This is a genomic window from Streptomyces sp. NPDC001536, from assembly GCF_042894505.1.
Lineage (GTDB): Bacteria > Actinomycetota > Actinomycetes > Streptomycetales > Streptomycetaceae > Streptomyces.
This window is the reverse complement of sequence record NZ_JBIAVQ010000002.1, coordinates 514,222-571,497: the sequence shown is the minus strand read 5'-3', so window position 1 is coordinate 571,497 and position 57,276 is coordinate 514,222. Positions and strand designations below refer to the sequence as shown.

The 57,276-nt window shown below is 70.8% G+C and carries 51 protein-coding genes and 1 pseudogene (2 of these 52 cut by a window edge); 24 read left to right on the top strand and 28 right to left on the bottom strand.

From position 1 onward, the window contains the following. The 8 genes from ACFY0U_RS07675 to ACFY0U_RS07640 form a co-directional block, all read left to right on the top strand. Positions 1-377 carry the end of a carbohydrate ABC transporter permease gene (locus tag ACFY0U_RS07675; protein WP_388631741.1) on the top strand. The gene continues 553 nt to the left of window position 1, outside the view, so the window shows 377 of its 930 coding nt (coding positions 554-930); its start codon lies off the left edge, out of view; it ends in the stop codon at positions 375-377. Between the two features lie 19 nt (positions 378-396). Further along, positions 397-1,332 carry a carbohydrate ABC transporter permease gene (locus tag ACFY0U_RS07670; RefSeq protein WP_388631739.1) on the top strand — a complete coding sequence of 312 codons (936 nt, stop codon included), beginning with the start codon at positions 397-399 and terminating at the stop codon, positions 1,330-1,332. Between the two features lie 194 nt (positions 1,333-1,526). After that, entirely contained in the window at positions 1,527-2,726 is a 1,200-nt protein-coding gene (locus ACFY0U_RS07665) for an ROK family transcriptional regulator (RefSeq protein WP_171143186.1), read from the top strand. A gap of 132 nt (positions 2,727-2,858) precedes the next feature. Next, complete coding sequence (locus ACFY0U_RS07660; RefSeq protein WP_388632383.1) at positions 2,859-3,944, top strand: sugar ABC transporter substrate-binding protein; 1,086 nt, start codon at positions 2,859-2,861, stop codon at positions 3,942-3,944. A 241-nt stretch (positions 3,945-4,185) separates the two neighbouring features. Next, entirely contained in the window at positions 4,186-4,977 is a 792-nt protein-coding gene (locus ACFY0U_RS07655) for an ATP-binding cassette domain-containing protein (protein WP_388631735.1), read from the top strand. After that, positions 4,974-6,296: a sugar ABC transporter permease gene (locus ACFY0U_RS07650; protein ID WP_388631732.1), complete on the top strand. Its 1,323-nt coding sequence runs from the start codon at positions 4,974-4,976 to the stop codon at positions 6,294-6,296. The genes ACFY0U_RS07655 and ACFY0U_RS07650 overlap by 4 nt, the downstream gene beginning before the upstream one ends. Positions 6,297-6,472: 176 nt before the next feature. Next, complete coding sequence (dxs, locus tag ACFY0U_RS07645) at positions 6,473-8,392, top strand: 1-deoxy-D-xylulose-5-phosphate synthase (RefSeq protein WP_388631729.1); 1,920 nt, start codon at positions 6,473-6,475, stop codon at positions 8,390-8,392. 142 nt (positions 8,393-8,534) lie between these two features. Then, positions 8,535-10,034 (top strand): amino acid permease, encoded by a 1,500-nt coding sequence (locus ACFY0U_RS07640; RefSeq protein WP_388631726.1) that lies wholly within the window; start codon positions 8,535-8,537, stop codon positions 10,032-10,034. Positions 10,035-10,040: 6 nt separating this feature from the next. Here the strand turns inward: ACFY0U_RS07640 and ACFY0U_RS07635 are convergent, their stop codons facing one another. Beyond that, on the bottom strand, positions 10,041-10,412 hold the full coding sequence (locus ACFY0U_RS07635; RefSeq protein ID WP_388631723.1) for an NTP pyrophosphohydrolase: 372 nt from the start codon (positions 10,410-10,412) through the stop codon (positions 10,041-10,043). A gap of 80 nt (positions 10,413-10,492) precedes the next feature. Here ACFY0U_RS07635 and ACFY0U_RS07630 point away from each other — a divergent pair, with 80 nt between their 5' ends. Continuing rightward, positions 10,493-11,512 (top strand): hypothetical protein, encoded by a 1,020-nt coding sequence (locus tag ACFY0U_RS07630; RefSeq protein ID WP_388631721.1) that lies wholly within the window; start codon positions 10,493-10,495, stop codon positions 11,510-11,512. Between the two features lie 168 nt (positions 11,513-11,680). On the opposite strand, the gene ACFY0U_RS07625 is transcribed toward ACFY0U_RS07630, so the two are convergent. From ACFY0U_RS07625 to ACFY0U_RS07610, 4 genes are all read right to left on the bottom strand, one after another. Then, positions 11,681-13,810 carry a 3-hydroxyacyl-CoA dehydrogenase NAD-binding domain-containing protein gene (locus tag ACFY0U_RS07625; protein WP_388631718.1) on the bottom strand — a complete coding sequence of 710 codons (2,130 nt, stop codon included), beginning with the start codon at positions 13,808-13,810 and terminating at the stop codon, positions 11,681-11,683. After that, entirely contained in the window at positions 13,807-15,024 is a 1,218-nt protein-coding gene (locus tag ACFY0U_RS07620; RefSeq protein WP_388631715.1) for a thiolase family protein, read from the bottom strand. Before ACFY0U_RS07620 ends, ACFY0U_RS07625 begins: the two co-directional genes overlap by 4 nt. A 122-nt stretch (positions 15,025-15,146) precedes the next feature. Continuing rightward, positions 15,147-16,184, bottom strand: a complete 1,038-nt coding sequence (locus ACFY0U_RS07615; protein ID WP_388631713.1) for a LacI family DNA-binding transcriptional regulator — start codon at positions 16,182-16,184, stop codon at positions 15,147-15,149. Then, positions 16,181-18,538 (bottom strand): glycoside hydrolase family 2 protein, encoded by a 2,358-nt coding sequence (locus ACFY0U_RS07610; protein ID WP_388631711.1) that lies wholly within the window; start codon positions 18,536-18,538, stop codon positions 16,181-16,183. The genes ACFY0U_RS07615 and ACFY0U_RS07610 overlap by 4 nt, the downstream gene beginning before the upstream one ends. Before the next feature lie 161 nt (positions 18,539-18,699). On the opposite strand from ACFY0U_RS07610, the gene ACFY0U_RS07605 reads away from it, so the two are divergent. Genes ACFY0U_RS07605 through ACFY0U_RS07595 form a run of 3 tightly spaced genes read left to right on the top strand, consistent with a single transcriptional unit; the run spans position 18,700 to position 21,797 of the window. Further along, a complete protein-coding gene (locus ACFY0U_RS07605) occupies positions 18,700-20,013 on the top strand; it encodes an ABC transporter substrate-binding protein (protein WP_388631708.1) in 1,314 nt (437 codons plus the stop codon). Between the two features lie 3 nt (positions 20,014-20,016). After that, positions 20,017-20,970: a carbohydrate ABC transporter permease gene (locus ACFY0U_RS07600; protein ID WP_388631705.1), complete on the top strand. Its 954-nt coding sequence runs from the start codon at positions 20,017-20,019 to the stop codon at positions 20,968-20,970. After that, positions 20,967-21,797: a carbohydrate ABC transporter permease gene (locus tag ACFY0U_RS07595; protein ID WP_388631702.1), complete on the top strand. Its 831-nt coding sequence runs from the start codon at positions 20,967-20,969 to the stop codon at positions 21,795-21,797. Before ACFY0U_RS07600 ends, ACFY0U_RS07595 begins: the two co-directional genes overlap by 4 nt. Positions 21,798-21,805: 8 nt before the next feature. Here the strand turns inward: ACFY0U_RS07595 and ACFY0U_RS07590 are convergent, their stop codons facing one another. The 3 genes from ACFY0U_RS07590 to ACFY0U_RS07580 form a co-directional block, all read right to left on the bottom strand. Next, complete coding sequence (locus tag ACFY0U_RS07590; protein ID WP_388631699.1) at positions 21,806-23,110, bottom strand: ribonuclease D; 1,305 nt, start codon at positions 23,108-23,110, stop codon at positions 21,806-21,808. Positions 23,111-23,279: 169 nt separating this feature from the next. Beyond that, positions 23,280-23,942 carry a response regulator transcription factor gene (locus ACFY0U_RS07585; RefSeq protein WP_046260003.1) on the bottom strand — a complete coding sequence of 221 codons (663 nt, stop codon included), beginning with the start codon at positions 23,940-23,942 and terminating at the stop codon, positions 23,280-23,282. Between the two features lie 211 nt (positions 23,943-24,153). Further along, the gene (locus tag ACFY0U_RS07580; RefSeq protein WP_388631697.1) at positions 24,154-24,822 is read right to left on the bottom strand and encodes a DUF3000 domain-containing protein; all 669 of its coding nucleotides are present in this window, start codon (positions 24,820-24,822) and stop codon (positions 24,154-24,156) included. Between the two features lie 123 nt (positions 24,823-24,945). Here ACFY0U_RS07580 and hemE point away from each other — a divergent pair, with 123 nt between their 5' ends. Further along, on the top strand, positions 24,946-26,001 hold the full coding sequence (hemE, locus tag ACFY0U_RS07575; RefSeq protein ID WP_388631694.1) for a uroporphyrinogen decarboxylase: 1,056 nt from the start codon (positions 24,946-24,948) through the stop codon (positions 25,999-26,001). Between the two features lies 1 nt (position 26,002). Here hemE and ACFY0U_RS07570 read toward each other — a convergent pair whose 3' ends face one another. Then, positions 26,003-26,821, bottom strand: coding sequence for a rhomboid family intramembrane serine protease (locus ACFY0U_RS07570; RefSeq protein ID WP_388631691.1), 819 nt, complete (start codon positions 26,819-26,821; stop codon positions 26,003-26,005). A 242-nt stretch (positions 26,822-27,063) separates the two neighbouring features. Here ACFY0U_RS07570 and ACFY0U_RS07565 point away from each other — a divergent pair, with 242 nt between their 5' ends. Further along, entirely contained in the window at positions 27,064-27,384 is a 321-nt protein-coding gene (locus tag ACFY0U_RS07565) for a hypothetical protein (RefSeq protein ID WP_388631688.1), read from the top strand. Between the two features lie 3 nt (positions 27,385-27,387). Here the strand turns inward: ACFY0U_RS07565 and ACFY0U_RS07560 are convergent, their stop codons facing one another. After that, positions 27,388-28,773, bottom strand: coding sequence for an FAD-dependent oxidoreductase (locus ACFY0U_RS07560; RefSeq protein WP_388631685.1), 1,386 nt, complete (start codon positions 28,771-28,773; stop codon positions 27,388-27,390). A 27-nt stretch (positions 28,774-28,800) separates the two neighbouring features. Then, positions 28,801-29,784 carry a DUF4349 domain-containing protein gene (locus ACFY0U_RS07555; protein WP_388631682.1) on the bottom strand — a complete coding sequence of 328 codons (984 nt, stop codon included), beginning with the start codon at positions 29,782-29,784 and terminating at the stop codon, positions 28,801-28,803. 157 nt (positions 29,785-29,941) lie between these two features. On the opposite strand from ACFY0U_RS07555, the gene hemG reads away from it, so the two are divergent. Both hemG and hemQ read left to right on the top strand, forming a co-directional pair. After that, on the top strand, positions 29,942-31,393 hold the full coding sequence (hemG, locus tag ACFY0U_RS07550; protein WP_388631679.1) for a protoporphyrinogen oxidase: 1,452 nt from the start codon (positions 29,942-29,944) through the stop codon (positions 31,391-31,393). Positions 31,394-31,398: 5 nt separating this feature from the next. Further along, a complete protein-coding gene (gene hemQ / locus ACFY0U_RS07545) occupies positions 31,399-32,130 on the top strand; it encodes a hydrogen peroxide-dependent heme synthase (protein ID WP_388631677.1) in 732 nt (243 codons plus the stop codon). Here the strand turns inward: hemQ and ACFY0U_RS07540 are convergent, their stop codons facing one another. The 7 genes from ACFY0U_RS07540 to ACFY0U_RS07510 all read right to left on the bottom strand — a co-directional run bounded on the left by ACFY0U_RS07540 (position 32,131) and on the right by ACFY0U_RS07510 (position 39,493). Continuing rightward, entirely contained in the window at positions 32,131-33,753 is a 1,623-nt protein-coding gene (locus ACFY0U_RS07540; RefSeq protein WP_388631674.1) for an alpha/beta hydrolase, read from the bottom strand. It lies immediately after the preceding gene. Between the two features lie 98 nt (positions 33,754-33,851). Beyond that, on the bottom strand, positions 33,852-34,643 hold the full coding sequence (locus ACFY0U_RS07535) for a TIGR04222 domain-containing membrane protein (RefSeq protein WP_388631672.1): 792 nt from the start codon (positions 34,641-34,643) through the stop codon (positions 33,852-33,854). Positions 34,644-34,728: 85 nt separating this feature from the next. Continuing rightward, on the bottom strand, positions 34,729-35,496 hold the full coding sequence (locus ACFY0U_RS07530) for a DUF4142 domain-containing protein (protein WP_388631669.1): 768 nt from the start codon (positions 35,494-35,496) through the stop codon (positions 34,729-34,731). 241 nt (positions 35,497-35,737) lie between these two features. Next, positions 35,738-37,246 (bottom strand): DUF692 domain-containing protein, encoded by a 1,509-nt coding sequence (locus tag ACFY0U_RS07525; RefSeq protein ID WP_388631666.1) that lies wholly within the window; start codon positions 37,244-37,246, stop codon positions 35,738-35,740. A 198-nt stretch (positions 37,247-37,444) separates the two neighbouring features. Next, positions 37,445-38,044 (bottom strand): TIGR03086 family metal-binding protein, encoded by a 600-nt coding sequence (locus ACFY0U_RS07520; RefSeq protein ID WP_388631664.1) that lies wholly within the window; start codon positions 38,042-38,044, stop codon positions 37,445-37,447. A 112-nt stretch (positions 38,045-38,156) separates the two neighbouring features. Then, complete coding sequence (locus ACFY0U_RS07515) at positions 38,157-38,795, bottom strand: TetR/AcrR family transcriptional regulator (RefSeq protein ID WP_388631661.1); 639 nt, start codon at positions 38,793-38,795, stop codon at positions 38,157-38,159. Beyond that, positions 38,792-39,493 carry an aminoacyl-tRNA hydrolase gene (locus ACFY0U_RS07510; RefSeq protein WP_388632380.1) on the bottom strand — a complete coding sequence of 234 codons (702 nt, stop codon included), beginning with the start codon at positions 39,491-39,493 and terminating at the stop codon, positions 38,792-38,794. Before ACFY0U_RS07510 ends, ACFY0U_RS07515 begins: the two co-directional genes overlap by 4 nt. Positions 39,494-39,584: 91 nt before the next feature. Here ACFY0U_RS07510 and ACFY0U_RS07505 point away from each other — a divergent pair, with 91 nt between their 5' ends. Beyond that, a complete protein-coding gene (locus ACFY0U_RS07505) occupies positions 39,585-40,445 on the top strand; it encodes an ATP-binding cassette domain-containing protein (protein ID WP_388631659.1) in 861 nt (286 codons plus the stop codon). Continuing rightward, positions 40,442-41,113, top strand: coding sequence for an ABC transporter (locus ACFY0U_RS07500; RefSeq protein WP_388631656.1), 672 nt, complete (start codon positions 40,442-40,444; stop codon positions 41,111-41,113). Before ACFY0U_RS07505 ends, ACFY0U_RS07500 begins: the two co-directional genes overlap by 4 nt. Here ACFY0U_RS07500 and ACFY0U_RS07495 read toward each other — a convergent pair. The 7 genes from ACFY0U_RS07495 to zapE all read right to left on the bottom strand — a co-directional run bounded on the left by ACFY0U_RS07495 (position 41,105) and on the right by zapE (position 48,157). Then, positions 41,105-41,284, bottom strand: coding sequence for a hypothetical protein (locus ACFY0U_RS07495; RefSeq protein WP_388631654.1), 180 nt, complete (start codon positions 41,282-41,284; stop codon positions 41,105-41,107). The genes ACFY0U_RS07500 and ACFY0U_RS07495 overlap by 9 nt on opposite strands. 18 nt (positions 41,285-41,302) lie before the next feature. Continuing rightward, positions 41,303-42,145, bottom strand: a complete 843-nt coding sequence (locus ACFY0U_RS07490) for a polysaccharide deacetylase family protein (protein ID WP_388631651.1) — start codon at positions 42,143-42,145, stop codon at positions 41,303-41,305. An 89-nt stretch (positions 42,146-42,234) separates the two neighbouring features. Next, entirely contained in the window at positions 42,235-43,602 is a 1,368-nt protein-coding gene (locus ACFY0U_RS07485; RefSeq protein WP_388631649.1) for a PhoX family protein, read from the bottom strand. A gap of 90 nt (positions 43,603-43,692) precedes the next feature. After that, positions 43,693-44,511, bottom strand: coding sequence for a slipin family protein (locus ACFY0U_RS07480; protein WP_388631647.1), 819 nt, complete (start codon positions 44,509-44,511; stop codon positions 43,693-43,695). Positions 44,512-44,612: 101 nt separating this feature from the next. Next, positions 44,613-46,067: a SulP family inorganic anion transporter gene (locus ACFY0U_RS07475; RefSeq protein ID WP_388631645.1), complete on the bottom strand. Its 1,455-nt coding sequence runs from the start codon at positions 46,065-46,067 to the stop codon at positions 44,613-44,615. Between the two features lie 8 nt (positions 46,068-46,075). Further along, positions 46,076-46,654: a carbonic anhydrase gene (locus ACFY0U_RS07470; protein WP_388631642.1), complete on the bottom strand. Its 579-nt coding sequence runs from the start codon at positions 46,652-46,654 to the stop codon at positions 46,076-46,078. Positions 46,655-47,050: 396 nt separating this feature from the next. Further along, a complete protein-coding gene (gene zapE, locus ACFY0U_RS07465; protein ID WP_388631638.1) occupies positions 47,051-48,157 on the bottom strand; it encodes a cell division protein ZapE in 1,107 nt (368 codons plus the stop codon). Positions 48,158-48,377: 220 nt separating this feature from the next. On the opposite strand from zapE, the gene ACFY0U_RS07460 reads away from it, so the two are divergent. The 4 genes from ACFY0U_RS07460 to msrB all read left to right on the top strand — a co-directional run bounded on the left by ACFY0U_RS07460 (position 48,378) and on the right by msrB (position 51,660). Beyond that, the gene (locus tag ACFY0U_RS07460; RefSeq protein WP_388631635.1) at positions 48,378-49,148 is read left to right on the top strand and encodes a pyrimidine reductase family protein; all 771 of its coding nucleotides are present in this window, start codon (positions 48,378-48,380) and stop codon (positions 49,146-49,148) included. A 132-nt stretch (positions 49,149-49,280) separates the two neighbouring features. Continuing rightward, on the top strand, positions 49,281-49,754 hold the full coding sequence (locus ACFY0U_RS07455; protein WP_388631633.1) for an indole-3-glycerol phosphate synthase: 474 nt from the start codon (positions 49,281-49,283) through the stop codon (positions 49,752-49,754). Positions 49,755-49,844: 90 nt separating this feature from the next. Then, positions 49,845-51,233: a UDP-N-acetylmuramate--L-alanine ligase gene (gene murC, locus ACFY0U_RS07450; protein WP_388631630.1), complete on the top strand. Its 1,389-nt coding sequence runs from the start codon at positions 49,845-49,847 to the stop codon at positions 51,231-51,233. Positions 51,234-51,252: 19 nt separating this feature from the next. Then, complete coding sequence (gene msrB, locus ACFY0U_RS07445; RefSeq protein ID WP_307024659.1) at positions 51,253-51,660, top strand: peptide-methionine (R)-S-oxide reductase MsrB; 408 nt, start codon at positions 51,253-51,255, stop codon at positions 51,658-51,660. A 29-nt stretch (positions 51,661-51,689) separates the two neighbouring features. Here the strand turns inward: msrB and ACFY0U_RS07440 are convergent, their stop codons facing one another. Beyond that, the gene (locus ACFY0U_RS07440) at positions 51,690-51,905 is read right to left on the bottom strand and encodes a hypothetical protein (RefSeq protein ID WP_388631626.1); all 216 of its coding nucleotides are present in this window, start codon (positions 51,903-51,905) and stop codon (positions 51,690-51,692) included. Positions 51,906-51,997: 92 nt separating this feature from the next. On the opposite strand from ACFY0U_RS07440, the gene ACFY0U_RS07435 reads away from it, so the two are divergent. Then, entirely contained in the window at positions 51,998-53,242 is a 1,245-nt protein-coding gene (locus tag ACFY0U_RS07435; protein WP_388631623.1) for a nitrate/nitrite transporter, read from the top strand. Between the two features lie 143 nt (positions 53,243-53,385). Here ACFY0U_RS07435 and ACFY0U_RS07430 read toward each other — a convergent pair whose 3' ends face one another. Continuing rightward, positions 53,386-54,381, bottom strand: a complete 996-nt coding sequence (locus ACFY0U_RS07430; protein ID WP_388631620.1) for a YbhN family protein — start codon at positions 54,379-54,381, stop codon at positions 53,386-53,388. Positions 54,382-54,637: 256 nt separating this feature from the next. On the opposite strand from ACFY0U_RS07430, the gene ACFY0U_RS07425 reads away from it, so the two are divergent. Then, the gene (locus ACFY0U_RS07425; protein ID WP_388631617.1) at positions 54,638-56,113 is read left to right on the top strand and encodes a glycoside hydrolase family 3 N-terminal domain-containing protein; all 1,476 of its coding nucleotides are present in this window, start codon (positions 54,638-54,640) and stop codon (positions 56,111-56,113) included. 33 nt (positions 56,114-56,146) lie between these two features. On the opposite strand, the pseudogene ACFY0U_RS07420 reads toward ACFY0U_RS07425, so the two are convergent. Continuing rightward, positions 56,147-57,276 (bottom strand): annotated as a pseudogene (locus ACFY0U_RS07420) (glycosyl hydrolase); it runs 138 nt beyond the window's last position.

Below are 57,276 nucleotides of genomic sequence, written 5' to 3'. Positions count from 1 at the left end.
TGGTGCTGTTCTCCGCGGCCATGCAGTCCATCCCGAAGGACATCTACGAGGCCGCGCTCATCGACGGTGCCGGCCGTTCGCAGTCGTTCTTCCGCATCACGCTGCCGCTGCTCTGGGAGTCCGTGCAGACCGCCTGGGTCTATCTCGGCATCGCGGCGATGGACATGTTCATCCTGGTCTCCACGATGACCTCCGGCGACTACGGGGGCGGTCCCGACCACCACAGCGAGGTCATGGCGACCGTGATGATGCGCAACTTCCTGCTGTACGGCAAGAGCGGGTACGCCTGCGCCATGGGCGTGGTCATGCTCGTCCTCACCCTGATCGTGTCCGTGTTCACGTTGCGCGCCACCCGCCGCGACCGCGTCGAGTTCTGAGCGGGAGAGAAGACGACCCATGAGCGCACCCCTCAAGGAGACCGCCGCCTCTGGCGGTTCGGTCCCCGCCCAGCCCTCGGTGGGCAAGACCCCGGCCGACCCCGGCGAACAGCGCGGTGAAGGCGTCGTGCTGAACGTCTTCTCGCACGGCTTCCTCGCCCTGTGGGCGCTGCTGATCGTGCTGCCGCTGCTGTGGCTGGTGCTGAGTTCCTTCAGGACCGATGCCCAGATCGGCGGTTCGGCCTTCGGCTGGCCGCAGAACTGGTCGCTGGACGTGTTCTCCCGTGCCTGGGACAAGGGCATCGGCGACTACTTCGTCAACACCGTCATCGTGCTGGTCTTCTCGGTGCCGCTGACGATGCTGTTCGGCTCGATGGCGGCGTACGTGCTGGCCCGCTACGAGTTCTGGGGCAACCGTTTCCTGTACTACTTCTTCGTGGCCGGCGCGATGTTCCCGGTGTTCCTCGCCCTCGTCCCGCTGTTCTTCATGGTCAAACGGCTGGACATGCTCAACACCTACCAGGGTCTGATCCTGGTGTACGTCGCCTACTCGATGCCGTTCACGGTCTTCTTCATGCACGCCTTCTTCCGGACCCTGCCGACCGCGGTCTTCGAGGCGGCGATCCTGGACGGGGCCTCGCACACCCGGACGTTCTTCCAGGTGATGCTGCCGATGGCGAAGGCCGGTCTGCTGAGTGTCGGCATCTTCAACACCCTCGGCCAGTGGAACCAGTTCATCCTGCCGACGGTCCTCATGCAGCCGCAGAGCGGTGACGATCCGGAGCGCTATGTCCTCACCCAGGGGCTCATCCAGCTCCAGCAGCAACAGGGGTACGCCTCCGATCTTCCGGTTCTCTTCGCCGGCGTGACCATCGCGATGATCCCGATGCTGGTCGTGTACCTGTCCTTCCAGCGTCAGGTGCAGGCAGGGCTGACATCCGCGACCTTGAAGTGAAGCGCGCGTAGCGCTCTGGAACCGACCGTGCGCACGCCGTTCCCCGCGCTGGGAGCGGCGTACGCGCGCGTGCGCGGCGCCGCGGATACTGTTCAACCTCTTGACGGAAGGCGACCCGAACGGCTCAGCTTAGAGTTCACTAGTTGGACATTCACGGGGCCTCATTGAAGCGGTCCCGCGCGCAGGAGGTCGTCGTGGAGACTCCGGGGTCGCAGTCGTCGCTGCACCGAGCCAACCTGGAACGGGTCGTCCGGGCCGTCCGGCTGGCCGGGTCGCTCACCCAGGCGGAGATCGCGCGGACCACCGGTCTGTCCGCGGCGACCGTCTCCAACATCGTCCGTGAGCTCAAGGACGGCGGAACCGTCGAGGTCACGCCCACGTCGGCGGGCGGCCGGCGGGCCCGCAGCGTGTCGCTGAGCGGGGACGCCGGCATCGTGATCGGCGTCGACTTCGGCCATACGCACCTACGGGTCGCGGTCGGCAACCTCGCCCACCAGGTGCTGGCCGAGGAGTCCGAGCCGCTGGACGTGGACGCCTCCTCGACACAGGGCTTCGACCGGGCGGAAGAGCTGGTCAACCGCCTGATCGCGGCGACCGGCGTCGACCGCTCCAAGATCGCCGGGGTGGGCCTCGGCGTCCCCGGGCCGATCGACCTGGAGTCCGGTTCCCTGGGCTCCTCGGCGATCCTGCCGGGGTGGATCGGCACCAAGCCCGCCGAGGAGCTGGGGGGCCGTCTGGGCGTCCCGGTGCACGTCGACAACGACGCCAACCTGGGCGCCCTCGGCGAGATGGTCTGGGGGGCCGGCAGAGGCGCCAGAGACCTGGCGTACATCAAGGTCGCCAGCGGTGTGGGCGCCGGCCTGGTCATCAGCGGCAAGATCTACCGGGGCCCGGGTGGCACAGCGGGAGAAATCGGGCATATTACCCTTGATGAATCCGGGCCGGTCTGCCGCTGTGGAAACCGTGGCTGTCTGGAGACCTTCGCGGCGGCGCGCTATGTGCTGCCGCTCCTCCAGTCGAGCCACGGCACCGACCTGACGATGGAAGGCGTCGTGCGGCTGGCCAGGGACGGAGACCCGGGCTGCCGTCGGGTGATCGCCGACGTCGGCCGACACATCGGCAGTGGAGTGGCCAATCTCTGCAATCTCCTGAACCCGAGCAGGGTGGTCCTGGGCGGTGATCTCGCCGAGGCCGGTGAGCTGGTGCTCGGCCCCATCAGGGAGTCCGTGGGCCGGTACGCCATCCCTAGCGCGGCACGTCAACTCTCCGTTCTCCCGGGGGCACTTGGGGGCCGTGCGGAGGTGCTCGGAGCGCTCGCTCTCGCACTCAGCGAGATGGGTGATTCGACACTTTTGGACGGCACGCTGCATGCGGCAGCCCCTGCCTTCACTTAGAGAACGAAACCCGCCGTTGCCAACCCGTTAAGTATTTACTTCTTGACGTCGCACGTACGGCCGAGTTGACTTCCAGCCACCTCGGCCGCAACGACGCGGCCTCGTCAGGGAGGTTTCAAAGTGAACACGCTTATGCGTCGTGCGGCCGTACCCGTTCTGGTCTCGGCTCTTGCTCTCTCCGCCGCCGCCTGTGGCAAGGCCGGAGACGACGACAACGACAGCGGCAGCTCCGACTCCGGCAACAAGTCGATCGGCCTGCTCCTGCCCGACAGCGTCACCACGCGTTACGAGCAGTTCGACCGGCCGTTCTTCGAGGCGAAGGTCAAGGAGCTGTGTGACGACTGCACGGTCTCCTACAACAACGCCGGCGCCGACGCCGCCAAGCAGGCCCAGCAGGTCAGCACCATGGTGACCAAGGGCGTGAAGGTCATCGTGGTCTCCGCCCAGGACTCGGCCGCCATCAAGTCCTCGATCGACGCCGCGGTCAAGAAGGGCGTCAAGGTCATCGCGTACGACCGTCTGGCCCAGGGCCCGGTCTCCGCGTACGTCTCCTTCGACAACGAGAAGGTCGGCCAGCTCCAGGGCCAGGCCCTCCTCGACTCGCTCGGCTCCAAGGCGACCCCCAAGGCCAACGTCGTCATGATCAACGGTGACGACGCCGACCCGAACGCCGCGCTGTTCAAGAAGGGCGCCCACAGCGTCCTCGACGGCAAGGTCAAGATCGCCTACGAGCAGTCCGGCCTGTGGAAGGACTCCGTCGCCGCGCAGAAGATGAAGGCGGCGATCACCCAGCTCGGCAAGAAGAACATCGCCGGCGTCTACGCCGCCAACGACGGCATGGCCGGTGGTATCGCCACCACCCTGAAGGGCGCCGGCATCTCCGGCATCCCGCTGACGGGCCAGGACGCCGAGCTCGCCGGTATCCAGCGCATCGTCGCCGGTACGCAGTCCAGCACGGTCTACAAGGCCTTCAAGCCCGAGGCCGACGCCGCCGCCCAGCTCGCGGTCAACCTGCTCGAGGGCAAGAGCATCGACTCCCTCGCCACGCAGACCATGACCAACGGCTCCGGCGACAAGGTTCCGTCGCAGCTGCTGACCCCGGTCTCCGTCACCGTCGACAACATCAAGGACACGGTGATCAAGGACAAGCTGTACACCGTGGACCAGATCTGCACCGCCGAGTACGCCGCGGCGTGCAAGAAGGCCGGTCTGCAGTAACCACCGCCCCGAGGGCGTGCCGTGCGGCACGCCCTCCTGGCAGGTACAAGCCCCTCCGGCGCCCGCCCCGCCCTCATACCCCGCTGCGGGACGGGCGCCGGACGGAAGCATGGCGAACGCGCCCGTTGCCAAGAGGCACGGGCCGCGCGCAAGTTCATCAGTAAGTCGGTGCCCCCTTCGGCATCCCCCTCCGCGCTGTCACCCCAAGCGCGGCATCCCCGCCGGTCAGGCGGCGAAGGAGATGGTTCACGTGTCCGCTACGCCCGTGCTGGCGTTGCGCGGAGTCTCCAAGCGATTCGGTGCTGTGCAGGCACTCACCGACGTCGAGCTGGAGGTCCACGCCGGAGAAGTAGTCGCGCTGGTCGGCGACAACGGCGCAGGAAAGTCCACGCTGGTCAAGACGATCGCCGGAGTCCACCCCATCGATGAGGGAGTCATCGAGTGGGACGGCAAGCCGGTCAGCATCAACAAGCCGCACGACGCCCAGGGACTCGGCGTCGCGACGGTCTACCAGGACCTCGCGCTGTGCGACAACCTCGACGTGGTCGGCAACCTCTACCTCGGACGCGAGCTGCTGCACCGCGGCATCATCGACGAGGTCACGATGGAGCAGAAGGCACGCGAGCTGCTGTCCACGCTCTCCATCCGCATCCCGAGCGTGCGCATCCCGATCGCGAGCCTCTCCGGTGGTCAGCGCCAGGTCGTCGCCATCGCGCGCGCCCTCATCGGTGACCCCAAGGTCGTCATCCTCGACGAGCCCACCGCCGCCCTCGGTGTCGAGCAGACCGCACAGGTCCTCGACCTCGTCGAGCGGCTGCGCGAGCGCAACCTCGGCGTCATCCTCATCAGCCACAACATGGCCGACGTGAAGGCTGTCGCCGACACCGTCGCCGTGCTGCGCCTGGGTAAGAACAACGGTTCCTTCTCCGTGAAGGACACCACCCACGAAGAGATCATCGCCGCCATCACGGGTGCCACGGAGAACGCCGTGACCCGTCGTGCGGGGCGTCGCAGCACGGAGGCGGCAAAGTGAGCGACACGTCGAAGGTAGAGAAGTCGGACGGCGTGGTGGCGGAACAGACCACCGTGGCCCCCGCGGACGACCCCACGGCCGCCCCGGTCGCCGTCGTCGACCCGCGTCTGCTGGTCCGCGAAGAGGGCTTCAAGGGCTACTGGACCGAGTTCAAGCGCAAGGTGAAGGGCGGCGAGCTCGGCCAGCTGCCGGTCGTCGTCGGCCTCATCGTCATCTGGACGATCTTCCAGCTCAAGAACGACCTGTTCCTGAGCGCGGACAACCTGTCCAGCATCAGCTACTTCCTGTCGGCCACCGGCATGCTCGCCATCGGCCTGGTGTTCGTGCTGCTGCTCGGTGAGATCGACCTGTCCGTCGGCTCGGTGAGCGGCCTCGCCTCCACGATCTTCGCGGTGTTCGTGGTCACCCACGGCATGAACGAGTGGCTGGCCCTCGTCCTGGCCGTCCTGACCGGTATCGGCATCGGCATCCTGCACGGCTGGTTCTTCGCCAAGATCGGTGTGCCGGCGTTCGTCGTGACCCTGGCCGGCTTCCTCGGCTGGAACGGTCTGATGCTGTGGCTGCTCGGCGACAGCGGCACGATCAACATCCCGGACGACAGCGGCCCGGTCCACATCCTCGGTCAGGGCTCCTTCTTCATGGACCAGGCCATCATCGGTGCGTACCTGCTGGCGGGTCTCGGTGTGGCGTCCATGCTCATCGGCTCGCTGATGGAGCAGCGCCGCCGCAAGGCCGCGGGTGTGCCGTTCCGTCCGACCAGCGAGATCCTGCTGCGCGTCGGTCTCCTCGCCGTGGCGTCCTTCGCCGCCGCGGCCGTGCTGAACAACGCCGCGGGTGTCTCCAACTCCCTGGTGATCTTCCTCGCCGCGCTGGTGATCGTGGACTTCGTGCTGCGCCGCACCACGTTCGGCCGCAAGGTCTTCGCGGTCGGTGGCGGTATCGAGGCGGCGCGTCGTGCCGGTATCAACGTGGCGGCGATCCGGATCTCGGTCTTCGCCATCGCCGGTGGCTTCGCCGCGATCGGCGGTATGTTCTTCGCCGGCCAGACGGCGTCCGCGACGCTGAACGCGGGCGGCGGCAACACCCTGATGCTGGCCATCGCGGCCGCGGTCATCGGTGGTACGTCGCTGTTCGGCGGCCGGGGCACGGTGTGGTCCGCGCTCCTGGGCATGCTGGTCATCCAGTCGATCCAGACCGGCCTCGACCTGCTGAACATGAACACGTCGATCCAGTACATGATCACCGGTGGCGTTCTGCTCGGTGCCGTGGTCATCGACTCGGTCTCCCGCAAGAGCCAGAAGGCCGCCGGTCGCGGCTAGCAGGACCGAAAACGGCCCGGTGCTCTTCAGCGCCGGGCCATTTTCATGTCGTACGAACAATGGATCTTGGGTACAGCCGATCGCGTGACGTATGACGCACCTCCCGAGCGCCGTCCGCAAAGGCGGAACATTAGACTCGACAAGCCCGGCAACAGCTCTACTGCAAGGAGGCACGGGTGCCGCTGCTGACCCGCATCAGGGGACCGCGCGATCTGGACCGGCTCAGCCTGGAGCAGCTGGACCAGCTGGCCGAGGAGATCCGGACCTTCCTCGTCGACGCGGTCTCCAAGACCGGCGGCCACCTCGGCCCCAACCTCGGTGTGGTCGAGCTGACCATCGCGCTGCACCGGGTCTTCGACTCGCCCAAGGACAAGGTGCTGTGGGACACCGGCCACCAGTCCTACGTCCACAAGCTGCTCACCGGCCGCCAGGACTTCTCGAAGCTGAAGATGAAGGGCGGCCTGTCCGGCTACCCCTCGCAGGCCGAGTCCGAGCACGACGTCATCGAGAACAGCCACGCCTCGACCGTCCTGGGCTGGGCCGACGGGCTCGCGAAAGCCAACCAGATCCAGAAACGCGACGACCACGTGGTCGCCGTGATCGGTGACGGCGCCCTCACCGGCGGCATGGCCTGGGAGGCGCTGAACAACATCGCCGACGCCAAGGACCGCCCGCTGGTCATCGTCGTCAACGACAACGAGCGCTCCTACGCGCCGACCATCGGCGGCCTCGCCAACCACCTGGCGACCCTGCGCACCACCGACGGCTACGAGCGCTTCCTGGCCCGCGGCAAGGACCTCCTGGAGCGCACCCCGGTCGTCGGCAAGCCCCTCTACGAGACCCTCCACGGGGCCAAGAAGGGCCTCAAGGACTTCATCGCGCCCCAGGGCATGTTCGAGGACCTCGGCCTCAAGTACGTCGGCCCCATCGACGGCCACGACATCGAGGCCCTGGAGTCCGCGCTGGCCCGCGCCAAGCGCTTCGGCGGCCCGGTCATCGTCCACTGCCTCACCGAGAAGGGCCGCGGCTACCAGCCCGCCCTCCAGGACGAGGCCGACCGCTTCCACGGCATCGGCCCCATCCACCCCGACACCGGCCTGCCGATCAAGGCCTCGGGCGCCGACTGGACCTCCGTCTTCGGCGACGAGATGGTGCGGCTCGGCACGGAACGCCAGGACATCGTGGCGATCACGGCGGCGATGCTGCAACCGGTCGGCCTGAAGAAGTTCGCGGACACCTTCCCGGACCGGATCTACGACGTCGGCATCGCCGAGCAGCACGGCGCCGTGTCGGCCGCGGGCCTCGCCACCGGCGGACTGCACCCCGTCTTCGCCGTCTACGCGACCTTCCTCAACCGCGCCTTCGACCAGGTCCTGATGGACGTCGCCCTGCACAAGTGCGGTGTGACGTTCGTGCTCGACCGGGCCGGCGTCACCGGCACCGACGGCGCCTCCCACAACGGCATGTGGGACATGTCGATCCTCCAGGTCGTGCCGGGCCTCAGACTCGCCGCCCCGCGCGACGCCGACCAGGTGCGGGCCCAGCTCCGGGAGGCCGTGAAGGTCGACGACGCGCCGACGGTCGTCCGGTTCTCCAAGGGCGCCGTCGGCCCCGCCGTGCCCGCCGTGGGCCGGGTGGGCGGCATGGACGTGCTCCGCGAGCCGGGGACGGACACACCCGACGTGCTCCTCGTCTCCGTGGGCGCCCTCGCGCCGATGTGCCTGGAGATCGCGGGCCTCCTCGACAAGCAGGGCATCACCACCACCGTCGTCGACCCGCGCTGGGTCAAGCCCGTCGACGAGGCCATGGCCCCGCTCGCCGAGCGCCACCGTGTCGTCGTCACCGTCGAGGACAACTCCCGTGTCGGCGGCGTCGGTTCGGCGATCGCCCAGGCCCTGCGCGACGCCGGCGTCGACGTCCCGCTGCGTGACTTCGGCATCCCGCCGCGCTTCCTCGACCACGCCTCCCGCGCCGAGGTCATGGCGGAGATCGGTCTGACCGCCCCGGACATCGCCCGTCAGGTCACCGGACTGGTCTCCAAGCTGGACGGCAGGTACGGCAGCCCGGCGGCCGAACCGGAGCCCGCGCGCGACTGACGCGTACGACCGGATGGGCCGGTTCCACCACCGTGAAGGGTGGTGGAACCGGCCCATTTGCGTGAATCACCACGTGCCGGGGCATACGCAGTACGCCCCCTCTCGATCATGTCGAGGACGACACAGCGTGGGAGGTACGCCCGTGAGCAGCACACTCTTCCGGACGAAGAGAGTCGAGCAGTCCATCCTCGATACCGAGGAGCCGGAACACGCGCTGAAGAAATCCCTGTCAGCGCTCGATCTGACGGTCTTCGGCGTCGGTGTCATCATCGGCACCGGCATCTTCGTCCTCACCGGCACGGTGGCCAGGAACAACGCCGGCCCCGCCGTCGCCCTGGCCTTCGTCGTGGCCGGCGTCGTCTGCGCGCTCGCCGCGCTCTGCTACGCCGAGTTCGCCTCCACCGTCCCGGTGGCCGGCTCCGCGTACACCTTCTCGTACGCCTCCCTCGGGGAACTGCCCGCCTGGATCATCGGCTGGGACCTGGTCCTGGAGTTCGCGCTCGGCACGGCGGTGGTGGCCGTCGGCTGGTCCGGGTACATCGCCTCGCTGCTCGACAACGCGGGCTGGCATCTGCCGGAGGCGCTCAGCGGCCGGGACGGCGCCGACGGCTTCGGCTTCGACATCCTCGCCGCCGCGCTGGTCCTGGTCCTCACCGGCATCCTCGTCCTCGGCACGAAGCTCTCCGCCCGGGTCACCTCGCTCGTCGTCGCCATCAAGGTGACGGTCGTCCTGACCGTGATCATCGCGGGCGCCTTCTTCATCAAGGGCGACAACTACGACCCGTTCATTCCGAAGGCGCAGGAGGTGCCGGCCGGTGACAGTCTCCAGTCGCCGATGATCCAGCTGATGTTCGGCTGGGCGCCCTCCAACTTCGGCGTGATGGGCATCTTCACCGCCGCCTCCGTCGTCTTCTTCGCCTTCATCGGCTTCGACGTCGTGGCCACGGCCGCCGAGGAGACCAGGAACCCGCAACGGGACATGCCCCGCGGCATCCTGGGCTCCCTGATGATCTGCACGGTCCTCTACGTCGCCGTGTCGATCGTGGTGACCGGCATGCAGCACTACAGCGAACTGTCCATCACCGCACCGCTCGCCGACGCCTTCAAGGCCACCGGGCATCCCTGGTTCGCGGGCTTCATCAGCTTCGGCGCCGCGGTCGGCCTGACGACGGTCTGCATGATCCTGCTGCTCGGCCAGACCCGGGTGTTCTTCGCGATGAGCCGTGACGGACTGCTGCCGCGGTTCTTCTCCCATGTCCACCCGCGGTTCCGGACCCCGCACCGGCCGACGATCCTGCTCGGCGTGGTCATCGCGATCGTCGCGGGCTTCACCCCGCTGAGCGAGCTCGCCGAACTGGTCAACATCGGCACCCTGTTCGCCTTCGTCGTGGTGGCGATCGGCGTGATCATCCTGCGTCGCACCCGCCCCGACCTGCCCCGCGCCTTCCGCACCCCGTGGGTACCGGTCCTGCCGATCCTGTCGGTGCTCGCCTCGCTGTGGCTGATGCTGAACCTGCCGGCCGAGACCTGGCTGCGGTTCGCGATCTGGATGGCCCTCGGCTTCGTCGTGTACTTCCTCTACGGCCGCTCCCACAGCCGCCTCGGGAAGGAGCAGGAGGCGGCGGTCGGCAGCGCGGAGTAGCCCTGTTCAGGGGCGGACGGTCCGCGGCCCCGCCACCTCCGCCCCCAGCTCCGTGACCCGCCGCCGCAGTTCGCGATCGGCGGTGACGACCAGCACGCGGCGCCCCTCGGCCTCGGCGACCAGCTCGACCATCCGGTCGTCCCCGCTGCCGGGCGCCGCGTCGACCCGTACACCGGGCACGGACTCCACACCCCGGGCGGCCCCCTCGACCACGAGGACGAGCTCCACGGGCCCCTCGTGCCCCGGCACCCCGTCCGCCGCCAGCCGGTCCCGCAACCGCTCCGCGGCCCCCCTGCGGTCCCGCCACCACCCGTCGGGCACCGACCCGACGACGTTCGCGGCATCGACGATCACGAGGAGGGGGGCTGCGGCGTCCATGGGGCCAGGGTGTCACGACCGGGGTCACTACCCGGGGGGTGAGCAGGCAGGGCTCGAGGGGCCCCGCTTAGAGTGAACCGGTGAACGGCGACTGGCTCCTCCGCGGCCGCGACGGCCGGCTCAGTGTCTATCTGCCGTCCGGCGAGTCCGTACTGTGCCGGGCCGAGCAAGGACCCGGCGGCTCCTGGGAAACGGCCCCGCGCAAGGTCGGCGGCGACCAGAAACTCCGCCCGGGCCTCGCGATCGGCCAGGGCGGCGACGGCTACGCCCACCTCGTCTCCTGGCGGCCCACCAAACCGGGCGAGTCCGGGCTCGTGCACTCCACACACTTCCGCCCACGCCTCGCCGCCCTCGACTGGACGCCCATCGGCCACCCCAACAAGACGGGCGACCGCACCGGCATGCCCGCCGTCGCGGTGGACGCCCAGGGCCGCGCCCATGTCTTCGTCCGCAACAGAGGCGGCGGGGTGAGCATGGTCGCCCAGAAGGAGAAGGGCGGCTGGGACCCGTGGCGGGACCTCAAGGGCAGTGACGTCCAGGAGGATCTGGCGGCGGTGACGGGCGAGGCGGGGTGCGTGGAGCTGTACGCGGCCGTCCCCGGCGGCGTCCTGTACTGGCGCCAGGACAAGCCGGGCGCCCAACCCGCCCTGGTGGAGGAACTGGAGACCCCGGTCCGCCCGGGCACCCTCCGCGCCCTGTCGACCTCCCCGGAGCACACCACCCTCTTCTACACCGACGACTCCGGCGACCTGTGCGCCTGGCGCCCCGGCGGCAAACCCCTCGCCCTCCTCGCCTCCGCCGGCCCCGGCCCCGTGTCCGCCGTCCGCTGCGAACTCGACGGCCACGACTGCACGTTGCTGGCCCAACGCTCGGCGAGCGGCCGCGTGGCCTTCGCCGCGTACCCGACGGAACAGGAGTCGGCGGGCGCGTGGTGGACGGAGTCGGGCCCGGGGCTCTCGGCGGACGCGGGGGTGTCCCTGGCGAAGGACGAGAACGGCGCGGTGGTGGCGGCGACGGTGTCCCCGTCGAGCGGCCAACTCCTTTTCACGCGACGGAAGGACGAACCGGGCCTGGCCCTGGAGGCGTGGCGCGCCCTCTAAGGGGCGCGGGGAACTGCGCAATCTTTTTCAGGGGGGTCTGGGGGCACAGCCCCCAGGGACGGGAAGGGCAGGGGCGGAGGGGGCGAAAAAACGTCTGGCACGGCCCGAACGCCGAGTGCCCCGCACACCGAAACGGCATGCGGGGCACCGGCGTCAACAGCGGAGCGCTTACGCAGGGACGGAAGCCACGCCCGGCGCCAGGAACTTCTTCCCGTTCACCCGCTCGGAGACACCCTCACGGTCCAGGTACGGCGTGATGCCGCCCAGGTGGAAGGGCCAGCCGGCGCCCGTGATCAGGCAGAGGTCGATGTCCTGGGCCTCGGCGACGACACCCTCGTCGAGCATGAGCCCGATCTCCTGGGCGACGGCGTCGAGAACACGCTCGCGGACCTGCTCCTCGGTCAGGACGACATCGCCCTGCTTCAGCAGCGCGGCGACCTCGGGGTCCAGCTCCGGCTTGCCGGAGTCGTAGACGTAGAAGCCGCGCTTGCCCGCCTTGACGACGGCCGCGAGGTTCGGGGAGACCGTGAACCGCTCCGGGAAGGCCCGGTTGAGGGTCTCGGAGACATGCAGACCGATCGCGGGACCGACCAGCTCCAGCAGGACCAGCGGCGACATCGGCAGACCCAGCGGCTCGACCGCCTTCTCCGCGACCTCGACCGAGGTGCCCTCGTCGATGACGTTCTGGATCTCGCCCATGAAGCGGGTGAGGATGCGGTTGACGACGAACGCCGGGGCGTCCTTCACCAGCACCGCGGTCTTCTTCAGCTTCTTGGCGACACCGAAGGCCGTGGCCAGCGAGGCGTCGTCGGTCTGCTCACCGCGGACGATCTCGAGGAGCGGGAGGATCGCGACCGGGTTGAAGAAGTGGAAGCCCACGACCCGCTCGGGGTTCTTCAGCTTCGACGCCATCTCGGTGACCGACAGCGAGGAGGTGTTGGTGGCGAGGATCGCGTGCGCCGGGGCGACCGCCTCGACCTCCGCGAACACCTGCTGCTTGACGCCGATCTCCTCGAACACGGCCTCGATGATGAAGTCGGCGTCGGAGAAGCCCTCGGCCTTGTCCAGCACACCGGTGACCAGGGCCTTGAGGCGGTTGGCCTTGTCCTGGTTGATACGGCCCTTGCCGAGCAGCTTCTCGATCTCGGCGTGGACGTAGCCCACACCCTTGTCGACGCGCTCCTGGTCGATGTCCGTGAGGACGACCGGGACCTCCAGGCGGCGCAGGAAGAGCAGCGCGAGCTGGGAGGCCATCAGACCGGCGCCGACGACACCGACCTTGGTGACCGGGCGGGCCAGCGACTTGTCCGGGGCACCCGCGGGACGCTTGCCGCGCTTCTGCACCAGGTTGAAGGCGTAGATGCCGGAGCGCAGTTCGCCACCCATGATCAGGTCGGCGAGGGCGACATCCTCGGCGTCGTAGCCCTGCTGGAGGTCGCCGTTCTTGGCGGCGGCGATGATGTCCAGGGCGCGGTAGGCGGCCGGGGCCGCGCCGTGCACCTTGGAGTCGGCGATGAACCGGCCGCGCGCGACGGCCTGGTCCCAGGCCTCACCGCGGTCGATGACCGGGCGCTCGACCTTGACGTCGCCCTTGAGCACCTGGGCGGTCCAGATCAGCGACTGCTCCAGGAAGTCGGCGCCCTCGAAGAGGGCGTCGGCGATACCGAGGTCGAAGACCTGCTGGCCCTTGAGCTGCTTGTTCTGGTTGAGGCTGTTCTCGATGATCACCGAGACGGCCTTGTCGGCACCGATCAGGTTCGGCAGGATCGTGCAGCCGCCCCAGCCGGGCACCAGACCGAGGAAGACCTCGGGCAGCGAGAAGGCGGGCAGCGCCTTGGAGACCGTGCGGTACTCGCAGTGCAGACCGACCTCGACGCCACCGCCCATCGCGGCACCGTTGTAGTACGCGAAGGTCGGGACCGCGATGCCGGCGAGGCGCTTGAAGACCTCGTGGCCGCCCTTGCCGATGGCGAGCGCGTCCTTGTGCTCCTTGAGGAGCTCGACACCCTTGAGGTCGGCGCCGACCGCGAAGATGAACGGCTTGCCGGTGATGCCGACGCCGACGATGTCGCCGGCCGCGGCCTCCGCCTCGACCTGGTCGATGGCGGCGTCCAGGTTCGCCAGCGACTGCGGGCCGAAGGTGGTCGGCTTGGTGTGGTCGAAGCCGTTGTCCAGCGTGATGAGCGCGAAGCGCCCGGCGCCGAACGGCAGGTCGAGGTGGCGTACGTGCGCGGACGTCACGACCTCGTCGGGGAACAGCTCGGCCGCACCCTTCAAAAGCTCAGCGGTGGTGCTCACTTGTCCCCCTCGAAGTGCGGGTTCTCCCAGATGACGGTCGCGCCCATGCCGAAGCCGACGCACATCGTGGTCAGGCCGTAGCGGACGTTCGGCTGCTCCTCGAACTGACGGGCCAGCTGCGTCATCAGACGCACACCCGAGGAGGCCAGCGGGTGACCGAAGGCGATCGCGCCGCCGTACTGGTTGACGCGCGCGTCGTCGTCGGCGATGCCGTAGTGCTCCAGGAAGGCCAGCACCTGGACGGCGAAGGCCTCGTTGATCTCGAACAGGCCGATGTCCTCGATGGACAGCCCCGCCTGGGCGAGCGCCTTCTCGGTGGCCGGGATCGGGCCGTAGCCCATGACCTCCGGCTCCACACCCGCGAAGGAGTAGGAGACCAGGCGCATCTTCACCGGGAGGTTGTTCTCGCGGGCGAAGTCCTCGGAGGCGATGAGGGAGGCGGTGGCACCGTCGTTGAGACCGGCGGCGTTGCCCGCGGTGACCCGGCCGTGGACGCGGAACGGCGTCTTGAGACCGGTCAGGTTCTCGATCGTGGTGCCCGGGCGCATCGGCTCGTCGGCGGTGACCAGGCCCCAGCCGGTCTCACCGGCCTCGGCGTTGGTGCGGCGTACCGAGATCGGCACCAGGTCCTGCTGGATCTTGCCGTTGGCGTACGCCTTGGCGGCCTTCTCCTGCGAGCGCACGGCGTACTCGTCGGCGCGCTGCTTGGTGATCGTCGGGTAGCGGTCGTGCAGGTTCTCGGCGGTCATACCCATGAAGAGGGCGGACTCGTCGACCAGCTTCTCGGAGACGAAGCGCGGGTTCGGGTCCACGCCCTCACCCATGGGGTGGCGGCCCATGTGCTCGACACCACCGGCGATGGCGATGTCGTAGGCACCGAAGGCGACCGAACCGGCGACCGAGGTGACGGCGGTCAGCGCGCCGGCGCACATGCGGTCGATGGAGTAGCCCGGGACGGACTGCGGCAGACCGGCCAGGATTCCGGCGGTACGGCCGATGGTCAGACCCTGGTCACCGATCTGCGTGGTCGCGGCGATGGCGACCTCGTCGATCTTCTTCGGGTCGAGACCCGGGTTGCGGCGCAGCAGCTCCCGGATCGCCTTCACGACGAGGTCGTCGGCGCGGGTCTCGTGGTAGATGCCCTTCGGGCCCGCCTTGCCGAACGGGGTGCGGACGCCGTCGACGAAGACGACGTCCCTGACGGTACGAGGCACGATGGCTCTCCTCCAGATGCGGGATGGCACTGCTGCACTGCGTAAGCGCTGAGCGCGCGCTCAGGCCCATGCTACTTGTGGGTAACGTAGCTGCACAGTCCTGGAGGGGGGAGCGGCGAAGGTCACATCCGCGGGGGAGCGGTCGAGCCGCGTGGAGTGAGTACCGGGGTGGGCACAGGGTGTGATCCCGGACCCTCGCCCATGATCACCCCGAACAGGGTCCGCGCCGCGTCCGCACCGAATCCGTGCACGTCATGGCTCATCGCGGACAACGTCGGATGCGTCAGCCGGCACAGCTGGGAGTCGTCCCAGGCCAGCAGCGAGACGTCGCCGGGGACGGAGAGCCCCATCTCCGCGGCCACCGAAAGACCGGCCACCGCCATGATGTCGTTGTCGTACACGATCGCCGTCGGCCGGTCCGCCGCGTCCGCGGCCAGCATGGACCGCGTGGCCCGCGCCCCCGCCTCGCCCGAGTAGTCGGTGGTGACCTGCCAGGCCCCCGCCAGTTCAAGGGACCGCGCCGCCTCGTCGAAGGCCGCCGTACGCGCCGCCGTGTGCCCCAGCGCCGCCGCGCCCCCGACCCGGGCGATCCGCCGATGCCCCAGCGCCGCCAGATACCGCACCGCCTCCGTCACGGCGGTGGCGTCGTCGGTCCACACGGACGTCAGGTTCCCGGTGAGCGAGGGATGCCCGACCGCGACCACCGGCATCCCGAGCCGCTCGGCCGACGCCACCCGGGGGTCGTCGGGCCGGAAGTCGACGAGGATCGCCCCGCCGATCTGCCGCCCCCGCCACCACGCCTCCTGGAGCCCGACCTCCTCCTCCACGTTCCGCACGAGCCGCAGCAGCAGGGAGCACGAGTGCTCGGTCAGCACGCTCTCCACGCCCGAGATGAACTCCATGTAGAAGGGCTCCAGGCCCAGCAGCCGCGCCGGCCGGCAGATCGCGAGGCCCACCACGTCCACCCGCGACCCGGCCAGCGTCCGCGCGGTCAGGTTCGGCGCCCAGCCCAGCTCCCGCGCGGCCTTGAAGATCCGGTCCCGGGTCGCCTCCGACAGCCCCGGCTTGTGGTTGAACGCGAGCGACACGGCACCCTTGGACACCCCGGCACGCGCGGCGACGTCCTTGATGGTGACGCGAGATGCCGGTTGGGCTGTCATCGGCTGGGCTCCAGGCAGTACAGGGCGGATCGGGCGGCGTCCGGATCAGGAGTCTTCCAGCCGCTGACCCCGATGGTCACCTGCTCGCCGGGCAACAGCGTCACCAGCCCCCGGTCGGCCCGCGCCTCAGGATCCAGCCGGTCGGCCTGAAGGAGCAGATCCCGTACGAGAGTCCGCGCCGTCACCGTCACCGAGCCCGGAGCGACCGACACGTCGAAATCCGGCCGGGGGTACGGGATGTCGCGGTCCGGCGCCGGAAAGTACAGCGCCCGCAGCCCGTCCGCGTCCGCGACCAGGAACTCCTTCGCACCGGCCGGCTCCAGCTCCTGCGGCAGGTCGACGGACCCCACGGTCCGTGCCCCGGCGGTGAACGCCACGCTCACCTCGCCGATCACCACCCCCTCGACCGACATCCGCCGCAGCCGCACCGCACCCGCCCACGCGCGGGGTCCCTGATTGACGGCGGCCACCCTGCGCCCCTGAACCGTCAGCAACCGGTCCGCGTACAGCCTCCGCAGCTCGTGATAGAGCGGCTTCTCCCGCCCGTCCCCGTCGATCGCCGCCCAGGACGTCACCGGCCAGCAGTCGTTGAGCTGCCACAGGACGGTCCCCGCGCACACCGGCCAGTGGGACCGCCAGTGCTCGATCCCGGTCGCCACCGCCCGCGCCTGGTTGACCTGGGTCAGGTAGTGCCAGCGGTCGAAGTCCCCCTCGGGAAAGGCGAAATGACGCTCAAGACCTCGCCGCAGCTTCCCGTTCCCGTCGTCGGCCTTCTGGTGGTGCAGCATCCCGGGGGAGTCCGCCATCAGCTCCTCACCCGGCAATGCCCGCCGCAACGTGGCGTACGCGGGCGGCGCCTGCCACCCGAACTCGGCCATGAACCGCGGGACATCGCGCCGATACTGGGCGTAGTCCTCCCGGTTCCACACCTCCCACGAGTGATGCGTCCCGTGCGCCGGATCGTTCGGATGCCGCTCCCACGACCCGGACCAGGGGCTCCCCGCCGTGTACGGCCGCGTCGGATCCAACTCGGCCACCACCCGCGGCAGTACGCCCAGGTAGTACCCCTCCCCCCAGGAGTCCCCGGCGAGCCGCTCCTCCCAGCCCCAGTCCCGGAACCCCCACAGGTTCTCGTTGTTGCCGTTCCACAGCACCAGCGAGGGATGCGGCATCAGCCGTACGACGTTCTCCCGCGCCTCGGCCTCCACCTCGCCCCGCAGCGGCTGCTCCTCCGGATAGGCCGCGCACGCGAACGGGAAGTCCTGCCACACCAGCAGCCCCAACTCGTCGCAGGCGTCGTAGAAGTCCTCGCTCTCGTAGATCCCACCGCCCCAGACCCGCACGAGATCGACCCCCGCCCCGGCCGCCTGCGCCAACCGCTCCCGATACCGCTCCCGCGTGATCCGCGACGGGAACACATCGTCGGGGATCCAGTTGACGCCCCGCGCGAAGAGCCGCTCACCGTTGAGAACAAAGGTGAACCCGGTGCCGTGCTCATCCTCCGAGCGGTCCAGCTCCACCGTGCGGAAACCGACCCGCCGACGCCACACATCCAGCACGTCAGCACCGTGCAGCAAGGTCAACTCGACCTCGTACAGCGGCTGTTCGCCGTACCCGCGCGGCCACCACAGGCGCACGCCGGGCACTTCGAGCCGTACGACCCCACCGGCCCCGTCGAGCGAGGCACGCACCCGCACCCCGCCCACCGTCGCCTCGACGACGAGCGACGCCTCCACCCGGGTCCGCTCGACCTCGACGGCCAACTCCACGACACCCAGGCCCTGTTCGACGGTCACCAGGGGCCGCACTCGGGAGATCCGGGCCGTCGACCAGTGCTCAAGACGCGCCGGCCGCCAGATCCCGGCCGTCACCAGCGTCGGTCCCCAGTCCCAGCCGAAGGAGCAGGCCATCTTGCGGATGTACTGGAAGGGCTCCTGGTACGCGGCCGGCCGCTCCCCGAGCCGCCCGCGCACCGCCTCGGCCTCGGCACAGGCGGAGACGAACCGGACCGACAGCCGCCCTTCGAGACCGGTCACGTCGAAGCGGTACGAGCGGTGCATGTTCCGCGTCCGCCCCAACAGCCGCCCGTCCAGACGGATTTCGGCGGCGGTGTCGAGCCCCTCGAAGACGAGGTCGGTCTGTTCCTGCCCGTCGGTGGCCGACAGGTCGGTCTCGTACGTCCACTCCCGCCGCCCCACCCACGCCACCTCGGTCTCGTTCCGCCCGAGAAAGGGGTCCGGGATCACCCCCGCCGCCAGCAGATCGGTGTGCACACAGCCCGGCACCGCGGCGGGGAGCTCGGCCCCCTCGTGCCGCAGGATCCAGCCCTCGCTGAGCGGTGTTTCCTGAAGCATGCGCACTCCCTAAACCGATCAAGTCCAGTTGCCGAGAAGCGATGGAAACGGTTTGGCATCGTTGGCGAGATAGGGACTTTACCGGTTAAGAAAACGTTGTCAGAGTTCGGAACCAGCCAACCCGCTCGTGCTCGTCCGTCCCAAGAACGGAGCTGACGCACATGAACCGCCGTACAGTCCTGGCCCTGGCCGTGGGAGCCGCCCTGCTCGTCCCGGGGTGCACCGGCACCGGAGGTTCCACGAAAGGCGCCGACGCGAAGGCCGCTGACGACCCGTCAAAGGTCACCGGAACCATCAAAGTCCTCACCGTGCGGACCGACCTCGTGCAGGACGGCACGATGAAGAGGTACGCCGCCGAGTTCAACAAGACCTATCCCAAGGTCAAGGTCGAGTTCGAGGCCCTCACCAACTACGAGGCCGAAGTCAAGATCCGTATGAACACGGAGAACTACGGCGACGTCCTGCTGATCCCCGCGGTCATCAAGAAGGCCGACTACCCGAAGTTCTTCGCCTCCCTCGGCACCCAGGCCGAGCGCGGCAAGAAGTACCGCTTCACCGACTTCACCACCGTCGACGGCAAGGTCTACGGACAGACCACGAACGGCGGGATGCCCGGCTTCGTCTACAACAAGCGGATCTGGAAGGAGGCCGGGATCACCGAATGGCCCACCACCCCGGCCGAGTTCCTCGCAAGCCTCAAGGCCATCAAGGCCAAGACCGACGCCATCCCGTACTACACCAACTTCTCGGCCGGCTGGACGCTCACCTCGTGGACGTACGTCGACGGCGCCGTCCACTGCGACCCGCAGGCGACCACGAAACTGGCCGAGGGCGACCCGTGGGCGAAGGACGCCGACCTGCGCGTCGGCGACACCCTGCTCTACGACATCGTGAAGTCCGGCCTCGTCGAGAAGGACCCCACGACGAGCAACTGGGAGGAGTCCAAGCCCCGCACCGCGAAGGGCGAGATCGCGACGCAGTGGCTGGGCACCTGGGCCATCGTCCAGTTCCAGGACGCCGCCAAGAAAGCCGGGGCCGACCCCGACGACATCGGCTTCATGCCCTTCCCGTCCCAGACGAACGGCAAGTTCTGCGCGACCGTCGCCCCGGACTACAACCAGGCCGTCAACGTCCACTCCAAGCACAAGGAAGCGGCCCGCGCCTGGATCGACTGGTTCACCGACAAGTCCACCTACGTCGAGGACAACCTCGCCATCTCCCCGCTCAAGGACGCGCCCATGCCCGAGGTCCTCAAGCCGTACGAGGAGGCGGGCGTCCAGCTCATCGAGGTGGACGACACCAAGGGCGCGGAGGTCAAGCAGATCGACAACACCTCGGAGGTCGGCATCTACGCCCCCGAGTACCGCCAGAACCTGGTCGACCTGGCCCGGGGCGCGCGCAAGGGCAGCCTCGACGACTTCCTCGCCGACCTCAGCGAGCGCTGGACGGACGCCCAGAAGGCCGCGGGGTCCTGACCGATGACGGACACCACTCAGAAGGCGGCAGCGAAGACCGCCGCGGGGGCGGCACCGGCCGCCCCCGTCCCGGCCCCCGCCGCGCGCCGGCACCGCGTGTGGCGCGGGGTCACCCCGTGGCTCTTCCTCATCGCCCCGCTCGCCCTGCTGATCACCTTCACCTACGCGCCGATCGCCAACATGGTGGCGTACAGCCTCACCGACTGGGACGGCGTGAGCCCCGAACTGCGCTACACGGGCGCCGGGAACTACGAGGAGATCTTCACCCGCCCGGAACTCTTCGAGGTGTTCTGGGTCAGCGGCTACTACCTGGCCGCCTCCGCCCTCCAGATCGTCGCCGCGCTCTACTTCGCGACGATCCTGAGCTTCAACATCCGCTTCCGGAACTTCTTCAAGGGCGTGCTGTTCTTCCCGTATCTGATCAACGGGGTGGCGATCGGCTTCGTCTTCCTCTACTTCTTCCAGGACGGCGGCACCCTCGACTCGGTCCTGAGCCTCTTCGGAGTGCAGACCGACCACGCCTGGCTCGGCACCCCGGTCTCCGCCAACACCTCGCTCGCCGGCGTCTCGATGTGGCGCTATCTGGGCCTGAACTTCGTCCTGTTCCTCGGCGCGATCCAGTCGATCCCGGGGGAGCTGTACGAGGCGGCCGAACTGGACGGCGCGAACCGCTGGCACCAGTTCCGCTACATCATCGCGCCGGGCATCAAACCGGTGCTGACCCTGACAGTCATCCTCTCGATCTCCGGCTCGCTGTCGGCCTTCGAGATCCCGTACATCATGACCGGCGGCGCCACCGGCACCGAGACCTTCGTGATCCAGACGGTCAACCTGGCCTTCCGCTTCAACAAGACGGGCCTCGCCTCGGCCGCCGCGGTGGTCCTGCTGCTGATCATCCTGCTGGTGACCTGGGTCCAGCGGCGCCTCGTCCCCGACGACAAGGTGGATCTCGTATGACACGCCACGCGGTGTCCCGCGCTCTCGTCTACCTGTCCCTGAGCGCCGCGACCGTGGTGGTCCTGCTGCCGCTGGTCGTCGTCCTGCTGACCTCGCTCAAGTCGGAGAAGGAGATGGCGAATTCGAGCGGCGCCCTGAGTCTCCCCGACAACCCGCTGAACTTCGGCAACTACGTGTCGGCGTTCCAGGACGGCGAGATGCTCTCCGCCTTCGCCAACACGGCGGTCATCCTGCTGATCTCGATCGGCGGCACGGTCCTCATCGGCTCGATGACCGCGTACGCCATCGACCGCTTCACCTTCCGCTTCCGCAGACTGGTGGTGGCGCTCTTCCTGATCGCCGCGCTGGTCCCCGGTGTGACGACCCAGGTGGCGACCTTCCAGATCGTCAACAGCTTCGGCATGTTCGACACCCTCTGGGCGCCGATCGCGCTCTACATGGGCACGGACATCGTCTCGATCTACATCTTCCTGCAGTTCGTCAGGTCGATCCCGATCTCCCTGGACGAGTCGGCCCGCCTGGACGGGGCCAACACGTTCACCATCTACTGGCGGATCATCTTCCCGCTGCTGAAGCCGGCGATAGCGACGGTGGTGATAGTGAAGGGGATCACGGTCTACAACGACTTCTACATCCCCTTCCTCTACATGCCGTCGGAAGATCTTGGCGTGATCTCGACGTCCCTGTTCCGCTTCCGGGGCCCGTACGCGGCGCACTGGGAGGTCATCTCGGCGGGAGCGGTGCTGGTGATCCTGCCGACGCTGATCGTCTTCCTGAGCCTGCAACGCTTCATCTACAACGGTTTCATGCGAGGAGCGACCAGATAGGAGACCTCTCAGGCGGACAAGGCACTCACGAGAACCGGAGTGACGAGCTCGACCTGCCACGGCCGAGCCCCGTACCCCGCAAGCGCCGCGCCCACGGACTCCGCGTCCACGTTCTTCGGCGGCTCCCAGCAGACCCGTCGAACCGTGTCCGGAGTGATCAGGTTCTCCTGAGGCATGTTGAGCCGCTCCGCCAGCGCGGAGACCCCGGCCCGAGCCGCGGACAACCGAGCCGCGGCGGCGGGGTCCTTGTCGGCCCAGGCCCGAGGCGGCGGCGGCCCCGTGACCGGCTGGCCAGGCGCGGGCAACTGCGCCTCGGACAGTCCCTTGGCCCGGTCCACCGCGGCCTGCCACTGCTCCAGCTGCCGCCGCCCCATCCGCTGCCCGAACCCGTTCAGCGCGGCCAGTGCTTGCGCATCGGCCGGAAGGGAAAGCGCCGCCTCCACGATGGCCGTGTCCGACAGCACCTTGCCCGGCGACACATCCCGCCGCTGGGCGATCCGGTCCCGCGTCTGCCACAGCTCCCGCACCACGGCCAGCTGCCGACGCCGCCGCACCTTGTGCATCCCGGACGTCCGACGCCAGGGATCCTTACGAGGCTCGGGCGGCGGAGCCGAAGCGATCGCGTCGAACTCCTGCCGCGCCCACTCCAGCTTCCCCTGCCGGTCCAGCTCCTTCTCCAGCGCGTCCCGCAGGTCGACGAGGAGCTCCACGTCCAGCGCCGCGTAGCGCAGCCACGGCTCGGGCAGCGGACGCGTCGACCAGTCGACCGCGGAGTGTCCCTTTTCCAGTACGAAGCCCAGGACGCCCTCGACCATCGCGCCGAGGCCGACCCGGGGGAACCCGGCGAGCCGTCCGGCGAGCTCGGTGTCGAAGAGGGAGGTGGGCACCATGCCTATCTCGCGCAGACATGGAAGATCCTGCGTGGCGGCGTGCAGCACCCACTCCACACCGGACAGCGCCTCGCCGAGCCCGGAGAGGTCGGGGCAGGCCACGGGGTCGATCAGCGCGGATCCCGCGCCCTCGCGGCGCAGCTGGACGAGGTAGGCGCGCTGTCCGTAGCGGTAGCCGGACGCGCGTTCGGCGTCGACGGCGACGGGTCCTGAGCCGGCCGCGAACGCGGCGATCACCCGGGCGAGCGTGTCCTCGTCGGCCACCACAGGCGGGATGCCCTCGCGCGGTTCGAGCAAAGGAATCGGCTCGGGACCCGGTTCAGGATCGGGCGCCCCCGTAACAGAAGATCCGCCGTCGTCCGGAGGGGCGCCTCCGGTGGTTCGCAGTGAGCTGTCTGCTGCGGTGTCTTGGGCGTCGGTCACATGTCAAGGGTATCTGTGTATGGACAGCGCCCGCCGACGGAACGTTCCGTCGACGGGCGCCTGAGGGTCGTAAACCAGTCAGGTCGGTGAATCCTCGGGTTCACGACCGATCGGGGGCGTGCTCCGGGATCCAGGACTGATCCAGTTCACGTCCGTGAAGGGGGGAAGGTCAGTGGATGATGCCCGTGCGCAGGGCCACCGCGACCATGCCGGCGCGGTCGCCGGTGCCCAGCTTGCGGGCGATGCGGGCGAGGTGGCTCTTGACGGTCAGCGCGGACAGGCCCATCGAGACGCCGATGGCCTTGTTGGACTGGCCCTCCGCGACCAGTCGCAGCACCTCGACCTCGCGGCCGGAGAGCTCGCGGTAGCCGCCCGGGTGGCTCGGGGCACCCGGGGGGCGGCGGTGCATTCCGGCGGCGCGGGAGCCGATGGGCGCGGCGCCCGGTCGGGAGGGGAGCCCGACGTTGGTGCGGGTGCCGGTGACGACGTAGCCCTTGACGCCGCCCGCGAGGGCGTTGCGCACGGCGCCGATGTCGTCGGCCGCGGAGAGGGCGAGGCCGTTGGGCCAGCCCGCGGCGCGGGTCTCGGACAGGAGGGTCAGGCCGGAGCCGTCGGGCAGGTGGACGTCGGCGACGCAGATGTCACGGGGGTTGCCGATACGGGGACGGGCCTCGGCGACGGACGAGGCCTCGATGACATCGCGTACACCGAGCGCCCAGAGGTGGCGGGTGACGGTGGAGCGGACGCGCGGGTCGGCCACGACCACCATCGCGGTCGGCTTGTTCGGGCGGTAGGCGACCAGGCTTGCGGGCTGCTCGAGGAGAACGGACACCAGGCCTCCTGGGGTGGGGGACGGCTGTGAGGTCACAGACGTCTTCGGCATCAAACCCATAGGCCTTTAGAGAAAGATCACGATCTAGTGAGTAACAATTGGTGCAATTCGGACGTGTGGTCGATCGTTCGGTGAACGATTGGGTTCGTTCGAGGGATCACTCCTGACCGAATGTGGCCGTGTCGACAAAGTGATCCCGAAGAACCGAACGTCAGCGGGACTGCGGTCCCCGCCGCTGCGGCAACGTCACGACCGACGCGTCGCCCGGACCGGCCGGCGGCAGGCCCGCGACCTGGGCCAGCAGATCGCACCAGGCCGCCAGATGACCCGCCGTGTCCGGCACGCCGCCCAGGCCCTCACGAGGCGTCCAGGACGCCCGGATCTCGATCTGCGAGGCGGCCGGACGCTCGGCGAGGCCACCGAAGTAGTGGGAGCTCGCCCGCGTGACCGTGCCACTGGGCTCACCGCACGCCAGACCACGCGCCTGGAGCGCACCCGTCAGCCACGACCAGCACACGTCGGGCAGCAGCGGATCCGCCGCCATCTCCGGCTCCAGCTCCGCGCGCACCAGCGTCACCAGCCGGAACGTGCCCCGCCAGGCGTCATGCCCGTCCGGGTCGTGCAGCAGCACCAGCCGGCCGTCGGCCAGGTCCTGGTCGCCGTCGACGACCGCGGCCTCCAGCGCGTAGGCGAAGGGCGCGAGCCGCTGCGGCGCGCGCGTCGGCTCCACCTCGATCTGCGGTCGCAGCCGGGCCGCCCTCAGTGCATCGACGGCGGCCCGGAAGGGCGGCGGAGCGTCACTGCTCGCATTCCGGTCCCCCTCCTTCGCGTCGTCCATTCCGCCAGCGCCGTCCGACAGTCGTCCCTGAGCCGCAGCCATGCGGGAAGATTAGGGGAACCATGGCTCGGCGCGGGCCAGACACCCCGTGGCCCGGCGCGGGGGCCGCCGCGGAAGCCGACCAGGGTCGAGAACCGCCCCTGGCGCCGTGCGAGACTTTCCCCCGTGAGTGCCAACGAGAGCCAGCCGACCGCCACGTACGATTCCGCCTTCCTCAAGGCCTGCAGGCGCGAGCCCGTGCCGCACACCCCGGTGTGGTTCATGCGGCAGGCCGGGCGCTCACTGCCGGAGTACCGCAAGGTCCGCGAGGGCGTCGGGATGCTCGAGTCCTGCATGCGGCCCGAGCTGGTCACCGAGATCACCCTCCAGCCGGTGCGCCGGCACCACGTGGACGCGGCGATCTACTTCAGTGACATCGTCGTCCCGCTCAAGGCCATCGGCATCGACCTCGACATCAAGCCCGGCGTCGGCCCGGTCGTCGAGAAGCCGATCCGCACCCGCGCCGACCTGGCCCAGCTCCGCGACCTCACCCCCGAGGACGTCTCCTACGTCACCGAGGCCATCGGCCTGCTGACCCGCGAGCTCGGCGCCACCCCGCTCATCGGTTTCGCGGGCGCGCCTTTCACCCTCGCGAGTTACCTCGTCGAGGGCGGACCGTCGCGGACGTACGAGAACGCCAAGGCGATGATGTACGGCGACCCCGAACTCTGGGCCGACCTGCTCGACCGCCTCGCAGAGATCACGGCCGCCTTCCTGAAGGTGCAGATCGAGGCCGGCGCCTCGGCGGTCCAGCTGTTCGACTCCTGGGCCGGCGCGCTCTCCCCGGCCGACTACACGAACTCGGTGCTGCCGCACTCCGCCAAGGTCTTCGACGCGGTCGCCGGGTACGGCGTCCCGCGCATCCACTTCGGTGTCGGCACCGGTGAGCTGCTGAAGCTGATGGGCGAGGCCGGCGCGGACGTCGTCGGCGTCGACTGGCGCGTCCCGCTCGACGAGGCGGTGCGCCGGGTCGGCCCCGGCAAGGCGCTCCAGGGCAACCTCGACCCGACCGTCCTGTTCGCCGGCACGGAGGCCGTCGAGGCCAAGACCCGCGAGGTGCTGGACTCCGCGAAGGACCTCGAGGGCCATGTCTTCAACCTCGGTCACGGCGTCATGCCGTCCACCGACCCGGACGCGCTGACCCGCCTTGTGGAGTACGTCCACACGCAGACCGCCCACTGATCTACCACGTGTGCCGGGGCCGCGCCTTCCTGCCGAACAGCAGACCGCGCGGTTCCGGCGGCTGGGGCGTGCCCGCCCTGAGCGGCCAGGCCAGCAGCATGCCCGCGAGGAAGCCCACGATGTGCGCCGCGTACGCCACGGTCCCGGCGTCGGAGACGCCCTCGCCGGACGAGTACACGGCCTGGAGCACGAACCAGAACCCCAGCACCAGCCAGGCCGGCAGCCTGAGCGGCAGGAAGATCAGGAACGGCACCAGGACCCACACCCTGGCCTTCGGATACAGCACCAGATAGGCGCCGAGCACTCCGGCGATGGCTCCCGACGCGCCGATCAGGGGGTCGCCCGAGTCGTCGTTGAGGAGCGCGAAGCCGTACGACGCCGCGTAGCCGCAGACGACGTAGAAGAGCGCGAACCGCACATGGCCCATGCGGTCCTCGACGTTGTTGCCGAAGATCAGCAGGAAGAGCATGTTGCCCAGCAGGTGCAGCCAGCCGCCGTGCAGGAACATCGCGGTGAACACGGACACCACGGGTGACTTGTCGTACGCCGGCGGCCCGACCACGCAGCCCTGGCCGCCGGGCCCCACGTCACCGGTGGGGACCACCTGGGGCAGCTGATGGTGGATCAGCTCCTGCGGCACCGCCGCGTAGTGATCCAGGAACGCCTGCAGATGGCAGAGCTGGGACAGGCTGCTGTCGCCCGCCACGGAGCCGGCCAGGCCGGGCGTGTACAGGAAGACCAGTACGTTCGCGGCGATCAGCGCGTACGTCACCACGGGGGTGCGGCGCACCGGGTTCACGTCATGGACGGGGATGACCACAAGGAAGTACTGCCCGCGATGTGGTCCGCGAATCGGTGAACACCGGCACGCACGCGTGCGTATGACTCCTCAACCGCCCGCGGCGCGGGGAAGGCGGGTCGCGGGGTGCTGCATTTTCCCGGGGGCGTTGACATCAGCGGCTGTCGCCGCGGGCCCCCGGACCCCCAGCAGAAAAGCAGGTCAGTGCAGATGACCGGCGCGAACATTGCGCGGCAAACCTGAGTAAACGTGAGGAACAGGCGATGAACGACCGAGTTACTCCTCCGATCCATGCGCTGCCGGACGGCGAGGCGGAAGTCGCCGTCGTGCTGCGGCTGCCGTGGGAAGACGTGGCCCGGCTGGGCCAGGACGCGGGGCGGCTCGCCTCGCAGATGCAGCGGCCCGTGACCCTCGACGAGGCGGTGAGCCACCGGCTGCGGTCGACCCGGCCCGCGGCCCACGCGAAACCGGCGGGGGAGCAGCCCGCCGCGGTGGCGCCGAGCGCCTCCGTCTCCTCCCTGCCGCCCCGCCCGCCCGCCGACCAGGCCCGTCAGGCCATCGAACGGATCAACGGCTCGGCATAGCCGTCAGGAGGCCCGCACTTTCAGCGCCGCCTTGCGGGCCGCCACCAGCACCGGGTCCCACACCGGGCTGAACGGTGGGGCGTAGCCCAGGTCCAGGGCCGTCATCGCCTCCACCGTCATCCCGGCCGTGAGCGCCACCGCCGCGATGTCGACCCGCTTGCCCGCGCCCTCCCTCCCGACGATCTGCACACCGAGGAGCCGCCCCGTGCGGCGCTCGGCGAGCATCTTCACCGTCATGGGGGAGGCGCCGGGGTAGTAGCCCGCGCGGGACGTGGACTCGATGGTGACCGCCACGAACTGGAGCCCCGCCCTGCGCGCGTCCTTCTCCCGCAGACCCGTGCGGGCGATCTCCAGGTCGCACACCTTGCTCACCGCCGTGCCGACCACACCCGGGAAGGTCGCGTAGCCGCCGCCCACGTTCGCGCCGATGATCTGCCCGTGTTTGTTGGCGTGGGTGCCGAGGGCGATGTGCCGCTCCTGCCCGGAGACCAGGTCGAGGACCTCCACGCAGTCCCCGCCCGCCCAGATGTTCTCGTGCCCGCGCACCCGCATGGCGAGGTCGGTCAGGAGCCCGTCGTGGTGCCCCACGGGCAGCCCCGCCGCCTTGGCCAGCGAGGTCTCCGGGCGTACGCCGATGCCCAGCACCACCACGTCCGCCGGGTACTCGGCGTCCTCCGTGGCCACCGCGCGCACCCGGCCGTCCTCGCCGGTCAGGACCTTGGTGACCTCCGCGTCGTTGACCATGGTGATCCCCATGCCCTCCATCGCCTCGTGCACCAGCCGGCCCATGTCCGCGTCGAGCGTGGACATCGGCTCGCTGCCGCGGTTGACGACGGTCACCTCGTAGCCCCGGTTGATGAGGGCCTCGGCCATCTCCACGCCGATGTACCCGGCGCCGACCACCACCGCCTTGCGGCCACGCGTGCGTGTCAGCGTGTCGAGCAGCGCCTGGCCGTCGTCCAGGGTCTGCACCCCGTGCAGACCCGGCGCATCCGCACCCGGCATCTCCGGTCGGATCGGGCGGGCGCCGGTCGCGATCACGAGTTTGTCGTACGACGTCCAGGACTCGGCCCCGGAATCGAGGTCACGCGCGCGTACCCGCTGTCCGGCCACGTCGATCTCCGTGACCTCCGTGCGCATGCGCAGATCGATGTCACGGGCCCGGTGCTCCTCGGGCGTCCGTGCGATCAGCTCGTCGCGCTCCTCGACGTCACCGCCCACCCAGTACGGGATGCCACACGCCGAGTACGAGGTGAAGTGACCCCGCTCGAACGCCACGATCTCCAGTGCCCCGGACCCCTTCAGCCGGCGCGCCTGTGACGCCGCGGACATCCCCGCGGCGTCACCGCCGATCACGACCAGCCGTTCCCTCGCAGCGCTCATGTTCATGCGAACACGCTACGTGCGCAGGGCATTTCAGTCCTGCTCGCCCTCCTGCTCGGTGCGTCCCGGCTGCGGTGCCGGACGGGCCGTCGGCAGCGGGCCCAGCAGGCTCGACGCGCTCGCCGGGGCCGGGCGGCGGGGCAGCCGGGGGCGTACCCAGCGCAGCCAGATCAGCAGGATCAGGGCCAGCACCGCGGCGAAGGGCAGCACCGCGGCCAGGGCGACCACGATCCAGCGCAGCATGGACACGAACGCGTCCCAGCCGCCCGTCAGCGCGTCCAGGACCCCCGGGTCGTCGTCCTCGGCGGCCTTCGTCACCGGCTTCTCGGACAGGGACAGGGTGATCGTGGCCAGGCTCGTGCGGTCCTTCAGGGACGCCTGCCGGGCGAGCAGTGCCTCCAGGTCGGCCTGACGGGTGCTCAGCTCGCCCTCCAGGGTCACCACGTCGCTCAGCTTGGTGGCCTGGTCCATCAGCTCCCGGATCCGCGCCACGCTCGCGCGCTGCGTCTTGATGCGGCTCTCCACGTCCACGACCTGCTCGGTGACGTCCTGCGCCTTCGCCGTACGCTCCAGCAGCTTGCCCGAGCCCTCCAGTTCGGCGAGGACCTCCTCGTACTGGTCGGCGGGCACCCGCAGGGTCACCTGTGTCTCCTCGGTGCCCTCCTCGTCGCGGAAGGTGGACTCCTTGCCCACGTAGCCGCCCGCGTTCACGGTGGCCGTGCGGGCCGCCTCCAGCGCCTTCGGCACGTTCTTGACCTGCACGGTCAGTTCGGCGGTGCGGATGATGTGGCTCGTCGGGAGCTTGGGCGCGGTGGAGGCCTGCTTGCCGCCGCCGGCCGCGTCGTCCGCGGCGCCGCCCGGGGCGGCCTCCTTGGCCTGCGACTGGGCGGCGTCGGAGTCGGCCAAGGAGTCACCGGAATCGTCTCCCGCGCCGGTGCAGCCGGTCAGGGCCAGGGCCGTCGCCAGCAGGAGCCCGGCCAATGCCGGGACCGGTCGTACGGAGCGTCGTGCGCGCATGGGCCTACCCCCGAGGGTCGTGACGAACTGACGCTTCTTCGACGCCGGGACGCACCGGAACGTTGGGGCGGAACGATCCCGATGCGGTCACGGTCAGGACTCGGACGGGCCATATGGCCCTGGCCGGACTGTCGGTGGCGTCTGAGAGGGTGGAGCCATGAGCGGATCAGGTACGGCGGAGCACGTCGTCGTCATCGGAGCCGGGATCGCGGGCCTCGCCGCCGCGCACCGGCTGCTTCAGCGCGGGGCGCGGGTGACCGTCCTGGAGGCGTCCGGCCGCGTCGGCGGCAAGCTGCTGCCCGGCGAGATCGCCGACGCGCGCGTGGACCTCGGGGCCGAGTCGATGCTGGCGCGCAGACCGGAGGCGATCGCCCTCGCCCGCGAGGTGGGCCTCGACAGCCGCCTGAAACCGCCGGCCACCGCGACCGCCTCGATCTGGACCCGCGGCGCCCTGCGCCCCATGCCCAGGGGCCATGTGATGGGCGTCCCCGGCACCGCGTCCGCCCTGTCCGGCGTCCTGTCCGACGAGGGCCTCGCCCGCATCGAGCGCGACGCCGACCTGCCGCGCACGGAGGTCGGCGACGACGTGGCGGTGGGCGCGTACGTGGCGGAGCGCCTCGGCCGCGAGGTCGTCGACCGCCTGATCGAGCCGATGCTCGGCGGCGTGTACGCGGGCGACGCCTACCGCATCTCGATGCGCTCGGCGGTCCCGCAGCTCTTCCAGGCCGCGAAGACGCACTCCTCGCTGACGGAAGCGGTCCGCGAGATCCAGGCGAAGGCCGCCGGCACCCAGCAGGCGGGGCCGGTGTTCATGGGCATCGAAGGCGGCGTGGGCAGCCTGCCGCTCGCGGTCGCCGAGTCCGTACGCGCGCGTGGGGGAGAGATCCTCACCGGCACACCCGTGACCGAACTCCGACGTGAGGGAGCCGGGGGCTGGCGGATCGTCGCCGGCGATCGTGTCCTGCACGCCGACTCCGTGGTCGTCGCCGTCCCGGCTCCCGCCGCCGCGGACCTCCTGCGCGCCGAAGCCCCTGAGGCCGCCGCCGAACTGGCCGGCGTGGAGTACGCCTCCATGGCCCTGATCACCCTCGCCTACCGCCGCGCGGACACCGCCCTCCCGGCGGGCAGCGGCTTCCTCGTGCCGCCGGTCGACGGGCGCACCATCAAGGCGTCCACGTTCGCCTCCCAGAAGTGGGGCTGGATCGCCGACGAGAACCCGGACGTCGTCGTCCTGCGCACCTCGGTCGGCCGCTACGGCGAGACGGCGATCCTGGAACGCGACGACGCCGACCTCGTCGACGTCTCCCGGCACGACCTGAAGACGGCCACCGACCTCGACGCGCGCCCCCTCGAAACCCGCGTCACCCGCTGGACCGACGGCCTGCCGCAATACCCCGTCGGCCACTACGCGCGCGTGGCGCGCATCCGCGAGCACGTGGCCAAGCTCCCGGGCCTCGCGGTCTGCGGAGCGCAGTACGACGGCGTCGGCATCCCGGCGTGCATCGCGAGCGCGTACGCGGCGGTCGACCAGATCCACGGCGATGCCCGCGGTGTGCAGGAGCTCACCGCCAACCCGGTGCAGAGTCTGCACGGAGGAGCAGGAGAATAAGGACCATGAGCAACGACGCCCCCACCCCCGAGGCCGGCCGGATCCCGAACAAGGGCAAGCTGGCCAAGGACCTCAACGAGGTCATCCGCTACACGCTCTGGTCCGTCTTCAAGCTGAAGGACGTGCTCCCCGAGGACCGCGCGGGCTACGCCGACGAGGTCCAGGAGCTCTTCGACCAGCTCGCCGCCAAGGACGTCACCGTCCGCGGCACCTACGACGTGTCCGGGCTGCGCGCCGACGCCGACCTCATGATCTGGTGGCACGCGGAGACCAGCGACCAGCTCCAGGAGGCGTACAACCTCTTCCGCCGCACCAAGCTGGGCCGCGCCCTGGAGCCGGTGTGGTCGAACATGGCGCTGCACCGCCCCGCCGAGTTCAACCGCTCGCACATCCCGGCGTTCCTCGCCGACGAGACGCCGCGCAACTACGTCAGCGTCTACCCCTTCGTGCGGTCCTACGACTGGTACCTGCTGCCCGACGAGGACCGCCGCCGCATGCTCGCCGACCACGGCAAGATGGCCCGCGGCTACCCGGACGTCCGCGCCAACACGGTCGCCTCCTTCTCGCTCGGCGACTACGAATGGCTGCTGGCCTTCGAGGCCGACGAGCTGTACCGCATCGTCGACCTCATGCGCCACCTGCGTGCGTCCGAGGCCCGCATGCACGTCCGCGAGGAGGTCCCGTTCTACACGGGCCGCCGCAAGGACATCGCCGAACTGGTCGCGGGCCTCGCCTGATCAGGCCGCGGGCCGGGCGGCCGACTTCTTCAAGGAGCGGTCGCGCGGCTTGGGCTCCGGGTGCGGTGCGCACGCCGCGCGCCGCGCCGGGAGCCGCCCTTCCAGCAGATACGCGTCCACATGCCCGTTGACGCACGGGTTCGGGCCGCCCGCGATGCCGTGCGTGCCCGCGTCCCGCTCCGTCACCAGGACCGAGCCCCACAGCCGCCGGTGCATCTCCAGGGCGCCCTCGTACGGCGTCGCCGCGTCCCGCTCGGCCGCCAGGATCAGCGTCGGCGGCAGCTCACCGGGACCGGTCCGCACATCCAGCGGCTCCTGACGCGGCGCCGACCAGTACGCGCAGGGCAGGTTCATCCAGACGTTGTCCCACGTCTCGAACGGCGCCACCCGCGCCAGCCGCGTGTTGTCCCGGTCCCAGACCTTCCAGTCCGTCGGCCAGGCCGCGTCGTTGCACTCGACGGCCGAGTAGACCGCGTTGCCGTTCTCCGCCTCCTTCGCCGCCTCCGGATGCGGCCCCGCCTGCTGGATCAGCGGCTTCGGGTCGCCCTTCAGATACGCCGACAGCGCCTCCGCCCGGTGCGGCCAGTAGTCGTCGTAGTACCCGGCCGTCAGGAACGCCCCCTGCAACTGCCCGGGCCCGACCTTCCCGCCCGCCGGCTCCGCCGCCAGCCGCGCCGCCGCCCTGTCGTAGCTGCGCTGCACCCGCTCCGCCGTGTCGCCGAGCCCGTACACCTTGTCGTGCTTGGCGATCCAGTCCCGGAAGTCCGCCCAGCGGCCCTCGAACGCGGCCGACTGGTCGAGGTTGTTGCGGTACCAGATCTGCGTCGGATCCGGGTTCACCGCCGAGTCGAACACCATCCGCCGTACGTGCGAGGGGAACAGCGTCGCGTACAGCGCCCCGAAGTAGGTGCCGTACGACGCGCCCATGAACGTCAGCTTCTCCTCGCCCAGCGCGGCCCGCAGGACGTCCAGGTCACGGGCGTTGTTGAGCGAGGTGTAGTGGCGCAGTGCGCTGCCCGCCCGCTTGGCGCAGCCGCGCGCGTACGCCTTCGCCTGCGCGATGCGCTCCTGCTTGTACGACTCCGAGGGGTACGTCGGTGCCTGCGAGGGCGCCTTGAAGAAGAGCTTGGGGTCCTGGCAGGACAGGGGCGCCGAACGGCCCACCCCGCGCGGGGCGTAGCCGACGAGGTCGTACGCGGCCGCCAGCCGCTTCCACTCCGGCATCACGCCGATCAGCGGGAAGTACATGCCGGAGGCGCCGGGTCCGCCCGGGTTGAAGACCAGGGCGCCCTGACGGGGCACCTTGCGCTTGCTGTTGCGCGGGTCCTTGTGGGTGGCCCGCACGCGGCTGACGGTGAGCTTGATCTGCTTGCCGTCGGGGCGGGCGTAGTCGAGCGGGACGGAGACCGTGCCGCACTGGACGTTGCCCGGCAGGTCCTCCACCTCGGCGCACTTGCCGAAGGCGATGCCCTCGGCCTCGGCGCGCGCGGCGGCCGTCGCGGTACCGCGCACCTCGGCGGCGCCGGGAGCACCGGAGGTGCCCGACGCGCTGCCGGCCGGGGCGGCCGCGAGAGTGGTCAGGAGCAAGGTCCCGGCGGCCGAGTAGAGGGCGGGGGCTCTCATCGCGTATCCCTTCGGTGCACGGCAGCAACAAAAGGGATGTTTCGTTCGGTTGTCGGCGAAGGCAAGCACCACCCGCCCGGTGTCGGCGCCAATGCCCCCTATGCGCCCCTGGTGTGCCCGGCGCGCCAGTGCTGCTCGCGGTCGGTGAAGGCCGCGCGCAGGTCCGGTTCGCCGACGGCACGGACACCTCGTACGGCGACCGTGGTGAGGTACGTACGGTCGTCACCGCCGCCCGCCCGCCGGGGCAGCGCGCCGAGCAGCCGCTGACCCGCCGGGGAGGCCCAGCGCGAGTACGGGTGCACCTCGATGCGCGCGATGGCCAGACAGCTCAGGGTCAGCGCGAGGGGGAGCGCGAACCAGAGGGCGATCAGATGGCGCGGTACGTCCGACGGGGCGGGCGTCAGCAGCGCGGTCGCGCCCAGCGCGAGGACGACGACCGAGGCGAGCTGCACCTGGCGGACCGCGGCCGCGACCGTCGTGCGCGCCCCGTCGGGCACGGCGAGGCCGGCGCGGACGAGACGCTCGGCGAGACCGCGTACCGGGGCCGCGGTGGCGGCGGCGTCCCGGACCGGGGCGATACGGGACTGCCCCTCCGGCCCGATCGCCCCTATGACGGAGCGCTCGATCTCGTCCCGGCCGCGCGGGTCGACGACCGTCGCCCAGCCCGTGTGCGCGAGCAGCAGCCGGCGCTGGCGGGCCATGGAGACGAGGGTGAGGTCGGCGACCCGGCGCGGGCCGCCGGACAGGAACGCCGCCTCGTACAGCGTGAGGTCGTGTCCGTGGCCCGCGTCCACGTCGTCGGCCGCGGCGCGTACGGCGGCCAGGCACAACCGGGTACACGCGGTTCCGGCGGCGGCCCAGGCCAGCAGCAGGAGAAGGACCCAGAACATGACGCTGTTCTATGCGAGATGGTCTGGACTGCGCCATGCCTTGTTCACAATCCGGACGGATGTTTGCCGGTATGTGACGTTCCCCTTAGGGTTCGCGCGGGGGTGGGCTGGTGGCCGGCGGGGGGAGTGAGTAGCTCGGGGTCACCGGGACGGCCGGGGGCGGGGAAGCCGTGAGGGCGGGTGGTGCCGGGGAGTTGGTGATCGGGGGTGTGCTGCCGGCGACCATGTCCTGGGCCAGGGCGTCGAAGTCGACGTAGCCCGTGGCCTCCAGGATCTTGATGTGGTCCAGGACGGTGGTGTTGGCGTCGTCGGCGAGGGTGCGGACCAGGGCGTTGCGGGTGCTCGCCCGGACCTGGGCGACGACGGAGAAGACCTTGCCGTGCGCGAGGCGCAGGATGTTGGCGAACTCGCGGTCGTACTCGACGCCTTGGGCCGCGTTCAGGGTGGCGAGCCACTCCTTCTGCTGGTCGTTCGGCTCGTTGGGGAGCGCCAGGCCCAGCTGCGAGGCGACGTCACGCACCCGCTCGTCCAGGAAGGTGTGCCCCTCGACGAGGTGCTGTCCGGCCGTCCGTACGGCCTGTGTCGTGCCCTTCTGCTGGGCCTGCTGACCGGCGGGCAGCTCCCACAGCCCGGCCAGCCGGACCTTCGTGACGAACTCCCGGTCGAGCGCGGACAGCGGTCCGTACTGCGTCGACACGGTCTCGGCGTTGAGCACGTCGGCCGGGGTCCCCGACCGGTCGGCGTAGGACCAGATCGGGAAGATCAGCGCCACCAGGGTCGCTGTCAGACCGGTGATGATGAGCCCCGTGCCGCTGAAAATGCCACGGCCGTTGACGGGGGGTCGCGGTCGCATGGTGCCTCCTGTTACGGCACCGCACGCTAGTGGGATGTCGAGTGCGGGACTGGCATGTTACTGCGCGGTCCGCGCCAACTGCCGTACAGGAGCGAATGGTTGCATCCCGGACACCACGGGCGAATGGTGAGGGGAGGGTTGGTGGCATATCGCGGCAAAGCGTGGCGAACCGAGTGTGAGGGAGATGTGTCGAGGCTACGGTGTTAATCCCGGCACACTCGGCCGCGGTCGGTGCCGGCCGTCACCGTCGCAGCAGCACCCGCCGTGTCGCCCGTGCCAGCCGTACGGCGGGCCGGTGCGACCGCGGCCGCGTGCCCGACCGCTCCAGCCACCACTCCCGCAGCCCGGCCCGGGCGTGCGGGTCCTGCGGCAGGCCGGAGCCGAGGAGGTACCCGGCGAAGTCCAGCGCGTCCCGCCGGTAGCCGGCGCCCATCGGATGCCCGTGGGCGTACCCGAGGAACGCCGCCCGGTACCCCGCCCCGAGAATCTCCGGCAACTCCGGCGCGACCTTCGCCACCACGTCCGCCCGCTTCCCGGCCAACGCCCGCGCCTGCACCCCGACCCGCACCCGATCGAACCCCTCGGGCACGGGCGTCCCCGCGACGAGCGCGGAAAGCAGAGCGGTCTGAGCGAGGGCGAGACGCTGACGGGCGGGGGCGGTGGTGGAAGAGGCCGTGTCGGGGGTGGTGTCGGACGCGGTGGCAGTGGATCCCGCGGTGGTGTCGGGCGCGGCGCTGGGAGCCGTGTCGAGGGCGGCGCTCGTGGTCGTGGCGAGGCCGGTCTCCTGGCCCCGGTCGCCGGAGGCCGCGCGGATCCGCTCCCGCTCACCGGCGCCCGTGGCTCGCGCTCCGGCTTCCGCGGTCCGCCCCGCGGCCTGCGCGACCGACCGCCCGCCGTCCTTCTCCGAGCTCCCCCCGGCCTGCTCGCGCCCCTTCTCCACCGCGCCCCGGATCGCCGTCAGTTCCCCCTCCAGTTCGCTCGGGTCGGGGAAGTTCTCGTCCCTCTCCAGGAGCACCCCGGGCGGGGAGACGCGGGAGGCGAGGTCGGTGAGGATGTCGAGGACCGGGCGGGGGACGGGGTGGGCGTGGCTGTCGTGCCAGACGCCGTCGCGTTCGAAGCCGCCGGCCACGTGGACGTAGGCGATGGCCTCCAGGGGGAGATCGGCGAGGGCCTCGGACGGGTCCTCGCCGCGATTGACGTGGTTGGTGTGGAGGTTCGCGACGTCGATCAGCAGCCGTACGCCCGTGCGGTCGGCCAGCTCGTACAGGAACTGCCCCTCCGTCATCTCCTCGCCCGGCCAGGAGATCAGCGCGGCGATGTTCTCGACGGCGAGCGGCACGGGCAGCGCGGCCTGGGCGATACGGACGTTCTCGCACAGCACGTCGAGCGCGTCACGGGTGCGGGGGACGGGGAGCAGGTGTCCGGCCTCCAGGCGCGGCGAGGCCGTCAGGGGGCCGCCCGCCCGGACGAACGCGATGTGCTCGGTGACCAGCGGTGAGCCCAGGGCCGTGGCACGCTCGGCGAGGGCCGTCAGCCGGTCCTCGTCGGGGCGGTCCGCGCCGCCGAGGCCGAGGGAGACGCCGTGCGGGACGACGGTCACACCGCGCTCGCGCAGCCGCCGCAGCGATTCGGGAAGATGTCCGGGGCAGACGTTCTCGGCCACGGCCTCGACCCAGTCGATACCCGGCATACGCTCCACGGCGTCCGCGATCTCCGGCCGCCACCCTATTCCCGTGCCCAGTCGCTCCATCGTCCCCGTCCCTCCTCCGGCCCGCTCTCCACCCCACCTGGATCCGCTGTGTCGTCCCCTTCGACGGCTCGCTGTTTCCGGCGTGACGGGGGTATGGCCCCGGTGTCCGGCCGCGAATCCCCCCACCCCGTCGTTCAGAGGAACATTTGAGGTTCCGGCCACCTGTGCCAGGAGGTACGCGACGAAGCGCCCGACCGTTCAAGCGGGCGGCTCGCTCACCCCCCACTGCGGCGACCGCCCCAGCAACAGCAGCGTCTCCTCCAGCGGCCCGGCACCCGGCGGCACGTCCAGCACGGCGGCGAACGCGAACCCCGGGCCCCGCCCCGCCGGATCGGCCGGCACCCGCCGGGCCACGGCCAGGGCCGCCGTCAGGACCTCCTCGGGCAGCTCAAGACCGACCCCCAGCGTGGCGGCCACGTCCCAGGCATGCACGACGTAGTCGACGAAGTGGAAGCCGATCGCGAGCCGTCCGGGAAACCGCCCGCCCAGCTCGGGAAGAGTGAACTCCCGCTCCACGGCGCCCGGTTCGGCGAACGCCCCGAGGACGCTCGTCGCGGCCGCCCGATGCACCTTGGCCGGCTCGCCCATGTCCGCCGGCTCCGCCCAGTACGCCGGATCGCCGCCCGCACCCCGCGCGGCGGCCGCGAACCCGTGGTGCTGCGCGGCCATGTGCGCCACCAGCCGCCGCAGCGTCCACCCGGCACAGGGACTGTCCCGCTCCCAGTCCCCGTCCTGCGCGAGTTCCACGACACGCACGGCCTCGTACACCGCGATCCGGTCCAGCTCGACGACGTTCATGCGCACTCCTCGCTGATCGGCTGCCGGGTCCCACGATAAAAGTAAGCGAACGATCGTGCTATTTGTTTTCCGTGACCGGTCCCGGAAGCCGAGCAGCCAACGCCCTTACCCCTCAGCCCACTTGAGGCACCGACGAGGCGTCCACCGCCACCGCCCGCAACCGCGCCGCGATCCCCACCCGCGCCCGTCGATAGGCGAGGTTCTCCCCGTGCAGCACGGACAGCGCGTTCGCCGACTCCATGAGGGCGATCAGCTCGAAGGCGAGCTGCGCGGCATCGCAGTCGCCGGCCAACTCACCGGCCGCACGCGCCTCCTCGACGCACCTCTCCACCTGCGCGCCCCAGTCCCGCTGGGCCCGCACGACCGCATCGTGCACGGCCCCCTCCCGGGCGTCGAACTCGGCCATCACGCCGTAGAAGAAGCAGCCGCCGGGAAAGACCCGCCCCTCCGAGTACTCCAGCCATGCCTCGCACAGCCGCCACACCCGGCCGATCCCCGCCGGCACCTTCGCGGCGGGCTCCACGACCTCCGCGACGAACACCCGCGAGGCCTCCCGCACCGTGGCCAGCTGAAGCTCCTGCTTGGAGCCGAACAGCGCGAACACCCCGCTCTTGCTGAGCCGCAGATCGGTCGCGAGCCGCCCCACCGACAGCGCTTCGAGACCCTCCACCGAGGCGATCTCGACGGTACGGCCGAGCACCAACTGCCGGGTCCGGTTCCCCCGTTCGACCCTGCCGTCGAGCCGGGTCACCGCAGCGCCGGATGGTCGGCGACGACCGTGCACGAGCCCGGTGCGATCTCGGTGAACCCGGCGTCCCGCACCAACGGCAGTCCACTGCCCACGAGTTCACGCCACCGGTCCCGACCGGGCGTCCGTACGGCGACCGGGAACCCGGCGTCCCGCCAAGCGGCCCGCTCCTCGTCCGACAGCTCCCACCAGGCGAGTTGAGCCCCGTGCCCGGCCTGAGCCATCGCCTTCCCGGCCGACATCTCGACGTCCGGGCTCATCCACAGCACGGGCACACCGGGATCGGCGTCGACCGGCGGCTCGGGGTCGTCCAGGTCGGTGCCCGACACCTGGAGCTTGGCCAACTCCTTGGGCCACCCGTCCAACGGCACCGGCGGAAACACCCGCACCTCCGCGGACTTCCCGGTGACCGTGATCCCGGGCAGCGCCTCGGCCTTGCGCCACTCCGCCCCGCGAGCCCGCCGCACGACCTTCCGGATGCGCGCGTCCTGCCAGTCCCGCATGACCTGGGCCCACTCGCCGTCCCCGAGGGAGCGCTCATCGCTGAGCATGACGAGAACGGCACGGGCGGCGGTCTCGAGAGCGTCGGTACGGGCGGGAGGCTCGGCCCGCTCGATCCGCACGACCAACGGCAGAACAAACTGCGGCGCGTGATCGCGGGCAGTGGCCGAGTGCTGGAAAGGACTGTCGCCGGGCGGCATCGAATCAGGGCTCACGCCAGCCAACCTTAAGGGGCGAACCGAGCGACCAGCCACGGACAACCGATGGCCGCCACACGACATCATGACCACCATGGAACGCGCTCTACAGCTGGACAACGTGGGCCGCCGCTACGGCCTACGCGGCCCCTGGGTCTTACGAGGCATCCACCTCACCCTCACCCCCGGCACCCTCACCCGCATAGAAGGCCCGAACGGCACCGGCAAATCCACGCTCCTGCGCCTGCTCGCCCGACTGGACGCCCCGACAGAGGGCCACGTCAGTGGCCGCCCCCGCACCGCCTACGTCCCCGAACGCTTCCCCTCGGCCCTCCCCTTCACCGCCCTCGGATACCTCACCCACCTCGCCACGATCCACGGCCTCTCCCGAACCTCGGCCCAGCGAGCCGCGCTCGACGCCCTGGACCGCTTCGGCGCCACCCCCTACGCCCGCACCCCCATGGCCCAGCTCTCCAAGGGCAGCAGCCAGAAGGTCGCGGTCGCCCAGGCCCTCCTCGCCGAACCGGAACTGCTCGTCCTGGACGAGGCGTGGACCGGCCTCGACGCGGACGCCCGGGCGGAACTGGAGCGCGCGGTCGCCGAGCGCACCGCGGCGGGTGGAGCGGTGGTGTTCGTCGACCACGACCCGAGCCGGCTGGCGGGGGCGCCCGACGCGACGTACGCCGTGCACGAGGGCGGCCTCCATCGTCGTACGACACCGGCCGCCGCACCCTCCGGCCCGCAGGTGACCGTCGTGGCCCAGGGCCCGGCCGGCGGCCGGCTGCCCGCCGACGCGCACCGGACCGCGACCACCGCCGAGGAGAGGGAACCGGGCACCTACCGGGTCACCGTCCCCGCGTCCCACTCGGACGTCCTGCTCCGCACCCTGCTGACGGCCCGGCCGCCGTGGCATGTGGTGAGCGTGAGCCATGAGACACAGGAAGGCGGCCGATGACCGCTCTGCTCCGCTACCAGGCCGCCCTGCTCGTCCGCTCCCAGCGCTGGCTGCCGCCGTTCATCCTGTACGTCGCCTTCCTGGGCATCGGTGTGCAGAGCGGCCAGCCGATCCTCGACTCGCTCGGGTACGCGGCCGCCGCGCTGCTGCCCGTCGCCGCCTGGCTGGTGCGGATCTGTGTGTCCAACGAGCCGCCCGCGGCCCGCGCCTGTGTGTCCGCGGCGGTCGGGCCCGCGCGGGCGCACCTCGCCTCGCTGCTGGTGGCACTCGCCACCGCGGCGCTGCTCGGCACGGTGTCGACGCTCCTCGTGACGCTGATCAGCGATCCGGTGAGCGCCGACCACCAGACCCCGGTGCCACGGTTCCCGGCCGGTGCGGCCGGGCTGCTCGCCACCCTCGCCTGCGCCCTGCTCGGCACAGCCGTCGGCGCGCTCACCACCTGGCCGCTGCTGCGCTCGCCGGGCCGGGCCGTCCCCACGATGCTGCTCGCGGCCCTGCTGACGACGGTCACGACCGGCTCCCCGGCCCAGGCGGCTGTCCAGGGCCTGGTCACCGGCTCCCGCGAGGGCGCGGCCCCGCTGCCGCTGCTGCCCCTGGCCGCGGCCGCCCTGCTCACCGCGGGCGCGACCGCGGTGGCCTGCGCGCTGACGTCCCGTCGCTCACCCTGAGCAGGCGGTCCGCTGGGCCTCCTGCCACTCGCACACGGGGCACAGCGTGATTCCCTTGTACGACTCCGGGTACTCCGTCGGCTTACGGCACAGCACGCACTCCGCGTACGGCGGACCGTCGGCGACCGGCGGCTTCGGCACCTCTCGGATCGTGCAGTAGTCGTCGCTCATGCCTCCAGCGTAGGGCGCTCAGCGCCGTCCGCCCGAGGCCCCGATCAGCTCGGACACCTTCACGAACCGGTAGCCCTCGGCCCGCAGCTCCGGCACGATCCTGCGCACGGCCCGCTCGGTCGCCGGGGCGGCGCTGCGGGTGCAGTGCATGACGACCACGGAACCGGGGCGCACCCCGTCCAGCACCTGCCGGGCCACCGCGTCCGCGTCCGTCGCGAAGGCGTCGCCGCTGACCACGTCCCACTGCACGGCCGTCACGCCGGCCGGGGTCAGCGCCTTGAGGGACTCGCGGTCGTAGCAGCCGCCGGGGAAGCGGAAGTACGGCCTCGCGTCCGGGACGCCCGCCTTCCGGAAGGCGGCGTACGCGCGCTCGACATCCGCCCGCATCCGGTCCCGGGACACCGTCGGCAGTCCGTAGCAGTCGCGGGTGAAGGCGTAGTGGCTGTACGAGTGGTTCGCGACCTCGAAGAGCGGGTCCCGCCCGATCGATCGGGCCTGCGCCGGGTACTCCTCGGCCCACCGGCCCGTCATGAACACGGTGGCCGGCACCTTCAGCGTCCGCAGCGCCGCGATGAGCCGCGGATTGTCGAAGCGCTCGCCGGCCGCCGCGCGGGGCCCCTGGTCCGCGGTCATGTCGGCGTCGAAGGTGAGCGCGACGGTCTTGCCGTGCGTGCGGGGGCCGTTCTCGAAGACGGGCGTGAGACCGGCGGGGCCGGGGGCGAGGGTCGGGGGCCGGGAGGGCGCGGCGGGGGCGGAGGGCGCCGGGCGGGCGGCGCGGGGTGCCTCGGGGGCGGCGGTGCAGGCGGTGAGCGCGGCGCCGAGTGCGCAGGTGGCCGCTACTTGTCGTACTCGAATGATCACCGCATGAACATAACGGGATGAATCGGGCACATCCCGGATTGCGGGCGCTCACGCGCCGGGAGGCGGGGTGCGCCTCCCGGCGGAGGGTCCTATCCGCGCCAGGGACCCGTCACCGCGAACGTCGTCCCCGGCGTGTAGCAGTTGACGTACATCGTGTCGCCGTCGGGGGAGAAGGTGACCCCCGCGAACTCGCCCCACTCCGGCGCCTCGGGGGTGCCGATGTTCTGGGCGTTGCGGGCCATCGCGTACACCTCGCCCCGGCGGGTGACGCCGTAGACGTGCTGTGCGCCGTTGCCGTCCTCGCAGACCATCAGGCCGCCGCCGGGGGCGAGGCAGATGTTGTCAGGGGACTCGCCGGGGAGCTGGATGTCGGTGTCCGGGCCGAAGACGATCACCAGGGTCAGCCGGCGCGAGGACGGGTCGTAGCGCCAGATCTGGCCGAAGTGGTCGGCGGCCGAGCCCTCCGCGCTGTGGGCGAAGGACGACACGAAGTACACGCACTTCCCGCCCCAGTAGCAGCCCTCCAGCTTCTGCGCGTGCGTGATGCCCTTCGGGCCGAAGTCCTGGAGGCGGATGGGGGTCTGGGCGGCCAGCGGGTCCGGTACGTCGACCCACTCGACGCCCTCGAAGCACGCGCCCGTCTCCTGGATGGAGGAGAGGTCCGGTACGCCCGGGACCCGCATCGCCTGGAGCCTGCCGCCCGCGCGCAGGGAACCCAGGCCGCCGAGCGGCTTGTTCGGCAGGAAGCGGTAGAAGAGGCCGAACGGTTTCAGGAACGCGTCCTCGGTCTCGTAGACGATGCCGCGCTTGGGGTCGACGGCGATCGCCTCGTGCTGGAAGCGGCCCATCGCGGTCAGCGGGACCGCACCTGAGCGGCGCGGGTCGGCGCCGTCGACCTCGAAGATGAAGCCGTGGTCCTTGGTGTAGCCGTTGGTGCCGGCCTTGTCCTCGGTCTCCTCGCAGGTCAGCCAGGTGCCCCAAGGGGTGGGCCCGCCCGCGCAGTTGACGGCCGTGCCGGCGATGGCGACCCGTTCCGACAGGACCTTGTTCCGGCCGCCGAGCGTCAGGGACGTACAGCCGCCCTTGGCCGCGGGGTCGTAGGTCAGGCCGGCGATCGTGGGGACACCGATCCTGCCGTTGTGGCGGTTCTCGTGGTTGCGGACCAGGTGGACGCGGCCGTGTCTGCCGGGGAGGGCGGTCATGCCGTCGTGGTTGGAGGGCACCTGGCCCTCGCCGGAGCGGAGCTGGTCGCCCTCACGGGAGAGGACCTGGTAGCGGAAACCTTCCGGCAGATCGAGCAGACCGTTCGGGTCGGGGACCAGCGGGCCGTAGCCCGTATGGCCGACGGACTGTGCGGCGGCGGTGCCCGCGAAGAGTTCGGACAGGGCGCCGGTGAAGGCGATACCCGCCCCCACCGCACCGGAGCGGGCGAGGATCTGACGTCGTGTTGCGGACATGGAGCAGCAACCTTCCTGCTGGCGGACAGGATGTGACGCCGCTGTGTCTATCACCTGGCGCGGGCTCCGGGAACCACGCGCGTAGAGGTGTCACCGGTCGGTGGGGTGCCGCCGGGTGTCCTCGGGGGACTGTCGGGTGTACTCGGGATGCTCCTGGGCCCTCTCCAGGAAGCGCAGCAGCTCCACCGGGAAGGGGAGCACCAGGGTGGAGTTCTTCTCGGCGGCCACCGCCACCACGGTCTGGAGCAACCGCAGCTGGAGCGCGGCCGGCTGCTCGGACATCTCCTTGGCGGCCTCGGCGAGCTTCTTCGACGCCTGGAGCTCGGCGTCCGCGTTGATGATCCGGGCGCGGCGCTCACGGTCGGCCTCCGCCTGCCGGGCCATGGAGCGCTTCATCGCGTCCGGCAGCGACACGTCCTTGATCTCCACGCGGTCGACCTGCACACCCCAGCCGACGGCCGGGCTGTCGATCATCAGCTCCAGGCCCTCGTTGAGCTTCTCGCGGTTGGAGAGCAGGTCGTCCAGTTCGCTCTTGCCGATGATCGAGCGCAGGGACGTCTGGGCCATCTGGGAGACCGCGAACTTGTAGTCCTCGACCTTCACGAGCGCGTTCGCCGCGTCCATCACCCGGAAGTAGACGACCGCGTCCACGCGCACCGTCACGTTGTCCCGGGTGATGCCCTCCTGGGCCGGGATCGGCAGCGTGACGATCTGCATGTTGACCTTGTGCATCCGGTCCACGAAGGGGACCACCATCGTGAACCCGGGCGCCCGCACGTCGCCCATCAGCCGCCCGAGCCGGAAGACCACCCCGCGCTCGTACTGCTTGACGATCCGCGCCCCGGCGGCGACATAGGCCAAGCCGGCGCAACCGGCTGCCGCGGCCACGGTCAGGAGCTCCTGGAGCATGACGACCCCCTCATCCGGAGGGCTTTTATCTGGTTCTGCAACGATATGCCCGATGCCCGGTCCGGGGCCACGACGGGCCCCGGACCGGGCATCGGTGAGCGCTACGGGGCGGTGACCCGCACCGGCTCGGTGCCGACCGCGCTGTGCCGCTCGGCCCAGTTCTCCAGCGCCGTACGGCAGGCGTGGTCCAGGTGGTGCAGACCGGACAGGTCCAGCTCCACCGGGCGGTCCTGCGGCAGGGACTCCAGGCTGTCGAGGATCTTCGGCAGCCTCAGGAAGGTCGCGTTGCCCGACAGATACGCCTGGACGGGTCCGGCGCCCTTGTCCACGACCTCCAGCTTCAGATGCGAGGCCTCCCAGGCGGTCTTGGCGACGGCCAGCGCGAGACCGATGAGGACGCCCTCGAACATGCTCACCGCGACGATCGACACGGCCGTGACCATGAGGATCAGCGCCTCGCCGCGGTGCTCGCGCCACAGCGACACGATCTCCCGCACGGGGATCAGCTTGGCGCCGGAGTAGACCAGGATGCCCGCGAGCGCCGGGATCGGGATGTAGGCGAGGACACCCGGCAGCAGCGCCGCGAACAGCAGCAGCCAGACGCCGTGCATGACCCGGGACGCCTTCGTCCTCGCGCCCGCCTGGACGTTGGCCGCGCTGCGCACGATGACCGCGGTCATCGGCAGGGCGCCGAGCACACCGCACAGCGCGTTGCCCGCGCCCTGCGCGACCAGTTCCTTGTCGTACTCGGTGCGCGGCCCGTCGTGCAGCCGGTCCACCGCCGCCGCGCTGAACAGCGACTCGGCGGACGCGATCAGGGTGAACGCGACGATCGTGGCGAGCACACCGATGCTCGCGAGCTCACCGAAGGCGGTGAAGGACGGCGGCTGGATGGACCCCAGCAGCCCCTGCACCTCGACGGTCGCCACCGGCATGGAGAACGCCAGGGCGGCGAGCGTGGCCAGACCGACCGCGGCGAGCGGACCGGGCACCGTGCGCACCTTCGCCGGCATGCGCTTCCACAGCACCAGGACGGCGATGGTGCCGACGCCGAGCCCGAGCGAGGCCAGCGCCTCGGTGTTCCCGACGGCGTCCGCGAGCGCGCCGGGCAGCCCGGCTATCTTCCCCAGGCCCGAGGCGGGGGCCTTGGCGTCGGCCATCGCGTACAACTGTCCGGCGATCAGCACGAGGCCGATGCCGGCGAGCATGCCCTCGACGACGGAGACCGAGATGGCCCGGAACCAACGGCCCAGCTTCAGGGCGCCCATGAGGATCTGGAGCACGCCCGTGGCCAGCACGATCACACCGAGCACGGGCAGCCCGAACTCCTGGACCGCCTCGAAGACCAGCACGGTCATTCCCGCCGCCGGTCCGGAGACCTGGAGGCTGCTGCCGCGCATGAGGCCGGTGACGATGCCGCCCACGATGCCGGTGACAAGTCCGAGCTCTGCCGGCACGCCCGAGGCGACGGCCACGCCCACGCACAGCGGGAGCGCGACCAGGAAGACGACCAGAGAGGCGGCGAAGTCCTGCCGCAGATGAGGGTATTTGGTCATCGTCGCGATCACAGCGCCTCGAACGTGTCGGTGTCCACGCGGTGTTCCCGCACGGCGCCGGTGTGCACCTCGTAGTACCAGGCACGGATGGTGAGTTGACGATCCGTCAATTTCTTTTCGATGAAGGGGTAGGAGCGCAGTCGCAGCAGCTGCGTCAGGACGTGGCTCTGCACGCCCTCGGCCACGGCGGGATCCTCGGGCGCCCCGGTGGGGCGCGGCGCCGCGTGCGTGAGCCAGTCGCGCACGGCCGGTACGGCGGTCAGGTCGTCGCCGCGGACCAGGGCGCCGACGGCGCCGCAGTGCGAGTGGCCGCAGACCACGATGTCGCTGACGCCGAGCACTTCGACGGCGTACTCGATGGTGGCCGCCTCGCTGGTGGGGTGCTGCGAGGTGTACGGCGGGACGATGTTGCCGGCGGTGCGCAGCTCGAAGAGCTCGCCGGGGCCGGCGCCCGTGATCAGGGCCGGGACGACCCTGGAGTCGGAGCAGGTGATGAACAGGACCTGAGGGGACTGGCCTTCTGCGAGCTTGGCGAACTCCTCAGGGCGCTGTCCGAACAGACGGGCGTTGTCGATGAGGGGCTGCATGTGGTGACTCCTCCTGGCGCGCCTGCAGCGGCGCGTCGGACGTACATGACAGGTGGGGGGGTGCTGCCGTTATCTGTGAGGCAGAGCTCTGGTCGAAGCCTCACTGGCTGTGTGCGCGGTTGCGAACGATGCCGTGATAGCGAAGGAGGCGAGGGGGAGTGGATACGCAGCAGGGGTGGATGGCCCGATCCATGTCGGTTTGTCTCGCAACATGCGTCCCCCTCCCTGTGGTTCACGGCTTACGCGCTTGCCAAGACATGGTCAATGCCTGGTCAAGAAACACGTTAACCCTGCAAAGTTGTTTGCAGGGTTAACTTAACGTTTCGAGCTGAAGAGAGCCTGAAAAGCGTAGGTCGGATGGCGGGAACCAGCCCTTGACCTGCGGGAGTTCACCGGTTAGGCGGGTCCGACGAGTCCCTTGCCGTCACGGGCCAGCGCGGTGAGCCGGGAGATGGCCCGGAAGTACTTCTTGCGGTACCCGCCCTTGAGCATCTCCTCGCTGAACAGCTGGTCGAACGGCTGTCCGGACGCGAGGACCGGAACCTCGCGGTCGTACAACCGGTCCGCGAGCACGACGAGCCGCAGCGCGGTGGACTGGTCCGGAATCGGCTGTACGTCGGTGAGGCACACCGCCTTCAGGCCATCGGTCAGCGCGCCGTACCGGCTGGGGTGGACACGGGCGAGGTGTGCGAGGAGTTGCGGGAAGTCGTCGAGCGAGGCGCCCTCGGTGGCGTACGCCGCCTTGGTGACCTGTTCCTCGGAGTGGGGGGCCGGCGCCTCGGGCAGACCGCGGTGGCGGTAGTCCTCGCCGTCGATGCGCAGCGGGCGGAAGTGGGCGCTGAGTCCCTGGATCTCGCGCAGGAAGTCGGCCGCGGCGAAGCGGCCCTCGCCGAGCTTGCCGGGGAGGGTGTTGGAGGTGGCGGCGAGGGCGACACCCGCGTCGACGAGCTTGCCGAGCAGGGTGGAGACGAGGACGGTGTCGCCCGGGTCGTCGAGCTCGAACTCGTCGATGCACAGGAGTCGGTGGCCGGAGAGCGTCTGGACCGTCTTCTGGAAGCCCAGGGCGCCCACGAGGTTGGTGAGCTCGACGAAGGTGCCGAACGCCTTGAGCGAGGGCTCCGCCGGGGTGGCGTGCCACAGGGAGGCGAGCAGGTGGGTCTTGCCGACGCCGTAGCCGCCGTCGAGGTAGACACCGCGGGGACCGGCCGGGACCTTGGGCGCCTTGGCCTTCCCGAAGCCGAACAGGCCGCGCTTCCCGCCGCCGACGGCATGCGCCCCGCCGAGCCCGCCGGCGAAGCCTTCCAGCACCCGCACCGCCTCGAACTGGCTGGGCTGGTTCGGGTCCGGGATGTAGGTGCTGAACCGGACCGAGTCGAACCGCGGCGGCGGCACCATCTCGGCGACCAGCCGGTCCGGGGCGACGTGCGGCTCGCGGGAGCACAGGGACAGCGGGGCCGCGTCTGCTATCGGGCTGATCCCGGAGGCGGTGGTGGATGACGACACGGTTCCCCATGCTAAGCGCCGTGCCACACTGCACGACATGCGACGCCTGTTCCCTGTGACCGACCAGACAGCGACGAGGGCCTCCGGCGGTGGGGCCGGGGGTGTGGAGGCGGGGGGTGCGGTCGGGGACTCCGGGGCTGGTGGTTCCGGCGGGGGCGCGGTGACTGACGGCTCTCGTGGGGTACCCGGGGCAGGTGCTGTCGGTGAGGGGGGTGGGGCGATGGGTGCTCAGGGTGGTGCCGGTGCCGATCTCCTCGACCGCGAGTGGAGTCTCGACGAGCTGGCCGAGGCCTACGCCTATCCCGAGTCCGTCGCGGGTGCGGCGCCGGTGGCCTGGTTGCGGGCGAACATGGTGTCGACGCTCGACGGTGCCGCTCAGCACGACGGGAAGTCGCAGCCCATCTCCACCGCGGCCGACATGCGGATCTTCGGCACGCTCAGGGGACTGGCGGACGTGGTCGTCGTCGGCGCGGAAACGGTACGGCAGGAGGGGTACCGGCCCGCACGCGCGCGTGCGGAGTTCGCGGAGCGCAGGGAGGCGGCCGGACAGGGGCCCGCTCCGGTGATCGCGGTGGTCAGCGCCTCTCTGGAGCTGGACTTCTCCCTTCCGCTGTTCACCTCCCCCCTTGTCCCCACCCTCATCCTGACCGGCGCCGCGGCCGCCCCCGACCGGATCGCGACCGCGGAGAAGGCGGGCGCCCGGGTGGTGATCGCCGGTGACGGTGTCGGCGTGGAGCCCGCCCGTGCCGTACGGGCTCTCGCGGAGCTCGGATCCACCCGGCTGCTGACCGAGGGCGGCCCGCGGCTGCTCGGTCAGTTCGTGGCGGCCGGCGTGCTCGACGAGCTCTGTCTGACCGTCGCCCCGATGCTCACCGCGGGCGATGCCCAGCGCATCGCCGGGGGGCCGCCCGTCGCGGTTCCGCATCGGTTCGCACTGGTGTCCCTGCTGGAGGAGGAGGGGTTTCTCTTCGGCCGCTACCAGCGCACTTGATATTCGTTCAGCGGTACCGCCGGTCCCGAAATCGGCGGAATCTACCGTTCCGTTTAGCTTCCGACGGGCACACTGAATCTCGCAGCCCCGTGAGATCACGGGGCAGGATGGTTTCCGCAGAAGGGGCGCGCGGTGTTCACAAGCGTACTGATGATCGAGAAGGCCCTGACGTCCGCCGACGTCGAGTTCGTCACCACCTTGCACGGCGATGAGCAGGTCTCCTTCCATGTGCTGCTCCAGCCGCGCGGCGACCAGGCGGACCGCCTGCTGCGGGCCATCGACGACGTCGCACTGGGCGAACTGGACGAGGCGGCGAAGGAGAGCGAGGTACCCGAGGGCGACGCCGCGAGGTCCTTCGGGGAGCGGGCGCTGGAGGTGTCCCTCCAGGCGCTGCGGGGCTCCGGGAACGCGGCGGAGGGGCGGTTGATCGAGGACCATCCGCTGGACGCGCTGAAGGGGCTCGTGGAGGAGGTCGGCGCGGACGAGGTGATCGTGCTGACCGATCCGCATTACGTGGAGGAGTTCTTCCACCGGGACTGGGCGTCGAGGGCTCGGCACAAGGTGGGGGTGCCGGTGCTGAAGCTGTTCTCGCACAGCAAGGCGTAGCTCGTCGGGTGCGGGTCCTGCTCCGTCACCGCAACGAATAGGCTGGGGCGCTGAACGTCCGCCGTATCTGTACGCACAGGGAGACATCACGTGGCACCCGGCACCCTTCCCACCGCCATGGACCGACCGCACTTCATCGGCATCGGCGGCGCCGGGATGTCGGGGATCGCGAAGATCCTCGCGCAGCGCGGGGCGAAGGTGGCGGGCAGCGACGCCAAGGAGTCGGCGACCGCCGAGGCGCTGCGCGCGCTGGGCGCCACCGTGCACATCGGGCACGCGGCGGAGCATCTCGCGGACGACGCGAGCTGTGTGGTCGTGTCGTCGGCGATCCGCCAGGACAACCCGGAGCTGGCCCGCGCGGCCGAGCTGGGCATCCCGGTGGTGCACCGTTCCGACGCGCTGGCCGCCCTGATGGAGGGCCTGCGCCCGATCGCGGTGGCGGGCACCCACGGCAAGACCACGACCACCTCGATGCTGGCCGTCTCGCTGTCGGAGCTCGCCCTGAAGCCGTCGTACGCGATCGGCGGAGACCTGGACGCCCCCGGCTCCAACGCGCTGCACGGCGACGGCGAGATCTTCGTCGCCGAGGCCGACGAATCGGACCGCAGCTTCCACACGTACGCCCCCGAGGTCGCGATCGTCCTCAACGTCGAGCTCGACCACCACGCGAACTACGCGTCCATGGACGAGATCTACGAGTCCTTCGAGACGTTCACCGGGAAGATCGTCCCCGGCGGCACGCTGGTGATCTCCTCCGACCACGAGGGCGCGCGGGAGCTGACGCGGCGGGTGGCCGGCTCGGTGCGGACGGTGACGTACGGAGAGGCGGAGGACGCCGACGTACGGGTGCTGTCGGTCGTGGCCCAGGGGCTGAAGAGCGAGGTCACGGTCGAGCTGGACGGCTCGCCGCTCACCTTCACGGTCTCCGTCCCCGGCCGCCACTACGCCCACAACGCGGTCGCCGCCCTCGCCGCGGGCGTCGCGCTCGGCATCCCCGCGACGGACCTCGCCCCCGCCCTGGCCGCGTACACGGGCGTGAAGCGGCGCCTCCAGCTCAAGGGCGAGGTGGCCGGCGTCCAGGTCATCGACTCCTACGCCCACCATCCGACCGAGATGACGGCCGACCTGGAGGCGATGCGCGGGGCCGCCGGCGACGCCCGCATCCTGGTGGTCTTCCAGCCCCACCTCTTCTCCCGCACCCAGGAGCTCGGCAAGGAGATGGGCCAGTCGCTGTCCCTCGCGGACGCCTCGCTGGTCCTGGACATCTACCCGGCCCGCGAGGACCCGATCCCCGGCGTCACCAGCGACCTGATCATCGAGGCGGCACGCGCCGCGGGCGCGGACGTGACGCCGATCCACGACAAGGCGGACGTCCCCGCGGTGGTCGCGGGAATGGCGAAGCCCGGCGATCTCGTTCTCACCATGGGCGCGGGCGACGTCACGGACCTCGGCCCGCGCATCCTGGACCGACTCGCGTAGTGGATAGGGGCTGAGCAACATGTCGTACGACGTCGAAAAGCCGGACGAGCAGTGGCGTGCGGAGCTGAACCCGGCCGAGTACGCCGTCCTGCGCCAGGCCGCCACGGAGCCCGCGTTCACCGGTGAGTACACCGACACCAAGACGACGGGCGTCTACTCCTGCCGCGCCTGCGGCGCCGAACTCTTCACCTCCACCACGAAGTTCGAGTCCCACTGCGGCTGGCCCTCCTTCTACGACCCGAAGGACACCGACGCCGTGGAACTGGTCTCCGACCGGTCCCACGGGATGGTGCGCACCGAGGTGCGGTGTGCCCGGTGCGGGTCGCATCTTGGGCATGTGTTCGAGGGGGAGGGGTATGCGACTCCGACGGATCAGCGGTACTGCATCAACAGCATCTCGTTGCGGCTGACGCCGGACGAGGGCTAGGGAAGGGCCAGGGGGGGGCGAACGGGGCGTCAGTCGGTGAAGCCCCGTTCGTGCGGGGCCTTGTCGATGCGGGCCCGATGGGTCGCCTCCCAGGCGTCCAGGGACTCCTCGGCCAGGCGCGGCCGGCCCACCGTGAGGATCTCTTCCCGGCGGGCCGGACCGGGACGACTCCGCGGGCGAAGACCGGGCCCGCCCGCCGGCGCGCAGTCCAGGTCGCCCGGCTCGACCACGACGACCGAACTCAAGATCGAGCGAGGTAGACAGCTCCTGCGAAAAGTTGCCCGGCGTCCCGAGTCGTGCCGTCATGGACGGGGGATCACGGAGTCTGGGAGCACGTATGAGCGACGCGGCGATGTCCGGCGGCGACCGTCCCACCGCTGCCGCCTGGCGCAACCTCGTGGTGGCCACTGTAGGGTTCACGCTCACCTTCTGGGCGTGGAACCTGATCGCCCCACTGGCCGCCGACTTCGACGACGAACTGCACATGTCGTCCTTCGCGCAGTCCGAACTGGTCGCCATCCCCGTGCTGGTCGGTTCCCTCGGACGGGTGCCGGTGGGCGCGCTCACCGACCGCTACGGGGCGCGGGTGATGTTCCCCCTGGTCAGCGCCCTGACGATCGTGCCGGTGCTGCTGCTCGTCCCGGCCCATGACTCCTATCTGGCGCTGATCGCCGTCGGTTTCGTGCTCGGCCTGGGCGGCACGACGTTCGCCATCGGCGTCCCGCTCGTCAACTCCTGGTTCCCGCCCAAGCAGCGGGGCGCGGCGCTCGGCATCTTCGGCATGGGCATGGGCGGTGTCGCCCTGTCCGGCTACTTCACGCCCCGCATGTACCGGCACAGCGAGAACCTGCCCTTCTTCGTCCTCGCGATCGCCCTCGCGGTCTACGCCGTGCTCGCCTACTTCCTCATCAACGACCGCCCCGACCGGCCCGTCCCGTCCACGCCCCTCACCACACGCCTCGGCCAGGCCGCCCGGCTGCGGGTGACCTGGGAGCTGTCCGCCCTGTACGCGATCGGCTTCGGCGGCATCGTCGCGTTCGGCGTCTATCTGCCCACGTATCTGAAGACGTGGTACGAGCTCGACGCCACCGACGCGGGCACCAGGGCCGCCGGGTTCGCCCTGGTCGCGGTGGTGTTCCGGCCGATCGGCGGATGGCTGTCGGACCGGATCCACCCGGCCGTGGTCACCGCCTGGGCGCTGGGCGCGGTGGCGATCCTCGGTGTCGTCCAGGCCTTCGACCCGACTCTGATGCCGGGCGCCACGATCTGTCTCCTGGTGATGGCGGCCGCCCTCGGTGCCACCAGCGGCGCGGTGTTCGCCCTGGTCGCCCGGGTCACCCCGCAGCCCCAGGTGGGCAGCGTGACCGGCATCGTCGGCGCGGTCGGCGGCCTCGGCGGTTTCGTCCCCCCGCTGGTCATGGGCGCGGTCTACAGCGCCAAGGACTCCTACTCCATCGGCTTCATGCTCCTGTCCGACCTCGCCCTGGCCGGCTGTGTCTATGCCTACGGCCGGATGCGCGACGCCGGGACCGACACGGCACCGACGCGGCCGGCTCGGCCGAAGGAGCGGGTCGCCGACTGAGACGGCCGGGCCGGGTGCGCGGGGGCGGTCCGGTCCCGGCCGGCGGGCCGCACGGCTCGCGCGGTGAGGGGCTCGGCAGTACGCCACGCCTCACGCCGGCGCCCAGGCGGCCCACCGCCGCCCTGGACGCGGCGGACCGCCCCTCACAGCACCTTCCGCTGCACCAGCGCCGACAGCACCAGCGCCCCCGGCAGCAGCGGTACCCACACCGTCAGGACCCGGTAGCCGATGACGGTCGCCGTGGCCGTTCCCATCGGTGCGCCGAAGGCGACCAGGGCGAAGACCAGGGCCGCGTCCACCGGGCCGATGCCGCCCGGCGCGGGCACCGCGCCGACCGCCGTGCTCGCGGCGAGGAAGGCGAAGGCCACCTGGGTCCAGGACAGCGACAGGCCCAGCGCGGCGCCGACCGAGAAGATCACGCCCGCCTGGAGGAGCGGAGCCGCGGCCGCCCCGCCCCACAGGGCCAGGACGCGACTGGGCCGGGTGTGCAGGAGCCGTACGTCGGTCAGAGCGGTGCGGACGCGGCCGCGCAGGGGGCGTACGAACGTCAGGAGCAGGGCCGCGGTGACCAGACCGAGCGTCACGGCCACGGCGGGCAGGAGGAGGGTCCGCCGGTCGGGGACGAGGTCGCCGAGGTGCAGCAGACCGGGGGAGGACACGACGAAGACCAGCAGCACGAAGGTCTTCGCTATCGGCCTGACCAGCGAGTACAGGGCGAGCGAGGCGGTGGCGCGGGCCAGCGGGACGCCCTGGCGCTGGAGGAAGCGCAGCGTGACGGCGTGGGCGCCGATGCTCGCCGGGAGGACGTGGTTGGCGGCGCCGGCGGCGAACTGCGAGGCGAGCAGCTTGCCGGGCGGCAGCCGGTCCGGCAGCGCGCCCTGCCGTACGCAGGCGGCGGACACCCAGCCCAGGAGGGTGAACACCACCCCGGACAGCAGCCACCAGGGGTCGGCGGCGGCGAGCCTCGCGACACCGTCGTAGAGCGAAGCCCGGTCGATCGCGGCCCACCCCGCGATCAGCAGGAGCGGCAGCAGGCTCAGGGCCGTACGCGTCAGACGGGCGGACGGGAGGGAGCGCGCGGGTACGGCCACGGCGGCGGGGAGCGGGCGGGGGAGCTCTTCGAGCGGGAGCGAGGTCACGGCGTACGGGGTCCTTCCGCGTCACGCCCGCGGGGAACGGGCGGATGGGAGGCGGGGGAGAGCGGGGACGACGGAAAGGTGCCCGGGCGGCATGGCCACGGGGTGTCCGGAAGTCGAAAGCTGTACGACAAGCGGCCGAGCGAGCCGAACGTGCCGAGCATTCTGGGAACGCTACGCGCGGTGAACGACGTGTGGTGAATCAAACTATCCATCGTGATGTTGACTTCCGGCTGAATCAGCCAGAAGAATCCCGGATGTGACCCTTTCAGTGAGCCCGGCCACCGGCCCCGTCCTCCCGTCCGACCTGGACGAGGCGGCGCACCGCTGTCTCGTCGCCGGGTTCGACGGCACGACCACGTTCCCCGACACCCTGAAACGGCTGGTCGACCGGGGACTCGGCGGGGTCATCCTGTTCACCCGCAACGTGCGGGACGCGGAGCAGATCCGCGAGCTCACCGACGCGCTGCGGGCGATCCGGCCCGATCTGCTGGTGGCCATCGACAACGAGGGCGGCGGCATCGGCCACCTGGTGGCCGCAGGCGCCCCCGAGGTGCCCGGCTCCTACGCCCTCGGCGTCGCCGACGACCCCAACCTCACCGCACGCTGCGCCGACGCGCTCGCCGGGCATCTGGCGACCCTCGGCATCAGCGTCTCCTACGCCCCCGTCGCCGACCTCCAGCACCTGCCGAGCAACCCCATCGTGCGCACCCGCTCCTTCGGCGCCGACCCCGAGCTCGCCGCCCGGCATCTGCGGGCCTGGATCACCGCCACCGAGGCACGCTCCATCGCCTCCTGCGCCAAGCACTTCCCGGGCCACGGCGGCACCGACACCGACAGCCACCACGGCATCGCGGTCGACCCGCGGCCGTACGACGCGCTCCGCGCCGACCTGGAACCGTTCCGGGCCGCCGTCGCCGCGGGGGTGCCGATGCTGATGAGCGCGCACGTCGTCTTCCCGGCGCTGGACGCCAACCGGCCCGCCACCCTCAGCCGCCGCATCCTCGGCGATCTGCTGCGGCACGACCTCGGTTTCGACGGGGTCCTGGTCAGCGACGCCCTGGAGATGAAGGCGATCGCGGACGAGTACGGGGAGGCGGCCGGGGCGCGGATCGCCCTCGCGGCCGGAGCCGACCAGGTCATCGTCGCGGTACCGGATCTGGAGGTCACGCTCGCCTGCCGGGACGAGGTCCTCGACGCGCTGCGCTCCGGCGTGCTGCCGGAGGAGCGGGTGCGGGAGGCGGCGGAACGGGTGCGGCGGCTCGCCGAGCGGTACGCGACGCCGACCGAGAGGGTCGCCGCGTGGGACACCGATGCCGGGCTGGAGGCCGCGCGCCGGGCCGTCCGCGGCCAGGGGACGCCGTCCGCGGTGCGCGGCGCACATGTCGTCGACCTGTTCCCGCACCCGCACCCCGCCCTCAACTGGGGCGGCGAGGACCTGCTCACCGAGGTCCGGGCCCTCGACCCCACGGCCGTGGGCACCGCGGTCGCCGGTGAACCGGAGGATCCGGCCGCCCTCGTCGAGGGGATACTGGCCCGCGACCGGCCCCTCGTCCTCGCCACCTGCGACGCCGGGCTCCACCCCTGGCAGGCCCGCCTGCGCGACGCCCTCCTGGCCCGGCGGCCCGACGCGGTACGGGTGGACACCGGGCTGCCGGAGGGCGGTGCGCTGTGCTCCTACGGGCGGGGGCGGGTGAACCTGCGGGCGGTGGCGGAGGTTCTCACCGGAAGCTGACCGGGACGGTCGTACGGCTTCCTCGGAACCTGATCAGGTCAGTCGTACGACGTCCTTGATTCCCCTCGCGGCCAAGTACCCCTTGTCCTGCGCCCGTTCGGCCAGCACGACCGCCGGGCGGGCCCCTTCCGCGCGCAACCGCATCCACTCCTCGAAGTACTCCCCGCCCGGGCCCGACACGGACCGGGTGCCCGGTGTGCAGTCCAACACCAGGGCGGTGGACCGGGGTTGGGGCGTGTGCGGCTCCTTGACCGCCTCCGCCAGCGCCTCGGCGATCGGCTTGGGGCGGCCGGACGAGTCGAACAGGCCCAGGGTGTACTCGAGTTCGGGGAAGTCGACGAGGGAGCGGTCCACGTCGTGGGAGCACCACCAGGTCACGCCCCACAGCCCCTCGCAGTCGGAGGCGTTGCGGACCGTCGCGCGGGCGAACTCCGGGGCGTCGGCGGCCGGGATGTGCGGTTCGGGGGCGCCGGTCTCCTGGACCCACACCGGGCGGGCCGGATCCTCGGCGTAGGCCTTCGCCAACTCGGTGCCGTACTCGGCGAGATGGCGCACCTGCGGGGAGCGGGGGCCGTAGCGGCGGGCGCAGTCGCCGGAGAACACCCAGGGGTGGACCGTGGTCAGATCGCCCTTGCGGGCCGAGGCCTCGGGGGTGAAGGGGTGGTCGTCGCCGTACCAGGCGGCGTCGTACGCGGAGTGGGTGACCATGCCCCGCTCGCCGAGGCCGTCGCGGGCGGCGGCCAGGAGGGTGTCGAGGTAGTGGTCCACCTCGGCGGGGGTCACCGGGTTGTGCTCGACCAGGTTGTTGAGCTCGTTGCCGAGCTGGAGGCCGAGCAGATGGGGGCGGCCGGCCAGGGCGCGGCCGAGGGTGCGGAGCAGGTCCGCCTGGGCCTCGATGGCGTCCGGGTCGGTGAAGACGTTGCGGTGGTGCCAGCTGCGGGTCCAGTCCGGGTAGAAGTCGAAGCTCGACAGATGACCCTGGACGCCGTCGACGAGGACGTCGAGACCGGCCTCGCCTGCGAGGTCGACGAGCTGGGTCAGCTGGTCGACGGCGGCGGGGCGGATGACGTTCCGGTTGGGCTGGAGCAGTGGCCACAGGTGGAAGACACGGACGTGGTCGAGCCCCAGGCCGGCTATCTGCTCCAGGTCCTCGCGGGCGTGTG

Excerpts from the sequence above, each read along its gene's own strand:
- ACFY0U_RS07670 (WP_388631739.1), top strand. The coding sequence starts at position 397 with ATGAGCGCACCCCTCAAGGAGACCGCCGCCTCTGGCGGTTCGGTCCCC.
- ACFY0U_RS07660 (WP_388632383.1), top strand. The coding sequence starts at position 2,859 with ATGCGTCGTGCGGCCGTACCCGTTCTGGTCTCGGCTCTTGCTCTCTCC.
- ACFY0U_RS07655 (WP_388631735.1), top strand. The coding sequence starts at position 4,186 with ATGGTTCACGTGTCCGCTACGCCCGTGCTGGCGTTGCGCGGAGTCTCC.
- ACFY0U_RS07635 (WP_388631723.1), bottom strand. The coding sequence starts at position 10,412 with ATGGACGCCGCAGCCCCCCTCCTCGTGATCGTCGATGCCGCGAACGTC.
- ACFY0U_RS07615 (WP_388631713.1), bottom strand. The coding sequence starts at position 16,184 with ATGACAGCCCAACCGGCATCTCGCGTCACCATCAAGGACGTCGCCGCG.
- ACFY0U_RS07610 (WP_388631711.1), bottom strand. The coding sequence starts at position 18,538 with ATGCTTCAGGAAACACCGCTCAGCGAGGGCTGGATCCTGCGGCACGAG.
- ACFY0U_RS07605 (WP_388631708.1), top strand. The coding sequence starts at position 18,700 with ATGAACCGCCGTACAGTCCTGGCCCTGGCCGTGGGAGCCGCCCTGCTC.
- ACFY0U_RS07600 (WP_388631705.1), top strand. The coding sequence starts at position 20,017 with ATGACGGACACCACTCAGAAGGCGGCAGCGAAGACCGCCGCGGGGGCG.
- ACFY0U_RS07595 (WP_388631702.1), top strand. The coding sequence starts at position 20,967 with ATGACACGCCACGCGGTGTCCCGCGCTCTCGTCTACCTGTCCCTGAGC.
- ACFY0U_RS07580 (WP_388631697.1), bottom strand. The coding sequence starts at position 24,822 with ATGGCTGCGGCTCAGGGACGACTGTCGGACGGCGCTGGCGGAATGGAC.
- ACFY0U_RS07565 (WP_388631688.1), top strand. The coding sequence starts at position 27,064 with ATGAACGACCGAGTTACTCCTCCGATCCATGCGCTGCCGGACGGCGAG.
- ACFY0U_RS07560 (WP_388631685.1), bottom strand. The coding sequence starts at position 28,773 with ATGAACATGAGCGCTGCGAGGGAACGGCTGGTCGTGATCGGCGGTGAC.
- ACFY0U_RS07555 (WP_388631682.1), bottom strand. The coding sequence starts at position 29,784 with ATGCGCGCACGACGCTCCGTACGACCGGTCCCGGCATTGGCCGGGCTC.
- hemG (WP_388631679.1), top strand. The coding sequence starts at position 29,942 with ATGAGCGGATCAGGTACGGCGGAGCACGTCGTCGTCATCGGAGCCGGG.
- hemQ (WP_388631677.1), top strand. The coding sequence starts at position 31,399 with ATGAGCAACGACGCCCCCACCCCCGAGGCCGGCCGGATCCCGAACAAG.
- ACFY0U_RS07540 (WP_388631674.1), bottom strand. The coding sequence starts at position 33,753 with ATGAGAGCCCCCGCCCTCTACTCGGCCGCCGGGACCTTGCTCCTGACC.
- ACFY0U_RS07535 (WP_388631672.1), bottom strand. The coding sequence starts at position 34,643 with ATGTTCTGGGTCCTTCTCCTGCTGCTGGCCTGGGCCGCCGCCGGAACC.
- ACFY0U_RS07530 (WP_388631669.1), bottom strand. The coding sequence starts at position 35,496 with ATGCGACCGCGACCCCCCGTCAACGGCCGTGGCATTTTCAGCGGCACG.
- ACFY0U_RS07525 (WP_388631666.1), bottom strand. The coding sequence starts at position 37,246 with ATGGAGCGACTGGGCACGGGAATAGGGTGGCGGCCGGAGATCGCGGAC.
- ACFY0U_RS07520 (WP_388631664.1), bottom strand. The coding sequence starts at position 38,044 with ATGAACGTCGTCGAGCTGGACCGGATCGCGGTGTACGAGGCCGTGCGT.
- ACFY0U_RS07510 (WP_388632380.1), bottom strand. The coding sequence starts at position 39,493 with ATGCCGCCCGGCGACAGTCCTTTCCAGCACTCGGCCACTGCCCGCGAT.
- ACFY0U_RS07505 (WP_388631659.1), top strand. The coding sequence starts at position 39,585 with ATGGAACGCGCTCTACAGCTGGACAACGTGGGCCGCCGCTACGGCCTA.
- ACFY0U_RS07500 (WP_388631656.1), top strand. The coding sequence starts at position 40,442 with ATGACCGCTCTGCTCCGCTACCAGGCCGCCCTGCTCGTCCGCTCCCAG.
- ACFY0U_RS07495 (WP_388631654.1), bottom strand. The coding sequence starts at position 41,284 with ATGAGCGACGACTACTGCACGATCCGAGAGGTGCCGAAGCCGCCGGTC.
- ACFY0U_RS07485 (WP_388631649.1), bottom strand. The coding sequence starts at position 43,602 with ATGTCCGCAACACGACGTCAGATCCTCGCCCGCTCCGGTGCGGTGGGG.
- ACFY0U_RS07480 (WP_388631647.1), bottom strand. The coding sequence starts at position 44,511 with ATGCTCCAGGAGCTCCTGACCGTGGCCGCGGCAGCCGGTTGCGCCGGC.
- ACFY0U_RS07475 (WP_388631645.1), bottom strand. The coding sequence starts at position 46,067 with ATGACCAAATACCCTCATCTGCGGCAGGACTTCGCCGCCTCTCTGGTC.
- ACFY0U_RS07470 (WP_388631642.1), bottom strand. The coding sequence starts at position 46,654 with ATGCAGCCCCTCATCGACAACGCCCGTCTGTTCGGACAGCGCCCTGAG.
- ACFY0U_RS07460 (WP_388631635.1), top strand. The coding sequence starts at position 48,378 with ATGGGTGCTCAGGGTGGTGCCGGTGCCGATCTCCTCGACCGCGAGTGG.
- msrB (WP_307024659.1), top strand. The coding sequence starts at position 51,253 with ATGTCGTACGACGTCGAAAAGCCGGACGAGCAGTGGCGTGCGGAGCTG.
- ACFY0U_RS07435 (WP_388631623.1), top strand. The coding sequence starts at position 51,998 with ATGAGCGACGCGGCGATGTCCGGCGGCGACCGTCCCACCGCTGCCGCC.